A 53890-nucleotide genomic window follows, 5' to 3' on the forward strand; every position below is an offset into this window, starting at 1 on the left:
TCATCGGCCACGTCCAACGCGAGGACGTTGCCCTTCTTGGCGACCAGCGCCTCCACCGTACCGGCGGCGTCCGTGACGAAGGTGGTGACGTCGATGTCCTCGGGGTAGAGTTCCATCTTCTCGGCCTCGACCTTGGACAGGTCGAGCACGTCGTTGATCAGCCCGAGCAGGTGCTGGGCGTTCGATTTGATTTTCCCGAGATCCTTGAGGAGGCTGTCCTGGCCGAGTTCCTCCGCCTCCTCTTCGAGCATCTCCGAATAGCCGATCACCGCGGATAGCGGCGTGCGCAACTCGTGGCTCATGTTGGCCAAGAATCGGCTCTTGGCCCGGCTGTGCTCCTCGGCAGCCTCTTTCGCGGCCTCGGCCCGAGCATTAGCAGCGGTCAATTCCGATTGGTTGTTAACAAGGGTGCGGTTCGCACCGTCAAGGCGCTCCAGCGTCGCCTCGTTCTGCACAACGGACCGACGCAGCGAGTCGCAGATCCAGATCATGACGGCGCCAATCAACACGTACTGACACAGGAGCGAGACATCGACACCGTCGAGGCTCCCGTCGCGCGTGTAGAACCAAGTGGCGATCAGCGTGGAGAGCGTGAGGACCAACGTTCCGGCCCCCCGGCCGAAGGCGAGGCTTACCGCCAACAGAACGGGGATGTAGAGGAGGAAGGGCGCGATATAGGCCGGCGCTAGGAAGCGCACGAACGTCATGAACGTGACGAGCAGCAACGGTACGCCGTAGCGAATGCCCGGCGATGGGCGGTGTCGGGCGATGGTTCCGATCAGTCTATGCAAGCTGCTCATCGCGGAGGAGTGTCACGACACGTCCGTATCGCAAAGCCATTGCATCGACGGCACGAAAATCGAGTGGGTTCATGTGAACCGCCATGCGATGGTCCTATTCTATCTCATTGGGTCTAAACGCTGTTGGACCAAACCCATCTGCATCGTTGAGCGCCAAAGCCGGGAGCCGGAGCGCGGCGGCTATCGCGCGGTGCAAGGCGGATCAGGTTCGTGGCAGGCAACAGGAAGCTTGTAGATTGGCGCTTCAGCTCGCCATGGCCCGCATCTCGGGCCCACCTTCACGAAGCACGTAGCCGCGGCCCCAGACGGTCTCGATGTAGTTCTTGCCCCCGCTGGCGTTGGCGAGCTTTTTTCGCATTTTGCAGATGAACACGTCGATGATCTTCACCTCCGGCTCGTCCATGCCGCCGTAGAGATGGTTAAGGAACATCTCCTTGGTGATCGCCGTCCCCTTCCGCAGAGCAAGAAGTTCCAGCATCTGGTACTCCTTGGTCGTGAGATTGATCGAGGTTCCAGCGATCTGGACGAACTTTTTGTCGATGTTGACCGTAAGATCATCGATCGTGACGACGGCCTCTGCATGCCCCTGCGACCGGCGCACGATCGCGTGGATGCGAGCCACGAGCTCGTCCTTGTGGAACGGCTTGGTGAGGTAATCGTCGGCACCGAAGCCGAGGCCCTTCACCTTGTCCTCGATGCTGGCCATGCCCGACAGGATCAGGATCGGGGTCTTGACCCTGGCGAGGCGGAGCTTCCTGAGCACTTCGTACCCCGACATGTCGGGCAGGTTCAGATCGAGCAGGATGATGTCGTAATCGTAGAGCTTGCCGAGATCGATCCCCTCCTCACCGAGGTCGGTGATGTAGGTCACGAACCGCTCGGATTTGAGCATCAGTTCGATGCTCTCTGCGACCGACGCATCGTCCTCGACCAACAGAACACGCATCGTCCAACCCCGAAAAATCTAAGAAACTCCTAATGCGATATCCCTAACAAAAGCTTGACGCTTGATTTGCCAAATCGTTATGCAGAGCGATAGGTAATCCAAGGGTAATAACATGACTGATGGTGCGATGCTCGTTTCGGGGCGCAATGAGCTTGAAATGACGGCCGACCTCGTCGCCGCTTACGTCTCGAACAACAACGTGCCCGTCGCCGAACTGGCGGCCCTGATTGCCAGGGTTCATACCGCTCTTACCGGGCTCGGCAAGGAAGCCGTGCCAGAGCTGACTGGTCCCGAGAAGCCGACGCCTGCACAGATCCGCAAATCAATCACCCCCGACGGCATGGTCAGCTTCGAGGATGGCAAGACCTACAAGACGATGAAGCGCCACCTCACGCTTCGCGGGCTCACACCGGATAGCTACCGTGCGAAGTACGGCCTGCCGTCTGACTACCCCATCGTATCGGCCGCCTACTCCGCCAAGCGGTCCGAGCTAGCGCGTTCACTCGGCCTTGGCCAGCTGCGGCGCAAGGCAGCCGCTAAGGCTGTTGATACGGGAGAGACGATCTCGGAGGCGCCCAAGACCCGTGGTCGGAAGCTCAAGATGTGACGAGTGGTGATCATCGATACCTGCAACGCTCGCGTCGGGCGCGACAGCATCGTCCCGGCGTGGGCTGGCCTGGAAGCGAAGCGGACGTGGAGCACGAAGTTCAAGATGCGGACGCTGCGCTACATGACCCAGGTCGGCTAGCTGCCGGTTGCGCATGCGTAACACGGCAATACGCGTGTCACAGGCGCATAAACGTTTTTTTCCACGTACCCTTGTGGTTCTCAGCCTATGTGTGTCTAGGTTGTATTCCATCGCCAGCATGCCCGTTCCAGTGCTGACGACGGCGAGAGTTTTGAGCTTCCGCTTTCAGTGAGGCGAAGCCGTCATGACATTCGTATCAAACCAAGCTGCACTCGGCCTGCTCGTGCGCAAGATGGAGCGCAGTGGCCACCTCTCTAACGAGGAGCGGCAAGCCGTCGAGAACTTGTCAGCCAGAGTTCAGACATTTGCACCACGGCAAGACATCGTGCGCGATGGGGACAAGCCCGAGCACTGCTGCCTGCTGGTGGAAGGTTGGACGTTCCGATACAAGCTCCTCGGCGAGGGCCGGCGACAAATCTTGTCCTTCCACGTGCCGGGTGACGTGCCGGATCTACACAGCCTGCATATCAACACGATGGATCACAGCCTTGCGGCCCTGACCGAGGCCACGATCGCCTTCATCTCGCATGAAAGCCTGATCGATGTCACGAAGCGCTTCCCTGGGCTAGCGGCAATCCTCTGGCGCGAGACCCTGATCGACGCGGCAATCTTCCGGCAGTGGATCACCGGTATGGGGCAGCGCGATGCCTTTGGGCGGATGGCGCATCTTTTCTGCGAACTCTATTGCAGGATGGAAGCGATGGGTCTTGCGGCTGAGCACCGCTGCACATTGCCGATCACGCAGAGCGAACTTGGCGATGCACTAGGCCTATCGAGCGTGCACACCAACCGCGTGTCGAAGGAGATGCGGCGTCAGGGTCTGATCGAGCTCCGCACACGGACGCTCAACATCACGGCCTGGGACAGGCTCGCGCAGGCCGCCGAGTTCGATCCGGCCCATCTTCAACACTAACGTATGTTGCTGCCGAACCGCTGCGTATCGTATGACTTCATGCGATAGTTGGCCACGGTACCGGTAGTCGGCGCTTATGAGACTATTGTGCTCCCGCATATGCCGCGCGGAGAGCCATGTGCCTCGCTTCTTTTTCGATATCCTTGATGCAAACGCCAACGAGCGTGATGAGGTCGGCGTCGCGTGTGCCGACCTTGAGGCTGCCGTTGTCGAAGCCAAGCGAGTGCTCCCATCTATCGCGATCGACGAACTTCGACGTGATGGGGATTATAAGAACTATATGGTGATGGTGAGGGACGAGGATGGGCAGGCCGTCTACTCGGCGGCCCTGTCATTCGTTGGAACGCGGTTGATCCGGTGAGACCACGGTGCCTGACAGTCGTCCCAAGCACCAACCTCGGCGTCCCAGCACCGTCCGTCGCCGAGCTGGTCCAGCGTTCGGCGTAGACCAACCCAGATCCCAGAAAACGCCGTTCAGATCGTAGGGATCAACTTTGTAGATCCGAGAAGCCGATCGTACTCGGCTTCTGGCATTCCGTAGCAGGCGCCCGCTTGAGCAATTAGGTGCTCGCGGTCCTTAATGATGATCGCCCCACGCTTCGTTGCGATGACCCCAGCCCGTTCCAGAACGGCCATCGCCTCGCTGACGCCGGTGCGGTTCACGCCGAGCATCAAGGACAGGAAGCGGTGTGTCGTCGACAGGTCGTCACCCTCAACCCGATCGTGGCACATCAGCAGCCAGCGGGCGAGACGGGCTGCCAGCGTGTAGCGTGCGTTGGCGAGCGCTGTTCCAGCCATTTGCGCAGTGACGGTTTGCACATATCGAAGTAGCCGCTCACCGAGAGGTGAGGATCGAGGCAGGATCTCGCGAAAGCTCGGAGCGGACATGACCCAGGCTGAGCCTGCATTCTGAACTCGGCCATCAAAAGGGGCCTGATCGCAGCCAAGCAAGAGCGGAGTTCCGACGAGGCCTTCGCAGCCAACGAGCCCGACCTCCGCCTGTTCGCCGTCGGGAGCTTGCGCCACCAGCGAGACAATGCCGCGTTCGATAAAATACAAACTGGTGATTGGGGTATCCGTCTGGATCAGCACGTCGCCCACCGCGATCTTTTTTAGGGCGAGCTGGTCCCGAAGCAGATCGAAGTCGGATGGTGGCAGTCCGGCGAGCAAGCGATTGCGGCACGTGGCCTGTCGGAGCTGCGTCACGGGCTCGCCCTGAAAAGGGCGGGGGCACGAACCCTCAGCCGTGTGCGCCCGAAAGATTGCAAACGATGCGCAGGTTCTAGGGAAAACGTGACCGCGGCGCAAACTGTTCATCAAATGATGATTTGAAATGTCGGATTTCCGACATAGGGTCGTTTCGGTCAAATTTTTACTGAGGCGTGATGCAGCAGGTACTGACCCGGAAGCTGGAAGGCTTCGAGGACCTATCGGATGACGATCGCCGGGCCCTGGATGGCCTGGCGCCGCGTATCCGGCAGGTCGGTGCACGGGTCGATCTGGTCCGAGAAGGTGACGCCCCTGAGAATGTCCATCTGATCCTCGATGGCCTCGCCTGCCGCTACAAGGTGCTGCCGGACGGCAAACGCCAGATCATGGCTCTCTTGGTTCCGGGGGACTTCTGCGATCTGAACGTGTTCATCCTCGACCAGATGGATCACAACATCGGCACGATCTCCCCGTGCCATGTCGTCGACATCCCGCGTCGGGCGATCGAGGAGATCACTGAGGCGCATCCGCAGATCACGCGAGCCTTTTGGTGGTGTGCCCTCGTCGATGAGGCGGTGCTGCGCGAGTGGCTCGTCAACCTCGGTGGCCGTGCCCCGGAGCAGCGTCTCGCCCACCTCCTCTGCGAACTACTGGTCCGGCTCGATGCGGTGGGAAAAGTCACGAACGACAGCTACCCCTTTCCGTTCACGCAGCCCGAGCTTGCCGACACGATGGGCTTGTCCGCCGTGCACGTGCATCGTACGCTTCGAGAGCTGCGTGATCTCGGGCTGATCACGCTCAAACGACGGGTTCTAACGATCCACGATGTCGAGCAGCTCAAGGCGTTCTGCGGGTTCACGCCCAACTACCTTCACCTCAAGAACACGCGCTGGGGGGCACGCCGAAGCGATCCATGGCTGAGCCAGCTTCAGGGAAGCTAGGCATGGATGCACGCAACAACGTCGAGGCGTTGCTCGTGCTGCAGCCGATCATGGTTGACACGGGCAGCCCGGATCGGGAAGGGCGTCTCGTCCTGGCCAACGGCCTGCTGATTGCCGTGCTGGTGCGTCTCGATACCCCCGAGTACGAGGTGGGCCAGGGCTGGTTCGTAGAGGCGGCCTTCGGACGTCTCTTCGGGGTCTCGGCACCGATCTTCGCCACGCTGGAGGAGGCCACGCGATGGCTGCGCCAGCACTGGAAAGCATGACCGAAGCCGCAACGTTGCAAGTCTGCCTTCGCTGGGATTGCGCTATAAGACGAAGGAGGAGATGCGAAGCTACTAACTTCAGGCCATAACTAATCGTAAATCAGGGCTCACGGGACCTGAAACTCGGACGCAGTTCCGATCCGATCGTTTGGCTTCGTATAGAGCGGCGTCGGCGGCACGAAACAGCGCCGTTGGGTCAATGGCAATCGCTTCAGGGATCTGGGCCAACCCGCAGCTCACGGTAAGCACCCCATGTTTACTACCGGCATGAGGGAGCTTCCAACCCGCTACAGCATCTAGAATACGATCGGCAACTATCTTTGCACCGTCTTCACCTGTATTAGGGAGGAGGATAGCAAACTCCTCGCCGCCGATGCGATAGCCGGTATCACCAGATCGGCTGATAATAGCTTCGATTGATCGAGCGATGATCTTTAAGGCTTCATCGCCCTTCTGATGCCCGTAACGGTCGTTGAACCCCTTGAAGGAGTCGGCATCCAGCAGGATCAGCGAAAGCGGCTGTAAGGTTCGTACGGCGCGTGACCATTCATGAGCCAAAACCTCATCGAAGCGACGACGATTAGACAAGCCGGTCAGCCCATCCGTCGTTGCCAATAATTCTAACTCGACGTTAAGGGCCGTCGTCGCAATCTCGGCACTCTGCCGTCGATTGAGTTCGCGACGGAACAACCCCGTCAGGCCAATGGTGACTCCACAAAGGGTTAGTACGGTTCCTCCAAGTGTCAGAGCTTTCTGCCACCAATCCGCATAGATATCCGTCGGCGAGATCGCGGTGCTAAGTTGCAGAGGTTGATCGCCGACATGGGTAAATTCGAAGCGGCGCTCACCCTCTCCGATCATTGCTGGACCGATGAAGCTACCATTTTGGCGCGCCATGATGTGGTAATAGCTTGGCTGTTGAGCGACGCTTTTACCAAGCAGTTGCTGATCGAATGGCTCCCGCATCAAGATTGAGCCGCCTGGTCCGTATAAAGTCACAGTGCCGATATGAGCTACGCCCGCGGCGGCGAACAAGCCGCGGAAGTAGTCGAGATGGATGGCACCAGCGACGACCCCAGCAAACGAGCCATCTGGGTTCGACAGGCGGCGGCTCAACATGACAACCCATTTTCCCGTCAGGCGGGAGATGGCCGGTGGGCTGATATGTAGCCCATCATCGTTGTGAGCGGCAAAGTACTGAAAATACTCGCCATCTGCTCGGTTCAGCGTACGTGGCGTGACCGATTGCGAGTTGAGAATAACGTCGCCGGTCGCGTTCATCACCATGATGAAGCCGAAGCCGAGGCCGGTTGCCGAGCGATCGAACAAGATCATGTGACGGAGTTCGGGCGAGGCCTGCGCCACGTCCGTTCGCTTCATACCGTCGACCACCGCCTGTAACGATAGGCCATAGAGCTCGATATTGCGGGCGATATCGCGCTCCAGCACCTGCAGCAGGCTACGGGACGTGATTTCTGTCCGGCGGGTCGCATCCTCTCGCATGTCCCACAGCATCACGGCGGACACGCTGCAGAGACCGGCAACGCAGGCGAGATTGAACGCCGTCAGCGAGCGTGCCGAGTGGGTCCAGCGTCCAAGCAGGGCGAAGGGCGATCGGATGGTCATAGGCAGCCGTGAGAGTCCACATTCCAATTGTAATTCTTGAATGCCTAATGACTCCTTATCATCTGAAGCTATCAAACAATTGCTGAATGCCCTCTCATTTAATTGGGGTAATATTTTTACATTAGTACAAAACCTTGAAGTTGGTTGATACCGAAAGCACGCCCATTTTTTGAAGAGCGCTGCGTGTAGGGCGGCGCAGGCATTCAACCCTAGGTGTTGAAATTTGCAGGCTTTCAGCGCTACCGTGGCCTATCGTAAGCAAAATGGCTTGCAGGGGGTATGCAGATTTTATGGACCAGATGGCGGGAGACCGATTGCGACTCTTTCAAAATCTTGCAGCCCATGCAGCATTGACCCGCGCGAAAATGGGCCTATCGTTATCCGATGCAGCACGGTTATTTGGGATTGAGCAAAACATCATTGAAAAAATTGAGCGAAGAGAAGATTGCGACTTACCAATAAAGGTTCTGCTGCGCCTAGCGCAAGGGCTTGGCTTGACTGATGTCGGATTACCTCGTGAGAAACCTAATGGATCGGTGTAGAAGTCAATAGATATAAAATAGAAACCAACTTTCTATTTGTAAAAAATTGCAATCGCGCCTGGCAAACAGAATGTTCGTTAGAACGGCTGATGCTAGACGCCCCGGTTGCCGGACTTTACACGCTCCAGGGTACGAGCGCTTTCACGCTCGAACTGCCGCGGCGTCATCTCGCCAGCGTCCACCCGGCGGGCAAGCTGCGTCCGATAGGCGACAGCAGCTTCCTGATCCGGGCTGAGCGTCACGTTCATCCGCACAGCCGCACCCGTGCGCTCCGCCCACTCGGCATACGAGATGCGCCGGGCATCACGATCGACTCTAAGGCGTGCGATGTCCTCCTGAAACACGGCTGCCTTTTCTGGGTTCGGCGCGGCGGTCTGACAGGCGGCCAGGCTGAGCGAGGTGATAAGAGCAGCGACGATTGGGCGGTACATGGCAGTCTCCCGTGGATCACGGGCTTGGACGGTTGCAGCCGAAGAGACGATACCCGAACGGCAACACCACCATCGAAATCAAAACCCTTGTAGATGCGCGTCTCTCAACGGGACGGATCACAGGAACCCGCTCCCCGAGTGTCCCTTGAAGGCGTTCGCCCGCCAGATGTACCCGACGACCGTGCGGGTATCGCGATGGCCGCTCTGATCCATGATCCGGGTAAGGGCTGCGTTTCACGTGATCACGTTACCACGTTTCAACTTCCTACTCGCCCCGGTTTAGAGCGTCGAAGTCGCGTCCATGCGTCCGCAGCACCATGCGGAGCCCTTCGAGGTAGAGATCGTGTGGCTTGCAATCCTGTGCGACCGCGATCTCGCGGAGGGCCTTGAACACCTTCGGATGTGCGTAGACCGAGGCGTGTGGCTTCTCGTATCGGACACGCCGCTTGTAGCCATCCGGACCAGCGGGCTCCGCCAGAGCTTCACTTGCCACGTTCCCAGGTTTCACGTCATCACGCTGTAACGTGGTAACGTTGTCGCGTGACGACGTTACTGTGTCAGTTGGAACCTGAGAGGCGATCCGCGCGAGTTGGTCATTGATCGACGGTCGCGGCTTCTTGGTCATGCGTTCGGTCCTGCAAGCTGCGCCTTCACCCATTGCCAAAGCAGGCGAATTTCGGTTGCGGCTTTGCCTTTTGGGGCGAGTTCTGTAACCCCCTGCCCCATCGTCATCGAGTCGAGGAAGTCAGAGCGGGTAGCAACCATCGACGGCGCCAGGGCCCCGGAACTCACGAGCGCGGTTGCCGCATCGAGAGTCCGGGCCTGCGTCGTCGCATTGCACTGGTTCAGTACGAAGGCGAACGGCCTGCCGAGGAGCCGGATCTGTTCCACGGTCGGCCGGGCTGCCTCCACATCAAGGATCGACGGCTTCACTGGCAGGAGGCATAGGCTGGCTTCCCGAAGCACCAGGGCGACATCGGGGCCGTACCGCCCAGGCGTGTCCACGATCACCAGTGAAATCTGACCGTTAGCGCGCATCCGCTTGAGCGTGCCTGCGAAGGCCGAGGGTTCGACCCTCTGCACGTCTATTCCATCTGCTTCGCGCCGTCGTCCCCAACCGGCAAGCGAAGCCTGCTGATCCGTGTCGAGCACCGCAACTGTCTCGCCGTCCTGCATCGCCGCGGCAGCGAGGCTCGCGGCGAGCGTGCTCTTGCCGCTACCGCCCTTCTGCGTCGTAAGAGCCAGGACGCGCATCACAGGCCCGCCATCCCTGCCGGGTTCTGCTTGAAGATTTGCCCGGACCGGATGTAGCCGCTCGTCGTGTCGAACCGCTTGTGCCGAAGCTGCCGCTGGATTGCGTGGCCTGGTGCGTCGTTGGCCGCGGCTGAGGTGGCGAGGCCGGATCGAAGTGAATGGCCAGCAAACGCTGAAGCTATCCGCCGGGTCTCCTCCGGCGAGTGTCCGTCCACCAACGCCGCAGCTTCGATCGTCCGCTGGACAATCCGAGCCACAGTCCGGTCAGTGACTGCCTCCACCCCGAGTCTCCCATGTCGGTCGATCGGTCGGAACGCCGGCCCCTCCCGCAACTGAGCGGCGTTGATCCACGCGCGATAGCTCCGCACCGGGCACGTCTCCATCTTCGATCCATAGGGCACGCCGACCTCGGCGCCCTCGCTTTGCTGATCCGTCTTGCTGCGCCCGAGATGGATCACGAGGCCGTCGGGCCGCTCCTCGATCCAGGCAGCACCATCGCGGCGTGAAACCTCAAGCCCAGCGAGTTCGGACCGGCGCAACGCCGCGGCGAAGCCGATGAGGATCAGTGCGCGGTCGCGCGTACCGGCAAGGGTATCGGGCAGCGTTGCGATGGCGCGCCGAAGATCGACTGTCATCAGCGGACGCTTCTTCTCTGCCGGCTGTCCATGCGTCCGCTTGATCCCGCGCCACGCATCTCGGAACGCAGCCGAGGCGGTATCTAGAACGAAGCCTGCCGCAGCATGCTGTTCCCGGATTGCCGCAAGACGACGTTGTAACGTGGTAACTTTTAACGTGGCAGCGTGATCGATTAGGTAGGCGAGCACCGCAGCCCCACTGGCTGGTAAAGCAGACTCCCCGCGGGCCTCGCACCATGTCGCAAATGCACGTGCGTCGCTGGCGTAAGCGCGTCGCGTATTCTTGGCCCGCGCCTGACCCGCATACTCGCGCGCCCGGTCGGCGAAGGCTTCGAGGCTGGTCGGCGGGACGAGGCTTACGTCTGTGCTCACGGCTGAGGTTCCTCGCCCAGCGGTTTGCCTTCGTCTATCGCTGAGACGATCTGGTTCCGCACAAGCTTCAGGGCGGCTTGCACAGGATCGGCCCAATCCGGGCGCTGGGCCTTCTGTATGGCCTCAATCGGCACAAGGACGAAAAACCGAGTCTGTCCCCGCGAGCGGGCATGCAAAAAGCCGCGAACCTCGACCCCCGCCGCTGTCGGCCGGGCCTTGACGATGAAGTTCTGCCCGGCATGCGAGAAGGGGAGGCGAGGCAGTGTGGACGGCATGCTGACTTCTGAGGTCCGATAATCTCTTCTTATCGGACCCTAAACCGCCACGCAGGAAATGGCAACGGGATCGCGCTACCACGTTACAACGTGAAAGCGTGGAAACGTTAAGGATGCTGATCGGGCCTTTGTTATAGGCCGCCTAGCCGCGCCGTGGTCGGGTGCGCGAGCCGGGTGCGTTTTGATGATACCTCCCCTGCGAGCGCTCCACCCGAGCTAAACAAATGTGAGGCGCGTTTCAGCTTCTGTCCCTGACCCGTCATTCCGCTCGGCCAACGGTGGTCCGGCGCTTTCAATTTGTCATCGCGCCGCTAGCTTTATCTGCAGCGAACGGTTGAGGTCGATGGAGCGGTCAGCACACTTTATGGACATCACACCACTGCTCAACGATCAGCAAGAGGCTCTAGTCAAAGCCGCGGAAGAAGCGGTCTTGGAGCCATTGGCAGACTTTCCACATATCGAGCTGCGTTCGGGCGTGGAGCCGTGGGACAAGCGGCGCACCGCCGGCAAGATCCTACGTATCGAAATTCCTCATAAAGTTCATTCCGTACTGAATGTTAGCGCGGATCGTCCAGACCCGGTGATGCTGATCGAGGCAGCACATAAGGGCCGGCAATCGCACCTCATTCCTCTCCGCATCGCCCGCATGGCTTCCTCACCATTCGCTTTTCTGCGTGGGGCTGCCCAGGTCATGGCCTGGGACCTCGCTCATGGTCCTCGCACCGCAATCGATGTAGTTTTGAACGGGGACGCACATATTTCCAATTTCGGCTTGTTCGGCACCCCACAAGGCGATGTGGTATTAGATCTCAACGACTTCGATGAAGTCACAGTTGGACCGTGGGAGTGGGATCTCAAGCGGCTCTGTGCGAGCATCGAGGTGGCAGCTCGTGACGCTGATTGTCCGACGTCAGCACCTGTGGGACAGATTGAGGGTCTTCACGAACGGAGGATGGCTGGTTCATCGTAGCCCCTGAGGAGCGAAGATGAAGCAGACATCCGGACCGGCCAAGAAGCCGGCAGAAGCGGTGATCAAGGACATCCGTCGGGCCACACGTCGGCAGTTCTCGTCCGAGGAGAAGATCCGTGTGGTGCTGGAAGGCTTGCGTGGCGAGGACAGCATAGCCGAGCTTTGCCGACGTGAGGGGATTGCCGCCTCGATGTACTACGGCTGGTCCAAGGAGTTCCTGGAGGCTGGCAAGAAGCGCCTGTCCGGTGACACGTCTCGTGCGGCCACCACGGATGAGGTGCGGGATCTCCGTCGCGAAGCGGGGGCGCTGAAGGAGGTCGTAGCTGATCTCGTCCTGGAGAACCGTTTGCTTAAAAAAAGCATGAGCGGGGCTGGGGGCGACGAGGCATGAGGTACCCGGCCCCCGAGAAGCTGGAGATCATCCGGCTGGTCGAGCAATCCCACCTGCCGGTGCGTGCCACCCTGGACAAGCTCGGCATCACGCGCTCGACGTTCTACCGCTGGTACGACGCCTACCAGCGCGGCGGCCCCGAGGCGTTGAAGGACCATCCTTCGCAGCCGAGCCGGGTCTGGAACCGTCTACCTGCAGAGATCCGCGAGCAGATCGTTGCCTTGGCTCTGGAGCAGCCTGAACTCAGTCCGCGTGAGCTGGCGGTGCGCTTCACCGACGAGCGGCGCTACTTCGTCTCGGAAGCGACCGTCTACCGGTTGCTCAAGTCTCAGAACCTGATCACCAGCCCGGCCTATATCGTCATCAAGGCCGCCGACGAGTTCCGCGATAAGACCACCGCGCCCAACCAGCTTTGGCAGACGGACTTCACCTACTTGAAGGTCGTTGGCTGGGGCTGGTACTACCTGTCGACGGTCCTGGACGACTTCTCACGCTACATCGTCGCCTGGAAGCTGTGCACGACGATGCAGGCCAGCGACGTCACCGCCACGCTCGACCTGGCGCTGGGTGCGGCTGGGCTCGATCAGGCGCGGGTGATGCCGCAGCCACGCCTGCTCTCCGACAACGGTCCAAGCTACGTCGCCAGCGACCTGGCTGACTGGCTCGGCATTCGGGGCATGACCCACATCCGCGGTGCGCCATGCCATCCGCAAACGCAGGGCAAGATCGAGCGTTGGCATCAGACGCTCAAGAACCGCATCCTGCTCGAACACGCGTACTTGCCCGGCGAGTTGGAGACGCAGGTTGCCGCCTTCGTCGAACACTACAACCATGCCCGAGCCCATGAGAGCCTGAGCAACCTCACGCCCGCCGACGTCTACTTCGGACGCGGCGAAGGGATCCTGGCCGAGCGGGAACGCATCAAGCGCCAGACCCTGATGGATCGCCGCTTGCGCCACCACGCGCAGGCTGCCTAACCTCTTACCCCAGATGGACCAGAGCCTCCTCTCCTGAACACCGCTGAATGTCCCAAATCATCTGACGACGGACAATACGACGGCAATCATGCTCGCCCGATCAGTGGCGTCACAGATGGGTACCAAGTGTCGGATTTCGACCCAACCCGGCCGCTTGGATCGCCATGGGCGCTTCCCACAAGCGGTCATTCGTCGGTTGTCCGGCAACTTTGGCTAGCGGTGGAGAGCAGAAGTAGATTACTCGTCCCGAAACGGGCGTGCCACATCCGGTCGTGTCGGGCGCCCGGGGAGGCTCCCACCCCCGAAAGCTCGACTGTATCTCGCGTTCGTGAAGTGTAAGACAGTTTGGGAGCATGCTAGCGTCCGGCATGGCCCTGCGCGAAACCATCACCGTGTCGATCACACCGGAGCTGCGGGCCTTCATCAAAGAGCGCCTGGCCACTGGGCGCTACAGCAGCACTAGCGAGGTCGTCCGCGCAGGCTTGCGCGCTCTCGAACGGTTCGAGACGGACTTCAGCCCGAAGACACGCGCCTCCCGATCGGCCAGCGCCGTTGACTGACCCAGCGGTCCTGGCGGCCCAAGACGAGAACTCTGCGGAGGCGGACGCGGCCTATAGCGAGGCCGTGCTCAACGGCATCCTCGCGGCGAGCCCGGACTGCGTGACGGTCCTATCTGCCGAGGGGCGCTTGGAGTTCATGAATGCCCGCGGCGTCGAGCTGAACCAGCTCGACACGGCCGACGACGTGCTCGGGCTGAACTTCGCAGACCTCTGGCCGGAGAGGGAGCGCGACAAGATCCGCGCGGCGATCGGCAAGGCGGCTGGCGGCGAGATCGCCCGCGCGGAGGGGTTCTGTCCCACCGCCAGGGGTGAGCCGCGGTGGTGGGAGGCGAGCTTCGCGCCGTTCCGGCCGTTGGCGGCGGGATCGCTCAAGCTGATCGGCATCTCTCGCGACATCACCGAGCGCGTCCGCGCCGAGCGCTCGCTGCGTGAAAGCGAGCACTACCTCGACGCGCTGGTCCGCTCGTCTTCCGAGGTCCGGTTCTCGGTCAACGCCGACTGGAGCGACCTGCATCACCTCACGGGCGGCGACTTCATCCCGAATACCGCTACGACCGACACGGACTGGCTCAGCACGTACATACCGTCGGATGACCGTGCCGCCGTGCGCACGGAGTTTGAGCGGGCGATCCGGACCCAGTCGACGTTTCAACTGGAGCATCGGGTCAACCGCGTAGACGGTACGGTCGGCTGGGCGCTGTCGCGCGCTGTGCCGTTGTTCGACACCGAGGGCAGCGTGACGGGCTGGCTCGGTGCCGCGTCGGACATCACGGCGCGCAAGCGAAGCGAGACGGCGATGGTCGGGCTGAACGAAGCGCTCGAACACCAGGTTGCTGAACGCAACGCCGACCTGGACCGGGTCTGGCGCAACGCTCAAGACCTGCAGGTCGTCATCGATGCGGAGGGGGGCCTTCGGGCCGTCAGTCCTTCCGCCACGCGGCTGCTGGGGTGGACCCCCGAGGAGATGGTTGGCCGGAGTCTGTTTGTGTTCACGCACCCGGAGGGTCACGCCGCATCGCGGGAGGCGCTGCTCCTGGCCGCGAAGCAGCCACTGCCAACGCACTTGAACCGTTACCGTCACAAGGACGGGACCTACCGAACGATCTCCTGGGTGACGACGCCCGAGGGTGGGCTGATCTTCTGTTACGGGCGCGATGTTACCCTGGAGACCGAGCAGGCGCAGAACCTGTTGCAGGCCGAGGAAGCCCTGCGTCAGTCACAGAAGATGGAGGCCATCGGGCAGCTCACAGGAGGCGTGGCGCACGACTTCAACAACCTACTCACCGTCATCAAGTCGTCCACCGACCTCCTGAAGCGACCGGACCTGCCCGAGGAACGCCGGACCCGCTACATCGCTGCTATCTCCAACACGGTGGACCGGGCTGCGCGGCTGACCGGCCAGCTGCTCGCCTTCGCCCGCCGCCAAACCCTCAAGCCCGAAGTGTTTGCTGCCTGCGACGGCGTGCGCTCGATCACCGAGATGGTCGGCACGCTGACGGGGGCGCGGATCAAGCTCGTGACCGACCTGCCGGAGCATCGCATCTTCATCAGCGCCGACCCAAGCCAGTTCGACACCGCGTTGGTCAACATGGCGGTCAACGCCCGCGACGCAATGGAGGGCGAGGGGCAAATCACCATCGCCGTGCGCCCGGCCGAGGCCATTCCGGCGATGCGTACCCACGCGGCCGTCGAGGGGGCCTACGTGGCGATCTCGCTGGCCGACACCGGCGGTGGCATCCCGCCGGACAAGCTCGATCAGATCTTCGAGCCGTTCTTCACCACCAAGGAGGTCGGCAAAGGCACCGGCCTCGGCCTGTCGCAGGTGTTCGGCTTCGCTAAGCAGACCGGCGGCGACGTGATGGTGGAAAGCGCACTGGGCGAGGGCACGACGTTCACGCTGTTCCTACCGCGCGTCGCCGGCAGACGGCGCAGAGCGACCAAGGCCGCCGGCCCGGACCCGTTGGTGGTCGGCCACGACACCTGCGTTCTGTTGGTGGAGGACAACGCCGACGTCGGTGGGTTCTCGGCGCAAGCGCTGATCGAGTTGGGCTACCGGCCGGTCCTTGCCCCCAGCGCGGATGAGGCTTTGGCCGAACTGGCCGCGGATGCGGGGCGCTTCGATGTGGTGTTCACGGATGTGGTCATGCCCGGCATGAACGGCGTCGACCTCGCCAAGGAGATCGGCCGTCTCCATCCCAGCCTGCCGGTGGTGCTGACCTCAGGCTACAGCCACGTCCTGGCCAAGGAGGGGACTCACGGGTTCGAGATGCTGCAGAAGCCCTACTCCGTAGACGACCTCTCGGCCGTGCTGCGCCGGGCGGTGGGCCAGCGTCCGCGGACCGCGGCGGACCGAGCCTGAGCGCACACGTCCGATGCTGACCCGACGCATCCTGGCCCTGGTGGCGCTCGCTCTGATGCCTGCGCTCGCGATCCAGGGCTACAACGAGTACGCGCTGCGCGCCTCGCGCGACGCGGCGGTACGGGTCGATGCCCTCGGCAGCGCCCGCGCGGCGGCTACGGACCTCGTCCAGCTCGCCCAGAGCCTCCAGCAGGTTCTCGATCTCGCCGCCGTCGACGGCTCCGTGCGCGGCAAAGACTCCGCCGCCTGCACGGCCTACCTCGGACTGATCAGCGAGCGCCTGCCGCAACTCAGCCTGCTCTCGCTCGCCGAACCGGACGGGAGGGTTGTCTGCGACTCCCGCGGCTCGCCCCCGGGCGCGTATTCGAACGCCGAGCGCGCCTACCACAAGCGCGTGCTGGCCACGGAGGCCTTCGCGATGGGTAACTTCGTGGTCGGCGTGCGCACCCGCCAGCCGGCGGTGCATTTCGCCCAGCCCGTACGCGACGCGGACGGCCGCCTCACCGGGGTGATCGTGGCGAGCGTCGACCTCATGCAACTGTCCGAGCGGCTGCAGGACGTGCTGCGGTTCGCGAGCACCACCCTGACAGTCACGGACAGCGAGGGCACCGTGCTCGTGCGCCGCCCGGACCACGACGCCTGGGTTGGGCGCAAGCTACCGCCGGAGCGGCTGGCGCGGCTGATGGACATGGGGGAAGGCACCCGGTCGATCGCAGGGCTGGACGGGCGCGAGCGCGTCGTCGGGGTGGCCGAGCCCGGTGGTGTGCTCGCGGGGGTGCACGTCGTGGTCGGGCGCGACCGCGAAGTGGCCTTCGCCGACATCGATGCCGCCACCGAGCGCGGGATTGCACTGATCCTACTTGGCGCCCTGCTGGCGGGGCTGGCCACTTGGTTCGGCGGCCGCCGGTTCATCGAGCGTCCAGTGCAGCGGCTGCTGCGCGGGGCCGCGGCGTGGCAGGGCGGCGACCTTGGCGCGAGGACCGGCATGGGCGGACCCTCCGAGTTCGGGCGGCTCGGGGCAGCCTTCGACGCCATGGCCGGCGCGCTGGAACGCCGCGAGGGCGAGCTGAACGGCGCGATCGCCCGGGGGCTGTCGATGCAGGCGCAGCAGACGACGATGCTGCACGAGTTGAACCACCGGGTGAAAAACACCTTGGCCACGGTGCAGTCGCTGGCGCGGCAGTCGCGCGGGGGAGAGGCGCAGGCTGCGCAGCTGGAGGCGCGCATCCTCGCGCTGTCGAAGACGCACGACCTGCTGACGCGCGAGGACTGGACGGGCGCCTCGTTGCGGGAGGTGCTGGAGAACGAGCTGGCGCCCTACCGCGGTGGGCTCGATCACATCACCCTCGACGGCCCCGACGTCGCCTTGCCGGCGCGCTACGTGCTGGCCATCGGCATGACGGTGCACGAGCTGACCACCAATGCGGCCAAGTACGGGGCGCTGTCGACGGCGGGGGGGCGGGTCGGGATCATGTGGCGGCTCGCTCAGGGCGAGGGTGGTGGCCGGTACCTGAAGCTGGACTGGCAGGAGAGTGAGGGGCCGTTGGTCGAACCTCCGCGGCGGCAAGGCTTCGGCACACGGCTGATCACCGGGGGTATGCAGCGGGAGTTGGGAGGGCAGGTGTCGCTGACGTTCGACTCGTCTGGGTTGCGCTGCTCCCTCGACCTGCCCCTCCCATGCAGCAACGAGCGGGCGTCCATGCTCAGCCCAGTGGCCGACGAGCGTCATCACTAATCTGGTCTCTTGCCACCGCCCCGTGGCGGACGTTCGGCCCAGGTGGGTCGTTCGAGAACACGCTAGGGATGAAGAGGATAGTGTCCGATCCGGGGCGAGAGCGGGCTGAGAGCGATGTCAGCTCCGATGCATCTGGGGCCTAGAAGCGGACGGGCAGGAAACCACCCTTCTCAGCCCTTACAAGCACCGCGCCACGGCGGTCCACGCGACGCACTCCGGTTCCGGCTCTCCGAGCAGGCCACTGGATCAAAATGCGTTGGCGTGATGTTTTGAATGACCGTCGATCACGGAGGGAGCGGGAGAACGCCATGAACGCAGCACCGGACGGTTCCGTCATCCAGCGCGAGGCCCCTCGTCCCGACCTCCTCGCCTTCGAGATCAAGGACAAGATCACCAAACCCGACATCGAATGGATGTCTTCCGTGACCGATACGGCCATGCAGGCACACGGCAAAATCGACATGCTGATCATCATGTCGAACTACGAAGGCTCGGATCTTGGAGCGACGTTCGACGGGTATGCAGCGAGCGTGAAAGCCCGTTCGGTGGCCCATATCCAGCGCTACGTCGTTGTTGGCGCCCCGACGATGGCGAAGGCGATGATCAACCTCTCGGGAATGATCATGCCGGTGGAGACCAAGACCTTCGATCTTGATGAGGAGCCGGCTGCTTGGGCTTGGCTGGCACAGGCTCCAACCGCTGCGTCCTGATACGCACAAGGTCGTTGGATCGGCGCAAAGGAACCAGCGCCCGGTGGCGGTTTTGAAGGGAGCGAGCGCATTCCGGACGCTATGGCCCAAGCTGTTGCGGAGCGCCTTCCGGCTGTCGCTGAAACTTGAAGGGACCTACCATGGCCGACACGAACGCCTCCCAGGGGCAGCGCCTCCACGAGACCCAGAACGGCACCAAGTCCAACGCGAAGCAGGTCTCGACCGACGCGCTCAACGCCCGGCTCGCGGACGGCATCGACTTGGCGCTGGCGGTCAAGCAGGCCCACTGGAACCTGAAGGGTCCGCAGTTCATCGGCATCCACCTGATGCTGGATGGGTTCCGTACCGAACTCGACGATTACAACGACAAGGTTGCCGAGCGCATCACGCAGCTCGGCGGCACGGCGCGGGGCACGGCGACCGCGGTGGCCGCTGGCTCGCAGCTCGCACCGTATCCGCTCGACGCCTATCGGATCGCAGACCATCTTGCGGCGCTGATCGATCGCTATGCGGTCTATGCGAACGCCGTCCGCCAGAACATCGACGACACCGACGAGGCGGGCGATGCCGGCACGGCGGACCTCTTCACTGAGGTCTCGCGCGGCGTCGATAAGCAGCTCTGGTTCCTCGAAGCTCATGTCCAGGAGCCAACTGGCGCGATGCGCGATGGTGATCACGACGGCAAGCGCTGAGGCGGGGTACGGTCATAGGAATGGATGGGAGGCGCTGGATCTCAGTGCCCTCCCTTTGAAGTTCGCACTGCCTGACACATTGCCAACATCGATAGGTGCCTCAGGCCGCCTTCGCGGGTTCCGCATCACCAAGGAGAGGTATGTAGGCACACCATTGGCAGTACCCTTTTGCCTCGGTCTGCCGAGCGTTCCGCTGAGAGCATTGAGGGCAGACACGCAGCAGCAGCTTGAAGCCCGTCACGATGCCATGCCCGCGACCACGGAACGTCACCTCCCCCTGGGGTAGGGCATTGGCGCTGATGCTGAGGGGCATGCGGTCTCCGGCAGGAAGCTCAGCTTTCAGAGTTACAACCTAGGAGCGAAAACGGCCACCGCCATAAAAGGATGTGAGGCATGCGTACTTCACATCAGCGGCAATCCTCAGTTCACGGTGTGGCCGTCAAAGTGCCCACCGTTCCGTTATCCAATCTCGCAGCTCTTGCCGACCTCTCGCCGCGCTAGAGCCTTGGAAATGGGCCTTGTGCCCTGGCCTCCCGAGCATCGCCGCTGACGGCAGCACGAGCCTGCCAGCTACATCACCACGAGTTCCGCCACCGTGCAGGGGGCGGAGGGGGTGATACTGGCCGCGAATTGCTTATCCTCGCCGCGATGACGCGCCCGTCCTGCCAGTACCCCACAGACTGTCACGCCATCGGTCGCGGCGGCCCCTGTCGCCGATGCGATGCCGGGGCGATCGCTCAGCGGGCGGTAGCGCTTCGCGAGCGCATCCACGCGAACCGCGTAGAGGGACTTCCGCCGTACGCACCACGTGGTTGTGAGCATCCCACCGAAGTAGATAGGAGCAAAGTTGTGTCCGTGACCCTATGACGAAACGCGGGGGGGGCGGGACACGTGCGCTTGCATTGCCCTCAACGGTTCGCTGGCATCATAGCTCAGCGAGGATAGCCCGAGCTTCCGCCACATCCCCCGGCTCGGGTCGGCCGAGCAGTGCGGAGATCTCGGCGTGGGAGGCCAGCCAGCGCCGGGTAAAGCGGAGTAGCCGCGCGCCGCCGGCCGTGGCCCCGATCCGGCTTTGTCTCAACATGGCCCAATGCATCCGCCGGGCGAAGTAGCGTACCCGCAGCATTAGCCACACAAGCCGGCCCAACTGACGCAATGTCAGCCGGCGATCGGTCGTAGCAGGAGGGGCAGTCGGCATCAGCGCTCGCCTCTAGCTTCGCGGTGATGACGGCGCGGCGGGCGTCGGCGGTCAGACGCGGGTCGGCGCTGCGGGCGATGTGCGAGGCGGGGATGAGGTTGGCGTAGCGCATCGGGGTGTCTCTCAATAGCTAACTCGATACTTATGGCGACAACGGCCCGGCCTTGTCAACGGGGGTCGCATCTTATATTTCTAGCGACAGGATCGGAGATGATCGCGTGACTGAATTGACGCCCGAGATGTGCCGCGCAGGGCGCGCATTGGCTCGAATGGATCAGAAAGGGTTGTCGGAGGCGTCGGGCGTCCCCTTGCCGACGATCAAGGCGTTTGAGACGGTCCGCAGCGTGGACGGGAAGCCATCCCGGCGCCTCACGACCCTGAATAACCGCGCCTTGGTCGAGGCTTTTGAGCGCGCTGGGCTGGAATTCATCGCCGAGAATGGCGGCGGGGCCGGCATCCGGTTCCGCGAGCGGAAGGCCCTGTGAAGGCTAGACAGTTTGAAGGGTAGGCCGTGATCGACGATCCCTTCCTCCTCGTCATGATCGCTGCCGCGGTCGTTACTATTGCAGCTGCGCTCCTCGTCTTCTGGGTCACAGGGCGGAAGGATCGCGATGGAGGCATTGGTAGCCAATGAGCGAACGTGGCGTGCCCTTACCCGCTACCCGGCTTCTTACGAAAGCGCAGGCTGCATCGTTTTGCGGCCTGTCAGTAGCAGCTTTCGCAGCGCAGTGTTCGGTGGCCCCAATCGACTTTGGCGATAGGCGTCTGGATCGGTTTGATCGTCAGGATTTAGATGCTTGGATTGATGGTCTGAAGGCACCAACGTCTGGAATAAAAACCGTTGCCGAGGCGCTGGCGGAATGGAGACAGAGCAACAACGTTCCGCGTTCGCCGCGAGGGGGTCGGAACCGTTAGCCCGAGAACGGGGGAGGGGCCGACATCCAGTTCCGGGAGCAGAAGGCGCCGGGAGGGTTCGATAAGATGAAATGTAAGCTGCGGCCCAGCCAGCATTACCGGCTGACGCTACTGGCTGGCGGACCACGTCGATATGCCAAGGGGGACCAGGAAATCCCCGGGCTGATGAAGATGGGTCTTGTTGAGCCGACCGGAGCCGGTTGGGTGGACGGATCACGGGAGTGGGAGATCACGGAGGCAGGTCGCATCGCCTTACAGTCCCATACCGGTGACGAGGCACTTTAACCGACGATCCGTTCCTCCGACTTTTGATCGCGGTCCATGGCTGATCACCGTCCAAATCTAACCAACATGGGTGGCATCACACCAAGGCTCGGTCGACCTCTCGATTTTCGTTAGCAGCCGCCGGCGCACGCGATGCGAAGCAGACACGAACTGCCGTATGGAATGCTTTGCGCTCGGCAGGAGACAATCGCCTCAATCTGGCCGTCAGTAGCGCTCGGCCTGCCACCGCATCAGGATGCTGCGCGGCTTGGGCTTCCAAGATCATGACTGTTCAAGCTTTTTAATGTTGGCCAATGCGCTCACCCCAGATGCCAATTGGGAGCATCATCGCGTGGCGTACCGTCGTAGCCTTCCAGCCAAGAGGCGCGCTCTTCACTGTTGTAAGGATAGGGGCAAGCATCCTTCGGCCTACCGTGGATACGAGCCTGCGCGCCCTCTTCGACAGGGTCGGAATGAGAATTCAGATGCCGGGTCTGGGCCATGGCGATCACTCCGCGCTGAAGATCTATAGGTCTAACCACGCCGAAACGAACACGATCCCGCGGCATAAGAAGCGGTCAACGTGTCTTGGGACCGCCCCGTGGTGGATCGTTGACGCTGCGATAACTGGTTGAGGGCATCTTGCCCGCAAGCCGGGCTCAGGACCGGTCCGCTCGTGAGATGAACGATGCACCCGTCGCCCCGTGGTCAGGTCGGAGGACGGGCCTGCTGCCTACTGAACAGCCTGACAGACCGGCACACCGACGGGGGGCCCAAGCCGGTCACGCCGGAAGATCTGGTTCCCGTACCGGATCCAGATATCACCGATTGCCTCGACGCGCCGCGCGTTGATCATCAGGGCCCCGCGGCTGGGCCCGAGGTCATGCCAAGCAAGCGGTATGACGGCCGGACGCATTCGGAGTGTTCACTGCAACGGAACGCCAGATCCCGGCACCCAAGTAGCCCCCGCGGCCTCGTCACGGGTGCCAGGTTCTGGCGGCAGGCTTCGAAACGAGTTGGGGCCAATGATGTGGGTAGGACCGCCGATGGAGGCGGTGGTCATGCCGTGGCTTCGAAGCCAGCCCTGCATCTGATCGATTTCGCGCTGCTGCTCCACGATGATCGACTCAGCGAGCTGGCGGCTCCAAGGATCCTTGGCACGACGCATCGCGACCTTCGCCATATCGATCGCGCCCTGATGGTGGGGGATCATCTGGAGGCGGAAATCCACATCCGGGTCGCCCGTGTAGGGTACAGCCATATTCTTCATCATCTGCTCATGCGACGCCCTGAACTCGCGCGTGGCAGGCGTGTCGGCAGCGCCGCCCTTGGCGGTATGATCCATGTGCATGTGGTCATGGCTTTGGGCCATTGCGCTTCCGACCACTGCCACTGCGAAGGCTGTTCCTGCCAACCAAACGATGTGCCGCATACCGCTCTCCCCGCATGACATCACGCTAGTGAAATCGGGCCTAAGCCTTCCAACGATAGGAAGGTCAAGAACGGTGTGAATTGGATTGGTGCAGGTGATGCCGTGGGTCTCGCCGGATGTGGGCCGGCGGGGATAGGAGTGAGGGTGAAGCGGCGCAAGGCGAGGACGAAGCCTCAATCCCCGAACCGCTTCGTCACATAGAGGTACGCTAAGGGAACACAGATGGCGCAGACCACGACCAAAAGCGATAAAAACTCCTGATTTTCACCGGCTCGCCTGCAAGCCGTTCCGGCCCCTTTGGCTACGATGCACGCATTCATCGCCTCTACGGCGTTGAAGCCCATCCAGAGAATGCCGGCAGAGACCGCCCATAGCGCTTCCGTGCGTAGCCGCTGCATCTCACCTTCCCACCAGTCCTCACACTCGCCTCGCTCAATGCGATCCGTCAGCGCCCGTGAGGCGATCTTCACGGCCTTATGGAGCAAATCCACCGTGGAGCAGCGCTCCGCAGACAAGAGTGCGGCTAGATCCCCTTCGGCGCACGCGCTTCTGCAAGCATCGCTTGAGCTAGATCATCGTCGGCAATCGGATCGCCGGATGCGTCGTGAACGCTCACCTTCCAGCCCTGCCGCGATAGCCGATCGTACTGTTCAATCGCGATCCAGGCGGCCGAGCAGCGCACGACTTTCCGCTCTGTATGGCGAGTGGCGTGGACATAGTAGGTACGCGGCATAGCAGCCGGATCAGGCAATGAGTGCGCCAATAAAGGGGTGCGTTTAACATCGGGCCTGGGTTTCGCAGCCTTGTAAAGCGGATGCGCCAAGGGGATTGCGTGACTATAAAACACCGTGCAATGAGATCGATTATAGATATCCCACCGCATTCGGGCCTATCCTTTTTGCTAAATAACGGCCTATCTCAAGCAATGCCTGTTCAGCTGCGGCTTCCATTTTAGTGTCGCCCCATTCCTGTGCGATCACATATGTATCTATCAATGCGTTCGCGAATGCCTCTATCTCTGGATCGCTCCATTTGGCTAAAATATGCAAGTGGACTTCAGGTTTAAATTTCTTAATATCACTAGGTAATGTCTGAACATTTGCTAAAGACATTAATTTACGTGAAAGGCTCATTGTACTAAGCGACGAATGTGTGAGTTCTTCTGATTGTCCTGTTAAAGATTTGGCGTCGCTAATGCAATCTCTGCTTTGCCTCACAGCGAGATCAGAAAGCCTCAAGCCGAGACGATTTAACATAGCAAATCAGCTCACCCTGCAAGGGGCGAAGGCGACCGCGCTTCCATGCCGACGCCCAATACCACCTGTCGGCAACAACTTAGAGGTGCATACCCCTACATGTTCCGCTTTAACTTATGTTAATCATGAGTTATTTTCATAATCCATTTTTGTAAAGTTGCACCCACGCATCTCGACACGATCGCCTGCCGCGATGGCGTCCGCGAGCCGGCCTAAGATGGCATCGACCACGGCCTCGCAATCCTTCGCGTAGAGTTGCGGGTTCGCATCAGCGAGGCGCTGGACCAGTTCGGATCGGCTCATGGCGGCGCAGAATGCGCATCACGCCGGGAACGACAACCCCGCCGCCTGACACTCCCAGCGTTGACTTAACGGTGCCTGCCGGCCGACATGCCATGTCCGGCTGTGGCGCGCCCCGTGGCGAGTCGTGAGCCGGCATCAGGAGATTGAAGCCGCGAGATAGACCCTGAAAAGCCAACGGCGCCGACCCCTGGCAGGGTGGCGCCGTCGAAAACCTGGGGCTGTGAGGCCCGAGTCACTTCCCCTCACAAGCCACGACCTCCCTCGGGAGTCAAGACGGAACCTGTTTCCGTCAACGGGAAGGCTTTGCCTGGACCCTAGACCGCGGCCCGTAAGGGACCGTGAACGATGGACTATGCCTATGAGATCCGCCGACAGGCGGAGGCGGCCCCGCGTGCCGCGTTGCCGGCCGTCGCGTCCGCCATGTGGAAAGCGTTCGGGAAAGGGCACCTGTCCGAGGCAGAGGCGGAGGCCCTGTCCGGACTGATCGAGGCCCGACAGGCGAATGTTGGAACCCACGCCCCAAAGCCCCTAGGAAGCCCCAGGAGCCGCGCAGGCTCCCGGCCACGCACGGACGCCTCGATGGAGCGCCGTCGTCGCTGGGCGGCCTCCGGGCGGCTTCCTCCGGGCCTTGCGACACGGTTCACGCTGGCCGAGCAGGCGGTGCTAGCCGTGGTCGCGGGGGAGGTAGCGAAGCGGGGCGACTGTCGTCTAGCTCTGGATCATATCGCGGCGCTGGCAGGCGTGAGCCGTGCGACCGTCCGCAACGCAATCCGGCAGGCCAAGGTGCTGGGCCTCGTCACGGTCGAGGAACGACGGCAGTCCCGGTTCCGCAACGACACCAACGTGGTCTGCATCGTCTCGCGAGAATGGACGTCCTGGCTGCGGCTGGCTCGGAAGGGGGTAACGGATCGTTACTACCCTGGCGGAAATGGGGTGGCGGATCATCACCCCCATGCCGGGCGGGCTAAGAAAAACTTAGGGCGTCAGGGGGGTCGCGAAACGCTCCCCCCTTTCCGCAAGGAGGAGGGCGTAAATCCGTGAGCGGCACGGATACTCCTGTTCCATACCCTGTGAATTCAGAGGCGCGAAGCCGTCAAAAGGGCTGCCGGCAAGCGGCGGTCGACCCTGCCGACAAAGCTCGATCTAGGATCCGCGCACCGGGTAGAACCGGTCGAGCCATGCAGTAGGCACACACAGGCGGACGGTATGACGAACGACGATGAACAGTTCCCCCATGCCAAGTTGCCTGCCTGCTTCGCGCTATCAGTCAGTGATCTGGCCGACATGATCCGCGCAGCTGCCCAACCTGGCGGGTCGGAGGGAGCAGCTCCACGTAACGCCGAGGTTCACTTGCTGACGATCAGGGCGAACGCGGCGAAGGGCATGCCAGGCTTGTACGATGCCCTGGATGCGGTCCGGTCAGCCGTGCGCGCCGTCGAGGACATTGCCCGTCGAGAGCCAACGCTAGTCCCCTATCACGCAGAGCTTCTAGCGATCGCCCAAACCCATGCTCTGAGCGCTCTCAGCTTCCTGACCGCGGTGCTGTGTATAGCCAAGCCAAATGCGCGGGCATCGGCAAGTTGGTCGGGTCGCGCTGCATCGTAGAGGACGACAGCCTCGTAAGGCATGCTACAGCCTCCGCCTCTCGACGCATGCGCGCCGGCGGTGGTCGCGAACGCCGACAGGCAGCTCGGCACAGAGAGCACGCGACGACAGGTCGGTGCGTTGCTGACTTACTGCACGTAGAAATGAAAAAGCGGCCGGGGCAGGGCCCTGGCCGCTTCGTTGTGTTGTGAACGCTCAGGCCGCTTAGCGGAGAAGCTGAAGCACGCCCTGCTGCGCGGTGTTGGCCAGCGAGAGCGCCGAGATGCCGAGCGACTGGCGGGTCGACAGCGCCTGGGAGTTCGCGGCCTCCTCGTTCAGGTCGGCATCGGTGAGCTTGGAGGCGCCGGTGTCGAGCACGTTCTGGAGGTTCTTGGTGAAGTCCTGGCGGTTCTGTACCACCGACAGGTTCGAGCCGAAGGTCGAGGCCTGCGAGCGCAGCGTCGTGGATGCGCTCGTCAGGCTGCTAAGCGTGGAGGTGACCGAGCTGTCGAGAAGGAAGTTGCCCTTGCCGTCCGCAGTCGCGCCGGCGTCGCCCGTGATCGACTTCAGGCTGAGACCGGTCGAGGTGGCATCGACGCCCTGGACGTCGAGGTTCGAGGTGTCCTTCTCGTTGAACGAGATGTGCAGCTTGTTCGTGGTGGCGCTGCTCGACAGCAGGTTGGTGCCGTTGAAGCTCGAGTCCTTGGCGAGCTGGTCGATCTGGGTCAGCAGGCTGTTGTACTGCTTCGACAGGGAAGCCCGCTCCTTGACGCCGGTCACCGTCAGGTTGTTGCTCTGTCCGGCCGTCGAGGTGGTGCCGTACTGAGGACCCGCGTTAGCAGTGCCGCTGGTGAAGCCGAGGTTGGCCTGATCGGCGGGCGACGAAAACTCGATATCGGCGGTGGCGTTGACGACAATCTTGGTGCCCGTCACGTCCTTGCTGAACGCGTTACCGGCGCCCTGAGCGCTGACAGCGCTGTTGAGCTTGGTGATGGCCGTGTCGATGGTGTCGCTGGTGGTCAGCGTGGTGTTGACCGCGGTGCCGTTCACTTCGAGATTGATAGTGTTGGCGGTAGCAGAGAAGACGGCGCCAGCCGTTCCGGTGGTGGTGATCTGCGTCGCAAGCGCCTGGTTGGCAGTCGACTTGGCCGAGTCCACGAGCTTCTGGATCGAGGTCAGGCCCTGGTTGGCCGCCTGGATCGTCTGCACGCCGTTGGAGATGCTGTCGAGCAGGCTGCCGAGGTCCGACGAGCGGTTCGACAGGCTCTGCGCGGTGAAGAAGTTGACTGGGTTGTCGAGGGCCGAGGAAACCTTCTTACCGGTGGAGAGACGGTTCTGCGTCGTCGACGAGAGCGCCGCCGTATCCTGCAGCGAGAGCAGGTTCTGGCGGGTAGCAGCGGTGAGAGAAACGCCGGACATGAGGTGAGATCCATACTTGATCAGAGGACCGGCTTTTTGCCGGCCTTGTGAACAAACATGTCGCCACCTACCGACGCGTTAAATCGACCGGTCAAATCGGGCGGGTCGAGCATTCACCGCGTGTTATTGGACCATTATGACCACGGGAGTTTAAACAACGTTAACAGATCGTGTCGATGGTCAGGCGTCTCTAGAATGGAGTTGCCGGCATGGCGCTACGCATCGAACTGAAACCCTCGGAGCGGTTGATCATCAACGGAGCACTGATCCGGAACGGGGATCGGCGATCGGTCTTCCTGGTCGAGACGCCATGCAGGTTTCTGCGCGAAAGCGAGATCATCCGCGAGGCGGACGCTGATACGATCAGTAAGAAACTCTGCGTGACCCTGCAGGTCATCTACCTCGACGAGAGTGCGGCCGAGGCTGAGAACCTCCTTGTGATGCAGTCGATCGAGATCCTGAAGACAATCCCGGGCTCGGCCCCGTACCTAGTCGCGATCCACGACGCGCTGGCGGCCAAGCAGTATCACCTGGCTATCAAGACTGGGCGGAAGCTTATCGCCTATGAAGACGAAATGGGTGGTAAGAACTGGGATCGCGGAGCGGATCTAGTTGCCGTAGGATGAGCGACGAGACGACGGCTCTGGTCCTGGCGCTCGCGACCGAGAATGCGGAACTGCGCGCGGCCCTCGCCGAGGCTCAGGAACTCCTGATTGAGACGGCGGTCGATGCCGGCGAGATGCATGCCCGGCTTGAGGGCGTGCAGAGGGAGTTGGCCGTGGCCCGCGTAGACCGCGACGCCTGGATGATCCGTGCAAGGCCTCAAGCGTCTTAAGGCGGATTGAAAGGCTTGACTTGGGTCAAGGCTGCCCGCAGCGGTCACACGCTAACGTTCCGCGGTTCTGGGTACTGAGAGGGCCGGCATGCATTCGCTGGAAGAGCGCACGTTGCGAGAGACCCAGATGCTCATTGATCGAGTTAGGGCCCATCGCGCCGAGCACGATGCAATGCTGCAAGCAACCCGTGCCGCCATCCGAACGTCATTGGACCGCATCGCGCGTGTTCAGGCAAAATACGGCGAGCTTCCCAACGTTCGCCGACCGGAGACCTGAGAAAGCCCTGCTCAGGGGGCAAGCAGGGCCGCCTCAGCGGATCAGGCGATCGGCTGGCTGCTGATGCAGCACCAACCACCGTGAACCATTCGGCTCTCGTCTACCAGTTGGTTCCCGTCAGCGCCGGGACGGCTGAGACTGGCGGATCGCGGCCTCATGATATGACGTAGCGCCGTTGGCGACCGTTGGTGTCTGTGACGGCTGCTCGCTCATGTGGTCTTGCTCGTGACGATCTCCGCTGGCTGCTGCGGCGGCCGCCCTCACAGCGTAATCATCGTGCTGGTCGGAACTAATACGCGAAATCATGGTCATAATGTTAATATCCTTGCGTCAGGGCGAACCCTCTGCGCAAGATTTGTTTATTGAACGGAAAATATTCAATCGGTATTGGGCGTTGTGCAAGTATTATGTGCCTGATACATTTCTAGGCACGCAATCATATGTTAACGTTCGGTAGCCGATCAGCCGGACTGACTTGGGCTACCGTTGCCGCCGACCCCGCTCCTCGTCGGCCACCGCCTCTACCGCCGCGATGGCGTTCTCAAGCTCCGCGATCTGCCTCAAGACGCTCGCGGCCGGCAATGTGTCGTATTCGGCCGCCGCCAGGATCAATGACCGCTGATGGGTCTTGAGGCGGTCCAGGAGGGCTTCGAGCTTGTCCATGGCGCGCTGTAGCGAGGCGTGTCTTTCTCGACAACATGGCACCCGCCAGCAGCTTTCAGTGCGTGTGGTATGATACCCCTGCTGCTACCGTGCTCCTTACCGTGACGCTGCCGTACCTTACCGTGCGCGACCGTGGCCTTGCCGCGGATCTGCGATGGCCCTCACCGGGCGGCCCACATCGCAAGCACCTTATGCGCACTCAGCGCATAGCTCAGCGGTGTCGGGTATCCGACCGTTTTCCCGACGAAATGGCCGTGCGCATAAGGGCGTCCTATGGAACGTCGAGGCCGTAGCTGTCTTGAAGATCGGCACCGTACGCGAGCGGCATATGCGCTGGAGCTGAATGACAATCGTCGAGTGGATCAAGGCGTTTGCGCACGACATCTCGGTCGGCATCGTGGTCACGGATGCGGCGATCGAACGTCCGGGTCCGATCATCCTCTACGCCAATCCCGCGTTCGGGCAGCTAGTCGGCCGGGACCCGGGCGAGATCGTCGGGCAGAGTCCGCGCTTCATGCAAGGCAAGGAGACGCGCCGGGAGACGCTTGACGCCTTCCACCGCACTCTATCCTCAGGCGAGCGGTTTCACGGCTACGTCACCAACTACCGCGGCGATGGAGCCAAGTACCGGGCCGAGATCGACTGCCGGCCGTTGCGGGATGCCGAGGGCGGTATTCAGGCCTTCATCTCATTCGAGCGTGAGGTCGTGCGGCGGGTCGGCCGCCCGGCTGGGAGCAGTGGCGGGCGCTACGAGCCCAGCTCAATAAGTAACGACTTATTACCTGGCGCCCTGCGGGGCCTCGCCGTTTTCGCGGCTACGTCCAACGAGTAACCCGCGATCTAATCAATTTATAAGATTGGCCTTGCGTACCTTTGAGGCCGATCCAGTATTTGATCTTTTGATAGATTTTATTGCCGATCACTTGTTTCGTATATTAAGCTTTAATTAAGCATTTATAACTGATCTTAGACAGTAAGAATTGCCTTCTGAGTAGGCTTGCCTGCTCATACATCCCGCGCTCTCGCACGAGATTGTTGCACATCCGTGCGCGGCCTCAGGCGTGCGGTAGCGGGGCATCAATCCGACTAGCCCCTTACGATCAGAGCCTTGCCACATGCGTCTGAACCTGTCCCTCAAGGCCGCGCTGTCTGCGGCCTTCGGCCTTCTCGCGCTGATCTGTGCGGGACAAGGCGTTCTTTCCGTCCTCAAGCTGACCGGTATTCGTCACAGCGTTACGCAGGTCGCAACCAACTGGCTGCCTTCCATTATCGCCGTCAACGCGATCGGGAGCGCGGCATCCGAGGTCCGGATAAAGCAGCTGCGTCTCCTCACGCTCTCCGATACGGCCTCTCGTCTCGCTGCAAACGAAGCCCAGCTCGCCGCTACCCATGCCAAGCTCGCGAGCGCGCGCAAGACCTACGAGGCACTGATCTCCTCCGCCGAGGAGAAGTCCTTGTATGAGGCATTCTCCGCCACCTGGACCCGATTCGAGCACGCCGATAGCGAGATGCGCCGCTTGATGGAGGCGGGACAGCAGGCCGCGGCACTCATTCTGATGAGCGGCCCTGATGCGGTGCACCTTTACGACGAAGCGCGTACGACGCTTTCGCGCGATGTTGCCCTCAACGAAGGTGGGGCCCGCCACGACGCGGATATTGCAACGACCGAGACAGATGCTGCCACCCTGGCCGCCTACGTTGCCGCGGCCCTGGCGCTAGCCACGGCGTGCGCGGCCACCGCATTCGGCCTGGTACACGTGTCACGGCCGATCCAAGCGATGACGAGCACGATGTCCGTGCTGGCGGCCGGCGACACCACGGCCGAGGTGCCGTACCGAGCCCGCCGAGACGAGATCGGTGCGATGGCGGCCGCGGTGCAGGTATTCAAGGACAACCTGATCCGCACCCGCCAGCTCGAGGCTGATACCGCCCAGGCACGCTTGGCGGCGGAGGAGCAGCGCAAGGTTGGCATGCAGCAGATGGCTGACGGCTTCGAAGCGGCGGTTGGCGGGATCATCGGCATGGTCTCGTCGTCGGCGACCGAGCTGCAGGCGACTGCCCAGACGATGACGGCGACGGCGACCGAGACGGCGAGCCAATCCACGACCGTGGCCGCTGCCGCGGAGGAGGCCGCCACCAACGTCAACACCGTCGCCGCAGCGGCCGAGGAGCTCGGCTCATCGGTTCAGGAGATCGGACGCCAGGTCGATGGCTCTGCAGCCCTCGCACAGCAAGCTGTCGCCGAGGCCGATCAAACCGGCGCTTTGGTGCAGGAGCTGAGCACGGCGGTCTCGCGCATCGGCGACGTGGTCGGCATGATCTCCACCATTGCCGGACAGACCAACCTTCTGGCACTGAATGCCACCATCGAGGCGGCGCGCGCCGGTGAAGCGGGACGAGGCTTCGCGGTGGTCGCTGCCGAGGTCAAGGAACTGGCTTCGCAGACGGCGCGGGCAACCGATGAGATCTCGGGACAGATCGCACGCATCCAGGCGTCCACCGGTCAGGCAGTGACGGCGATCGGTGGCATCACCGCCCGGATCCAGGAGATCAGCGGCGTAACAACGTCCATTGCGGCCGCCGTTGAGCAGCAGGGTGCGGCGACGCAGGAGATCGTGCGCAACGTCAGCCAGGCGGCGATGGGTACGGGCGAGGTCACCAGCAACATCGCCGGTGTGGCGGGCGCTGCCGAGGAGACCGGGGCCGCTGCCAGTCAAGTCCTCGGCGCGGCCTCCGAGCTGTCGCGCCAATCCGAGCACCTCTCAGCCGAGGTCGGACGCTTCCTCGCCACAGTCCGGGCCGCGTGAGGTCATCATGGCCGAGGTTCACCTACTGTCCCGCCGCGTTGACCAAGCGGGTGCTGAGCGGCTCGCGGCGGCCCTGGAACAGGTCCTCACAACCAAGGCCGATCCCGGGCCACGCTGGCCTCAGATCCGATCGCTCGGAGGCTCACTGCGGCAGCTGAGCCGGGATCTAGAGCAGGAAATCGACCGTCTGGCCGTCGCACCTGGCAGCTCGCCGCCGGAGATCCAGACTCTGCGCAGCAGCTTGTACCGCTTGGCTGACACCTTCTCGCGGCTGGGCTTGCTCGCTGAAGACTATCCATCCTGAACACGTCGTCCGGTCTGGACCGCATCACAGTCCCGCCAAACCTGCCGGAAATTGATTATGGACGTCCTCCTCGTAGATGACAGCAAGGTGATGTTATTGCGCCTCCGACAATTCCTGGAGGCTAAAGACGGCATCATCGTCACCGCCTGCAGCGACCCGCTCGCGGCTTTGGTCGAGGCTCGAACCTGCGCCTTCGACCTCGTGCTGGTCGACCAGCACATGCCCGAGCTGGACGGGATCACTTTCATCCGTGAGATCCGCGCTATACCGCACTACGCGCAGGTGCCAGTCGCCATGATCACCAGCGATGTGTGCGACACGGTCAGGCTGAGCGCGCTGGAGGCGGGCGCCACCGATTTCCTCGACAAGCGAGCGAAGGGAATCGAGCTGAATGTGCGGGTGAACAACCTCGTCCGATTGGCGAACGCGGTCCGGCACCTCGACGAACAGGCGGCGTCACTGGCCGGCGAGATCGAGCGGGCGACACGACAGCTGCGCGAGCGGGAAGCCGAGATCATCTTCCGCCTCGCCCTGGCGGTCGAATACCGAGACAACGACACCGGCGACCATACCTGGCGCGTGGCCCGCTACAGCCAGATCATCGCCGAGGCGATGGGGCTGTCGGAGGATTACTGCCAACGGCTGTACCTCGCAGCCCCCCTTCATGACGTGGGCAAGGTCGCCGTGCCCGACGGGATCCTGCTGAAGAAGGGGCGGCTCGACGAGGCCGAGTTCGCCGTCATCCGCACCCACCCGATCGTTGGCAAGCGGATCCTGACCGGCAGCGGATCGGAGCTGATCTGCTTGGCCGCGGAGATCGCCGAGGCCCACCATGAGAAGTGGGATGGCTGCGGCTACCCGCACGGCTTGGCTGGCGAGTCCATCCCCCTATCGGCCCGAATCGTCGCGGTGGCGGATGTGTTCGACGCCTTGACCACGGTGCGACCGTACAAGGCGGCCATGGCGGTCGAGGAGGCGCTGGGCTGCATCCAAGCCGAAAGTGGCCGCCATTTCGACCCGGCCTGTGTCGAAGCCTTCACGTCAGCCTGGGACGCGGTACTGGCGGTCCGTGAGACGGCGGTCGGATCGCGCCTGGAAGCGCTAGCCCGGACTACCGAGCCGTGGGCGCGCGTACCGGAATTGCGCCGCGAGGTTGCCGAGAGCATCAGATAGCCCACTGACGTTCCATTCAAGAAGCGCTCTGATCGGAAACAGCCATGGGCGAGCTTCTGCTGATCACGGATGACCTGCGTCGTGCTCAAAGGCTCACACGCGATCTTGGGACCGCAACCGGCGGCACCATCCATGACTTGTACGGCGACACGCTGCCGGTATCACGCCCCAAACTGATCGTCAGCGACGTCGAGGCACTCACCTCCGATGCCATCGTTCGCCTACGCCGAGTCCTAGAACAGGTGCGCGACGAAGGGGTGCCGTACCTGTTCCTCGTCCATGGCAATGTTGCCCGTGCCGAGGCTCATGCCCAGGTTCTAGGTGCGAATGGCACGCTCAGCGCCAACGCGAGCGTGCAGCAGCTACGAACCACATTGGGCCACATCCAGGTTCAGATGCGGCCGATCCCGGCTGCTGTGCGGGAGCGGGCTGTCAAAGCGCGGCAATTCCTCCGGCAGGTCCTCTTATCCGGCAGACCGATCACGCCCGCCGGCGCCGAGATCGGCACCGACCTCGTCGTGCGTGCCGTCAGTGAGAGCGGCATCTACGACTGGATCCGAGCGGTCCAACAGTTCGACGATGCCACGCACCAGCACTGCCTGCTCGTGGCGTCGCTGGCTGCCGCCTTCTCGGCCGCACTCGGTCTTCGCGAGGCAGACCGCCATCGCCTGACGAAGGCTGCCCTGCTGCATGATGTCGGCAAGATCCACGTTCCGACTGAGATCCTGAACAAGCCGGGCAAGCTCACCGAGGCGGAGACGGCGGTGATGCGCACGCATCCAGCGCGCGGTCACGCCATGCTCGTGGGCCAGGGGTTTGAAGACACGATGCTGGCGGCTGTGCGGTCGCACCACGAGCTGCTCGATGGCACCGGCTACCCGGATCGGCTCAAGGGTCGGGAGATCCCCGATCTCGTGCGGTTGGTTACCGTCTGCGACATCTACGGGGCCCTCGTCGAACGGCGTCCTTACAGACCTCCGATCGCCGGTCAGCAGGCCTACGCTATCCTGAAGGGTATGGAAGGTCACCTTGATGTCGACCTCGTGCACGCCTTCCATCCTGTAGCCGTGGCATTCGATGCCTCCGTACCGAACATGGCGTGAAGTTGCAGAACACAAATGAACCGGACCAGAGTTTCATTTTGGAAGCGGCCGGGCTGAAAACTAATCCACGCGATCATTCATACTATCAGCCGATATGTCCGGTAAACAATCGTTTTCTCGACGGCAAGGGACGGCGCCTATCGACCCATTGCGGCCCCTCGGAAGGTCCGCTTCGGGGTAGCTTGGTGGAGGATGATCCACTTCCAGGTCGTTGGGGAGCAATAGTTAGCTCAGTGCCCGGAAACAGACGCTCGGCCCCGTGCGCAGTCGCGTCGCTGTTCCCGTGGCTGTCAGTGCGAAGGCAGTCGCCATGGGCCGAACGCGTGCGACGGGTTACGTGACTGATCCGCAGACCTGTTCTGCTACGGTAGAGCGGCGATCGCGGCCCACTTAACGCGTGGGGTGATCGCCATCACGTCGCCAAGTACTGAGCGCCTATCGCCTGCACCGCATGCATGAAACGTTCGCGGGCTTCCGGATCGACTCCGCCGAGGTAGGCCTGTACAAGCGTAAGCAACGTCAGGCCTTGTTGATCCAGCATCAATGGACTGTAGAACTCTGAGGCCGGCACGCCGAGGGCGTCAGCTATCCGGCGCAGGTTCCGTTTCGTCGTCGCGTCGCCGTCCATCGCGATCTGGGCTATAATATCGTCGCCCATGCGCGCTTCCTCCGCCCTATCCGGCTCTTCCGCGTACACGGGATGAGCTGTCTGACCCGCTGTAAGGGCAACGGTCGCCCCCGATACACAACCACAAAACGAAATCTTTGTCATTCATGCAAGCAAGGAGTACGGATTGGTCTGGCACAGTCCGGCTGCCCGCATGCGAGATGGCAAGATGGATCGGCGGTTCGACAGTTCAGTGGCCACGTCCGGGGACATCGGTGGTTCGCACGAGCGATTGCATGCCGCCCTTGAAGCCTCCCGCGTCGTTGGAACTTGGGATTTGGATCACGTGCGCCAAGTCATCGTCTACGACGTCGGTGCGGCGCAGCTGCTGACCGGAGATCCGGACCTCGCCGGGAAAGAGCTTACTGGGCCGAGCTCTATTGCGGCTGTGCATCCCGTCGACCATGCTTGGCTGATTGATCATGTTGGAGAGGTGACCCGGGCGGGTGGCCTATTCCTGGTCGAGTACCGTGTCATGGCCGAGGACGGGTCCGTTCGATGGCTCCTCAGCCGTGGCCGCACCTATCTATCTGGGGCCGGGGATCCCTTGCGCTCGTGCGGAATCCTGATCGACATCACCGAGATGCACGATGGCGACGACCGCTACGTCGTCAGCGGTTCGGGTATAAGCGATGACCCGCTGGAACGAGCGACTGACCTCGCCCTAGCACTTAAGCAGACGCTCGGCCCCGACGCGCCCGCTGGGGTTCGCGCGGCGACGGATTTGCTATTGATCAGCCTAGGGCAGACGCTCGCCCGGATCGGACGTCATTGAGCGACTTCCAACACCAGACCCAACCAAAGTCCGGGAAGGGTCGGAGGCTGAATGACCCGTTTGGGTGGAATTGAGACTGTCTGCTTATAAATGGCGAGCCGTGGAAGCGGATATCGCCTTCCCGCACGACGCTCACCGGCACTGTGGTCTCGTCGCTGATATCGCGATCCCGACGCCGTGGCTCTCCGCCGTGGGGATGCGAGGCGCGCGACGGATCGCCGTCCATGACCTCAACCGACCGCTCTCGCAGCTTCGCGCACTTGGCGTGTGGCAGTGTCAACCTGCTCGCTTGCGCGGGCGATCGCATCCATGCCGCCGGCGATCGTCGTCACCCCCTGCGCTGCCGTGTGCATGCTACCCGACATCTCACGGGTCACGGCCGACTGCTCCTCAACCGCTGCTGCAATCGCCGCAGACACCTCGTTCAGTGCCCGGATCGTGCTTTGGATCGAACCGATTGCGCCAACGGCCTCGGACGTGGCCGCCTGGGTCGCGGAGATTTGCACCCGGATCTGATCGGTCGCCTTGGCGGTCTGCTCGGCCAAAGCCTTCACCTCAGCAGCCACGACCGCAAAACCCTTGCCCGAGACGCCGGCTCGCGCCGCCTCAATCGTAGCGTTCAGCGCCAGCAGGTTGGTCTGCGAGGCGATGCCCTGGATCATCGTGACCACTTCGCCGATCTGCGCCGCCTGCACGCTCAGACCCTCAACAATGCCGCCAGTGTGACGCGCCTGCTCGACCGCCTCGCCGGCCATACGCGCGGCGTGGCTGACCTGCTGACTGATCTCGCAGACGGAGGCCGACAACTCCTCCGAGCCCGAAGCCATGGCTTGGACGTCACTGGAGACTTGTCCGATCGTTCCGACGGCATCGGCCGTCTGCCGCGTCACGGCCTCAACCGCGAAGCCAATCGCGTCGAGATCCGCACCGATCGCGCGTTGCGCCTCGACCCTGCGCTGGCGGTCCTGCACCTGTTCGGTGATGTCGGTAGCGAATTTGACCACCTTCAGCACCGTCCCGTTTGCATCGGTGATCGGGTTGTAGGTTGCTTGGATCCAGACCTCGCGGCCGCCCTTGGCAATCCGGCGAAACTCGCCAGCGGCAAACTCGCCGCGTCCCAGCCGATCCCAGAAGCCGCGATAGATCATGCCCGACCGTTCGACGTCATCCACGAACAGGCTGTGATGACAGCCCCGGATCTCCTCAAGCCGGTAGCCGACCGCATCGAGGAAGTTCTGATTGGCGTCGAGGACCGTGCCGGTCGGGTCGAAGGCGATGACAGCCTGCGAGCGGTGCAGGGCGGAGATCTGACCGTCGCTATCCAGCGCGCGAAGCTTCTGTCCGGTGATGTCAGTGGCGATCTTGACGATCTTGAAAACACGACCAGACCGGTCGCGAACAGGGTTGTAGCTCGCCTGGATCCAGACCTGACGCCCGCCCTTGGCGATGCGCTTGAACTCGGCGGCCCTGTAGGTCCCGCAGCGCAGAGCATCCCAGAATGCGCGGTATTCGGCGCTGTCTCGGTCAGCCGGATCGATGAATAAGGAATGATGCTGGCCCTGGATCTCGGCCAAGCTGTAACCCATGGCGTCGAGGAAGTTCCGATTGGCGGTCAGGATGATCCCGTCCAACCGGAACTCGATGATCGCTTGCGACAAGGCGACCGCGTCCAGAGTGGCTTTAGCGTCGTTATTGCCTATTGCGAACACGGCTCGGCCTATCAATTGATAAAATCAAAGCGATTTGATCACCAATTGGTTAAAGTCAGTTAAATGGTCCCCAATCGACAATCACTTGTCCGAGATCGGGAGCGCTGTGTGAAATGGAAGACAGTCAGCGGCAACGTTCAAGGCTGACGAACCACAGGTTGTGTTTATATGGCACTTCATGCCGATCTGCCCTTCGGATGGTCTGATGACCTACAGCGTGGCCATCGAACGTCTGCAGGTGCGAAAGCTAGCTATACCGGATCGTGGACGAGTTGGATCACAGGTGGAACGTCCTCTTTCGGATGATAGGGCAAGGTCCAGTTGCCACCCAACTTGGACGTTTGTCCTATCAGTTCGCATGTCCGATATCCGACCATTTCTCCGACACCTACGACTGGTTGCGGCAAAGTCCGAGAAGGGTGGAGCCTGTGTGAAAACGCGGGCGCATTGCCAAGGCGTAAAACAAATTTTTACGCGGCAACTAGTTCAGCTCGCCAGACGGCCGATCTGGCGCTGACAATTCACCTATTAAGCCAACGCACAGCGCGGGCGAGAGGAGATCATTCTACCGCAACCGATGAATGCCGCGTTTTCACACAGCCTCGGTGGGGGGCGGCCGGTCCGCTCCGGGGCGGGAGAGTGAGAAAGCCGACGTTCGCCGACGGGGCGAACTGATCGTTTCGAGAGCAAGAAGCGGAGTTCTTCGCAGCCCACGGGATCGCATAACCGGCTCGTTGCCAAGCCATGGAGCTTCTCGTGACCGATCCCCACGTCACCATCGAGCCGTCGATCCTCTACCTCGGAACCCCGGTCGTCCTCATCAGCACGCAGAACGAGGACGGCACCGCCAACCTCGCGCCGATGTCAGCCGCATGGTGGCTCGGCTGGCGGTGCATGCTCGGCCTCCAGACCGCGTCGCAGACGCCACAGAACATGATCCGGACGGGACAATGCGTCCTGAACCTGGCGTCACCCAAACAGGCCGATGCGGTGAACAGGCTGGCGCGTCTGACGGGCACCGAGAAGATACCCGAGCTGAAGCAGAAGCTGGGCTATTCCTATGAGCCCCGGAAGTTCGAGGTGGCCGGCCTGACCCCAATCCCGTCGCACACGGTGGCCCCGCCGCGCGCTCTGGAATGCCCAATCCAACTGGAGGCCGTCGTCGCGGCCCGACACGGCATCATGGACGACGACCCCCAGGTTGCGGGCCTGCTCTCCGCCTTCGAGGTGCGCATCACCCGCGTCCACGTGCACCCGGACTTACTCATGGCGGGGCACAAAAATCGGATCGACCCCGCCAAGTGGCAGCCGCTGATCATGAATTTCCAGAAGCTCTACGGTGTCTCAGGCACCGAGATCATTCCGTCCCGCCTCGCCGAGATCAAGGAAGATGCCTACCGCATGCCCGACGTCGACCGGGCACGCGGGGAAGCCGAACTCGCAGCGTGAGACCCGACGCTATGACCAGCCGAGACACGCACGCCATGGCGGTCCTTGCCGACCCGCGCTGGGCCCGTATCGTCGCCCGGGACAAGACGGCCGACGACCAATTCTGGTACGCCGTCAGTACCACCGGGGTCTATTGCCGGCCGTCCTGCCCCTCCCGCGGCTGCAATCCCAAGAACGTCACCATCCACGACACCCTTGAGGATGCGCGGCGAACGGGTTTCCGGCCGTGCAAGCGGTGCAAGCCCGACGGACCGGCCGCTGAGACGGTGAGCGCCGAGCTCGTGACCAAGGCTTGCCGGTTGATTGAGGACAGCGAGACGGCGCCGTCACTGACCGAACTCGCCGCGGCGCTCGGGCTCAGCCCCGGGTACTTCCACCGTATCTTCAAGGCGCGAACTGGCCTGACGCCGAAGGGCTACGTGGCGGCCCACCGCGCGAAGCGGGTGCGCGAGGCGCTGGTCGGCGAGGGAAGCGTCACCGAGGCCATCTACGATGCCGGCTTCGGATCCAGCGGCCGCTTCTACGAGGCGTCCACCGCCATGCTGGGGATGACGCCTTCGAGCTTCCGCAAGGGCGGGGTACAGGAGGAGATCCGTTTCGCTATCGGCGAGACGACACTGGGCTCGATCCTGGTCGCCTCCAGCGCCAGGGGCGTGGCCGCCATCCTGCTCGGCGACGACCCCGATGAACTGGCGCGCGACCTCCAAGACCGCTTCCCCAAGGCGAAGCTGGTCGGCGCCGACGCCGATTACGAGGCCGTCGTGGCCAAGGTGGTCGGCTTCGTGGAGGCGCCGCAGGTCGGCCTGGACCTGCCGCTCGACGTGCGCGGCACGGCGTTCCAGCAGCGGGTCTGGCAGGCGCTGCGCGACATCCCGCTCGGTCGGACCTCCTCCTACATGGATGTCGCGGAGCGCATCGGGCTCCCGAGCGCGACCCGGGCGGTGGCGGGTGCGTGCGCGGCCAACAAGCTGGCGATTGCGATTCCCTGCCACCGTGTCGTGCGTAGCGACGGAGCCCTGTCGGGCTACGCCTGGGGCGTCGAGCGCAAGCGCGCGATCCTCGACCGGGAGCAGACGACATGATCATGGCCCGCATCGACGAACTGGACTGGGAGACAATCGCCCGTGACCTCGACCGGCAGGGTTGGGGCGTGCTGCCCAAGCTCCTGGTCGCCGACCAGTGCGATGCGGTCTCCAGGATGTACGGGGACACACCCACCTTCCGCAGCCACGTCGTCATGGCGAGGCACGGGTTCGGGCGCGGCGAGTACCGCTACTTCTCCTATCCGCTCCTATGAAAGGAGTAGCATTCCATTGAGTGAGCATCAGCCCGTTCAGGCGTAACGGGCCTGGTAGAATAAAATCTCAAAAACATTCCATAAAAAGAACATTTTCTTAGCTTCAACATCAATAGTTGGAATGCATGCATCGGAAGAATGATTAAATTTCCGTAAAGTTTTCTAGGTAATGATCTTTTGATCATGAGACAATGCGCAGTTTCCGTAGTTTGGCGATAGCTTGACATTTCGTCATGCGAGACCAAGGCGCGGGAGCTGGCAATGGCGACAGGACCCCTCTGGGATCGTCTCTCCCTGGCGCTATCCCCCGGCCTGAATGGCTACGGTTCACCTCAACGCCGTCTACCGCCACAGCACCGACTGTTCGACCCCAGCACCATCGAAGCGGTACGGCGCGGCCCATGGTCCGTCGAGATCCTAAGCCGGTGCATCGTCGAGGCGAGCCCAGACTGCATTGAGGTGCTCGATCCACAGGGTAATCTTCAGTTCGCCAACCCGACCGCGCTACAGCAGCTGCGCAGTAGCAACACCGCCGAGAACGAGGGCGAGTCCTGGGCTCTATCCTGGCCCGATGAGGCGCGAGCGACCGTTTTGGAGATGCTCGAAGCCGTGCGTGACACCGGCGTCGCCCGTTTCAGTCATTGGCGTCCGGGAATTTTTGGAGAGGCACGTTACTGGGACATCACGCTCTCGCGCATGTTGGATGACGACGGTGATCTCATCGGCCTGCTCGCGGTATCACGGGACATCACCGCATTGGCTCAAGCACAAACCCACAGCGTCCTGTGCAGCCTAGAACTGAGCCATCGTCTGAAGAACGTCTTCGCTCTGGTCAACGGCCTGGTCACCCTGTCGGCACGCAACGTGCCGGTGGTGCAGCCATATGCACGAACGCTGCGAGATCGGTTCACCAACCTCGGTCGGGCGCTGGAGTATCTGCATGCGTCATCCCAAGATAAGGCAGAGCCACGCCCGGTGCAGACCATGCAGGCGCTACTGCGCACCTTGCTGATGCCGTTCGAGGATGTGAGCAGCGCACATCGCCGTATTCGGTTGTTCGATGTTGCCGATATTCCGATCCGCGATACGTCAGTAACGAGCCTCGCGCTGATCATCCACGAACTCGCGACGAACGCGGTCAAGTATGGTGCTCTGTCTGGTGATATAGGCACCGTCAGTCTGAGATGTCGTCGCTACGACAAGCGCATCAGCCTGGTTTGGTGTGGGCGGGGCGGGCCGCTGATCGCGCAACCGCCGGAACATGTCGGGTTCGGCGCAACCTTGGTCCAGCGCAGCGTCAGCGGCCAGCTCGGCGGCAAGATCGCCTATCACTGGGAACCCGAGGGTCTGCGCGTGCTAATATCGATGCCGACCGATCTGCTGGTGCAGGCGGACGCGACCTGACGCACACAAGCAGACCACCTGATACTCAGCCCTGATCTAATCCGCATGGACAATCACCAGGGTGTACGGATTGAGGTCGAGCAGAAACCCGAGCGGCTGGATGTTGCCGACAATGTGGATCGGCTCCCGATCGCACGTGGTCAGGTCGAGTTGGGGAACCTCTTCGCTTCGTTAATACAAACCAGGTCTCGCCGCGTCTGATCAGAGCTGGTCACAGAGCTGGGTCAGGTTGCCCGCAAGCGGACCTTCTGAACTTCAGAGAAGGGTCGATAGCAACCTGAACGACGTGTCGGGTATCAGACCGTTTTGCCGATACCCACGATTGCTTGCGGCAATGTCTGAGAAGGGTGGATTTCTTCTGGTCCGCTCTCGGGTAGCCATGCATAACAGCGGACGCTACTGGTGCGCCCGCTCACGACCCGAGGCAGACCCTCGTTGACTCGATGGCAACATACTATCGGGACGCGCAGCAGGACTGGGCCTAGGATGGAAGCGTGATCCTGGTCTGTTACCGGCTACGCAACCCATTCAGCTTCATCGACTTCAGTTCGAGATGGGTCTGCTGGATGCCTCACCATCCTGTCAGCCTGCCGATTGCCAACCGAGGACCAGACACACCGCGCAGAGCATGGCGGGCGCGCCAGCATCACACAGGATCAGGCCGATGACGGATACACCCAATGTCGTGCCGATCCATGACCCGCTCGCAGCGAAGCTGAGTGGTGCAGATGATCGCATCCTGTTGAGCCATTGGCTGCCGCCACAGCAAGGCATCGTGCCTCGCATCCGCGTCGGACGGCGCTGGGTCAGCACTTTGTGGGCCTTGCCACTCGGCTTCGCCGCTCTCGTCCTCGTGGTCGCCCTTGCACAGAGCCTGCGAGAGTATCCGGACGTGAAGGCGTTCATCGTACGCCATCCCGGCATCGCGCAGAATGCGCCTTCGGTGAACTCCGGCTTTCCCTGGTGGCTGCGGCTACAGCATTTTCTGAACATGCTGTTCATGATGTTCATCATCCGCGCCGGCATCCAAATCCTGGCAGACCACCCCCGGCTATACTGGAAACGAGATTGCACGCCAGGCACGGACTGGTTCCGCTTCCAGCGCCCGGTGCCGACCGGGCGGATCTGGACCGCCAAAGACGACTCCGTGACGCTGCCGAAGTGGCTCGGCATTCCTGGGTTGCGCCACTCCATCGGGTTGGCCCGCTGGTGGCATTTCTCCACTAACCTGCTTTGGACGGTGAACGGCGTCGTCTTCTACGTGATGCTATTCGCCACCGATCAGTGGCGCCGCCTGGTGCCGCTGACTTGGGACGTGTTCCCAAGCGCGATCTCGACGGCGATCCAGTACGGGTCGCTGAACTTTCCGGTGGACCAGGGCTGGACCCGCTACAATGCTCTGCAGCAGCTGGCCTATTTCGCCACGGTGTTCATCGCAGCCCCTGTCTCCATTGCCACCGGCCTGCTGCAGAGCCCGGCGATCTCCAACCGCCTTGGCTGGACCGGGCGGGTGCTGAACCGGCAAGTGGCGCGGTCCATCCACTTTCTCTCCTTCTCGTGGTTCGTGCTGTTCATCCTGGCGCACGGCGTCATGGTGTTCGTCACCAGCCTGCGCGAGAACACCAACCACATGTTCGCCGGCGTGCAGAACGCCTCGTGGTCGGGTTTCCTACCTTTCATGCTGGCGATGTCGGTGGTTGCCGGGGCTTGGGCGGCTGCCTCGCCGGTAACGATCCGCTACGCGCGGCAAGTGCAGCACGTCGGTAAGTTCATGATCGGCTGGATTAAGGGCCTGGCCGAGTGGTGGGACCCACGGTCCGAACTCACCGAGGCGGACATATCGCCTTATTTCTGGCCGAACGGCACCATGCCCGCCTCCGCCGAGTTCGACGCTCAGGTCGCCGGCAATTTTGCGGATTATCGGTTGCGGGTGGACGGGCTGGTCGATCGACCACAGGAGTTCTCGCTCGCGGACCTCAGGGCGATGCCGAAGCAGGAGCAGATCACCACGCATTTCTGCATCCAGGGATGGTCGGGTGTCGCCAAGTGGGGCGGCGTGCCGATGCAGCACATCCTTGATCTCGTGCAACCCAGTTCCGAGGCCCGTTATGCCGTGTTCTACTCGTTCGCCGAGGGTGGCGAAGGGGGGCGTTACTACGACGCGCACCGGATGCACAACATGCACCATGCGCTGACCATCCTGGCCTACGAGATGAACGGTGCTCCGGTCAGTGTGCTGCACGGTGCGCCGCTGCGCCTGCGCTGCGAGAACGAGCTGGGCTTCAAGATGGTGAAATGGATCACCGCGATCGAATTCGTCCACGACTTCGCCGATCTTGGCGCTGGGCAGGGCGGTTACAACGAGGACCACGAGTTCTACGGCTATCGGATGCCGATCTGACACCAGGCTATTCCCTGGAAGTCACATGGGATGCCTGAGCGCTCGCTTCCCCGACATACGGGGAGCAGTTAGCCGTTAAAAGGATCGTGTGGTGGTCCAGCCAATGGCCGCTCACCACCCCGAGCCGAAGTTGCCGGACGGCCGAAGAATGGCTGCTTTCAGGAAGCGCCAATGGCCCACGGTACGTCTGTGTTGGGTCGAATGCGGAACGTCCGCTTCAGGGCGAAGGGTCAGGGTCTGCTCCCCACCCTTCTCGGACCTTCGTCCTATCGAGTTATATGTCGGGTATCCGACCGTTTTCCCGACGGTCAGCATGAGCGCATCGTGGGCAATCGGAAACAACCTCGTTTTTGTCGGGAAACTATGACCGGTTTTCTATTGCGGATAAAACGCTCTAAGATCACTATCCCGACATGCTCGTCGGATATGCCCGCGTCTCCACCCTCGACCAGAACCTCGATCTGCAGCGTGATGCGCTGAAAGGCGCCGGCTGCGAGAAGCTGTTCGAGGAGAAGAAGTCCGGCAAGGCTGGGACCAAGCGTCCGGAGTTCGAGGCGGCGCTCGCCTACCTGCGGCCGACCGACGTGCTCGTGGTCTGGAAGCTCGATCGGCTCGGCCGGTCGCTCGTCGAGATGATGCGCACCATCGACAGCCTGCGACTGAAGGAGATCCACTTCCGGTCGCTGACCGAGCAGTTCGACAGCGATACCGCTCACGGGCGCTTCGCCCTGCAGATGCACGGCGCCATGGCCGAGTACTTCCTCGACCTCAACCGGGAGCGCACGATGGAAGGGCTCAAGGCGGCGCTGGCCCGCGGGCGCAAAGGTGGCCGGCCGAAGAAGCTGACCGAGGCCGACATCGAGGTCGGCCGCGCCCTGCTGCAGACGGGCACCATCTCGATCGCAGCGATCGCCAAGCGTCTCGGAGTGAGCCGGGACACCTTCTACAGCTACTTCCCTCAAGCTCGTGCTCGCAGTCAGGCCGCGGCGGCGGTTGTGAAAGGCTGATCCCCGCCAACACCTGACGCGCCGCCGTCGCTTCTAGGGGGTGTCATCGCTTGAGCCAATCGAGGGCTGCAGCGCGGGAGAGGACGCCCATGAAGCTGGCGGCGGTCTTCTCGTAGCGGGTGGCGATGGCACGCCATTCCTTGAGCCTGGCCCAGAGGTGCTCGACCTGACTGCGGTTGTTGTCGATCCAGTCTGGGCACGCGACGGGCGCCTCGTGGCGCTGGGGTGGGATCGCCGGTCGCGCCCATGTTCCAGATGTGCTGGCGAAAGGCGTGACGGGTGTCGCCGCGGTCCCCGACGACCCACTTGGGCACGCCCGTCAGTTGGTCGAGCAGGGGGACGGCGTGAGGCAGTTCATGAGCCTGACCGGGTGCCAGCCGGAAGGCGATGGCGCGACCCTGCCCGTCGGCGATCACGCAAGCCTTGGAACTATCGCCGCCACGCGTCCTTCGACAGGCTCAGGATGAGGCGGCCAAGCGCTTCACGAGCGTCTCGCTCGGCCCCAGATCCCCCCTTTTGGCAGCACCTGCCGCCTTTTGGTGCGCCCGCACGTTGGTGCCATCGAGGAACACCATACCAAGCTGGACGCCCTGCTCCTGCACGAGGCCGAGCAGCCGCTCTCAGACGCCAGCACGCGACCAGCGGATGAAGATCTGCGCCGCGCGCCACCACGGCCCCAGATCCTCTGGAATGGCCCGCCACTTGGCCCCGTTCTGATGCCGCTAGAGGATGGCTAAGAGTGTGCGCCTGAGATCCTGTGGGGGCGTCTTGGCCTTGGGCCGGCAGGCCTCGACCAAGGGCTCCAGTTCAGACCACTGGGCGTCGCTCAGCATCGTCCCTCCGGCATCAGAGAAACGAAAACGCTAGCCAAGCCAATCCGTTCAGACGACGACACGCCCTAGTCGATCCGGCGGATCGGCTCGTTCCAGGAAATAGGCCGCCTCGTCCAAGCCCGCTTTCAGCACCATGTCCTTCAGGCGCGATTTGTAAGGCGTCCGATGTCAGTCCGTCCAGATCTGCTCTTCATTCCGCCCCGCCAGACGGAATTTGTATTTGTACACGAGCAGATGGGGGCGTCCGGCGCAGGAGCTCAAACAGGCCCTTAGAGCGTCGTCATTGTTGCTGTCACTTTGACTTTCGCTGTCCGTCACGACTGTCACCCCAGTTTCAAAACCGCTTTACTGGGAAAAAGCCGGGTGCTTCCCGCCCGCGATATAGCTCGGGCTGGGGAGGGACCCGCGACCCCTTCAAACGCATGGCTCGACCTCCTCCCGAGGGGCCCCGCCATGGGCCCGACGCGGGCGAAACGCAGCTAGGTCGCGCCGGGTCGGGCGCCCGGCGCATGGCTTATGGTCTCAGATCATCCGGCCGAGGCGCTTGAGCACCGCGCGCTGCACCGTCGGCGCGGCGTTCGCCGTGAAGTCGGCGCCGGTCTGATCCTTCGTGATTTCCTTTGCGATCGACGACCCGCGTAGGCCGCGGATCGGTTGCCGCGCCGCCCCCTGAGCAGGCCACGCCGGGACGTGGTGAAACTGCGCGCGAAGGTGTGCGCCGCGCCCAAGGGCTGCGCCGTAACCGGCCGGTGCACGGCCGAGCGCAACGGGAACAGGCGGATCGGCAGACCCTTGCCCTCGCCCATGATCGTATATTCCAGCGCGCCAGGAGCCGCTCGGCGCGAGCCAATATGCTCGACGATCGTCCCGTAAGTTTTGGCCCCGGTTTGCTTGCGCAGATCGCGCCGGGCGCCGGTGCGCAGCAAGTCGCCACCTTCGTTGAGCCCCTCGACCATGACCCGCTGCGCCTTGGCAGCGAGGGCGGCGATCGCCCCGACGAAGCGCCTCGAGGCGTCGTCGACTGTGACCACGATCCGCAAGATTTTACCGGCAGGCTTGAGGGTGGGCTCACAATAAAGCGCCCTGCAGAGCGAGGCGCTTTGGAAACCTTTTGACGCCTGCTTGTTGTCCGCAAACTTTTGCCGTCTGAAAAGCCCCCTCGGGTAAGATTTAACCGGCGGCGCGTGCCTTGCGCGGCCGGGCTTGGCCCGGCTCCCAATCCCGCACATGCTGCGGCACGCCATCGCCCGGCGGCGGCGGGACCAGGAGAGAGTCGAGCAGCGTCGCCGGCGCCTCGCATGGCGCCCCAGGCGCGCGGGACGGTCACGTTCAGGCCGGGCAGGGCGGCGAACTTGGCCGCGAGCAGCACAAGCTCGCAATGCCACCCGGCATAGATCGCCCGATCGAAAGCGACCGAGGGCTCGAAAACCGGCTCCTGGCCGACAACCTTTTCCCGGCGCTCGCTGGCATAGATCGGCCGCGTTCCCGTCTGCACGGCCTCGCCGCGGTCAGGCCGGTTGCGAGGGTTGCGAGGGTTCGTCGAGGGTTTTGAAAAACCCTCGCGGCCGTTTTATTGTTTAATATAAGGGGCTTACCTACCACCTGCGAGGGTTGCGAGGGTTTTCCTCGTATGTATGTAAGAGAAAGCCCCAATCGAATTGCGCCGGCAGAAAAGCGTTCCTTACGCGCGTGCGCGCGAAAACCCTCGCAACCCTCGCAAGTGTACGTTATATGCCTGATATTGTTGAGATTTTCGGATGAGAGGGTTTTGAAAAACCCTCGCTAAACCCTCGCAACCCTCGCAAGTTTTGCGGCCTGTCGGGCGCAAGCGGGCGTAAGCGGGCGTAAGCGGGCCGAGGAGACTGCACGAGGGCGGGCCGGCGCGATAGCCTGCCGCCCTCGATCAGGTGGGATTGTCCGCACCCTGTCGCCGGCAAGCCACAAGGCCGCACGCGACGGCGGCGGCACGCCGTCGAGCCTTACATTGAGGTATTGCCGCACTCGGCCCTGGTTACGGACGTAGTTTTTACTCGGCAGTACGCGGACGAATATGTTATCTTTCCAGGGGATAACAGAATTGGCGTCGAACCAATTCTCGAAAGCCGCATAAAAGTCGCACGCTTTTTCGTTGTTCCCTGGCTGACGGATCAACAGGCGGCGGCAAACTCGCCAATCAGATCGAGGTCGACGGGGTAGGCCGGCGAGAGTGGCGCTGACATCGGCCGGAGCTACAATGTCAGCCACAGTACGATCTGACGGTCGAAGGCGTAGCCTTGGCCTTTTCAACGAAACAGCGGCAGGCCTGCGCCGAGCAGACAGAGGCCGCCTACGATCAGGCAGCCGCCCATGCTCTCGAATGCCGCTTGCCGTGCGGGTCGACGCGGGGCAACGCCCGCAATGATCGCTCCCGAGACGAGACACATCAGGCTCAGAACGAACATCGCGGACGCCTCCTCAGCCCTTGTGGTCACTTACCAGCAAGAGTTAGGGCAGTCCTGAGCATTTGACTGCTTTTGAAGTCAGTCAATCTATTAACCAGGTTTCTTAACCAGCCTTACATAACAGGTTAACATTTGGTTAGAATTCACCTCAAATTTGTAGGTAAATAGTGGGGCAGGCAGGTGCCTGTAGGCGCTTCCCCAGGTTCTGAAAATGGCTCCGCAAGCGACGCGACAGCTTCCTTGGCTTTCCGGTGTCTTGCTGGCGGTGCCGGCCATGCTCTTCACACCCAGCGAGGCCAGCGCCCATGTGAAGTGGTTCTGCGCCTACGACGTCGCCGGCCAGCCCCGCGGCCTCGAGCAGGTGCTCTGCCTCGACTTCGAGTGGCTCGTCGGCCTGTCGGTCCTGTGCCTGATGTTCGGGTGCCTCGCCGAGGGCACCCCGCTCGGCACCGCGCTGCTCAACGCCCTGGACCGGGTCACCGCGCGGCTGCGCACCGACACCGAATTGCTGGTGCGGGCGACGCTGGGCTTCTTCTTCGTCTCGCTCTGGACGCTCGGCGGCATCATCCTCACCCCCGAGCTCAAGACCGACGCGGCCTGGATCCCGTGGTTCCAGCTCGCGCTTGCGGCCTGCCTGATCTGGCACCGCACCCTGCCGCTGGCCGGCGCCGGCATCGTCGTGCTGTTCGGCTACGCGACCTGGAGCTACGGCGCGTTCCATCTGGCCGACTACCCGGTCTTCCTCGGCGTCGCCGCCTACCTGATCCTCACCGGCCTGGACCGCACCCTCTACGGCATCCGCCCCATCGACGTGGTCCGCGCCGCCGCCGCCGTCACCCTGATGTGGGCCTCGGTCGAGAAGTGGGCCTACCCGGAATGGACCGCGCCGCTCCTGGCCGCCAAGCCCGAGATGACCTTCGGCGCCTCGCCCGAGCTGTTCATGAAGGCTGCCGGCGTCGTCGAGTTCACCCTGGCCTTCGCCCTGATCTGGACGCCCCTGGTGCGCCGCACCGCCGCGATCATCCTGGCCGCGATCTTCGTCTCCGCCGTGTTCGAGTTCGGCAAGGTCGATGCGATCGGCCATTCCGGGATCATCGTGGTGCTGATCGGCATCGCCGCCGACGACGCCCGCAGCGCCGTCCGCCGCCGCGACGTGGCGCTGGCCCCGGCCTACTACGCGGTGGCGCTCACCGGCTTCCTCACGCTCTACTACGTCGGCCATGCGGCGATGTACGGCGCGCTGTTCTCGGCGCCCGTGATCTGATCGAAGAGCCCCGTTATCTGGTAGGCTTGTTCGCTTTTTGTGCCGGCTGTGGCGCAGGCGTAGCAGCCTTCGCAGACCCCTTCGGCTTACCGTGAGGCATCCTTCAGGTGCCTGTCATGCTCACCCTAATCTCGATGCTCACCCGCAGCGTCCTCGCTGTCGCGACCGTGGGCGGCCTCGCGGTGCTGGCAGATGGCGGGGTGCGGTCTCAGCTCGAACAGGCCGTGCGGGGCAATCTGAACGTCGTGGGGCGTGCTCCAGCACCGGTGCAGGTCGCCCGAGCTGATGAGCGCTACGTCGCGAAGGGGCTGGACCGGAGCCGGCTTGGTGCGACCGTACGGATGGTCGGCGCGGACGACGCGCGGTAGGCGCATCACCCTCCGTTGATCCGGGGCCTAAGCCCCGTCGCTCCGCTTGCCCCGTGCGATCTCTCTCATCTCATTGTCAGGCAGGGGGCGTTGGAGGTTCAGGGCCTCCTCCACCGGCGCCTCCAGCCACGTGCGCCACTCCTCCGGCGTCGTCAGCAGCACCGGCATCGCCTTCGGGCGCACCGGCCCGACGATTCCGTTGGCCTCGGTCGTGAGGAAGGCACAGAGCCGGTGTTCCTCCTCGACAGGCTTATCCCGCTTCGGGCCACGCACGCCCGTCCAGGGTCGCCAGATCCCGGCAAACGCGAACAGTGGCCGGTCCTCATCGAGTGCGAACCACACGGGGGTCTTGCGGGGCTTCGTGTCGGCATACTCGCTGAACGACGACACCGGCACCAGGCAGCGCTGCTCCGGCTTCAGCCAAGGCTGCCAGTAAGGCGACCTTACGTTCCGAACGTTCGTGACCGGGTGCTGCGGCCCCTTGCTTACGGGCGAGGGAAAGCCCCAGCGCATCATCGCCAGCTCGCGCTCGCCATCAGCGAGCCGCACGGTCGGAGCCATTTGGTCGGGGAAGATCGCCGGCAGCGGCGGCAGGTTGCCGGTCTCGTCGCGAGCAACGCCGAATGCCCTGCGGATGGCGTCCTGGCCCCTGTCGAGGCTGTAGAGGTTGCACATGCCGGCACCGTGCGCTGGTCAGGTCCGCAAGGGCAAGCTAGTGCGCTCATCGCCGCCCTCGACGCCGATCGCGGCACGGCAGGTCCGGCCGTACTGGTTCGGCTGGGATAGCCCGACTGCCTGCGGCGGCACCCGGAGGCCTTTGCAGGTGCAGCGGGCCGATGCGCGGTCCGTCGGAGGTCGGGGAGCTACCGTAGGGGGGACTGGCCGATCCATGCGCGCCCGTTCCAAAGCTCGAACGCGCGGCCCTCAGCGATCCAACTCATAAGCGCGAGCGCGTCCCCATCGTTGGGGGCGTCGATGATGACGACGCTCGATCGGCCATCATCGAGGGATAGGACGGCTCGGTAGGACGACCGCCACGCTACGCCTTTACCGGTCTCTGGGCTCTCTAGATCACCGGCCATGCCGTGCTCCTCGCTCAGGACGAGAGCAAAGGTAATTCGGCTCGGCGCTGAGTGGTTCGCGACGGCGCCGGCGAGGCCGCACCGTGCCCCCCCCCTAGACGGTGCTGCTCTGCCGGCGCTCGGCCATCAGCCGGTCGCTGAGGGTAACCTGACATGACAAGGTTAATAGCAATCGCATTCCGAACGAGCGACAGTCTCCAAATCGCGTAGATACTCGATCACGGGGAGACGAACATCGTCGCCCTTGTCCTGCGCAAGCTGGACCTTGGACGTTACGAGGACGGGTATCCCCTTCCAGAATTCGGCTCGTGCCACAGAAAGACCGCTTCCAATCTCAGGTCCGGTCGAGCCGAAGATCGGCGCTGTGAGTTTCTCAGGTGCAACCTGCGTCATATTTTTCTACCTCTGCCTGCAATTGCGCCCCTCTAACTGCCTGCGAACTAGATCTCCGACTTGCGCATTTGATGTCTGCAACCGAAATAAGTCGAGATCGATGTTTAATAATACAAGTATTAGCAAGCGATACATCATCGTCGTGGGTCCCATGCGGGCTTGGTTCAAGGCCCTCCGCACAGTCCGAACCAACTGTATTGTCGCAGGTCTCGATGTGGCTCGGTCATGAACACCCGCGAACGAGCTGCCTACAAAGCCGGCCTCCGCGCCGCCATCCATGCCGCCCGAACGACGGCCATCACCATGGAAACCGCGCCCGGTTCGGCCGACGTGCGCAAGCAGGCCGCCGTCGCCGCCCTCTCAGCCTTCGCCGAAAGCGCCGAGGGGCTGGCCCTCACTCCGAAGCCCGATCCGACCCACGAGGACCCGTGATGAACGACCTGCACAAGCGTCTCGCCAAGCTGGAAGTGGCAACCGCGCCGCCGGCCATCCCTCGTCAGACCCGCCAGTTCCCGGTGGAGGGGCCCGCCGGACTACTACGCCACTCGGACGCTGAAAGAGATCGCCACGGACTACAAGGCCATGTTCAAGGGCGCGCCGGCGCCGTGGCTTCGGTAATCCAAGCCTCGGCATCGTCTTGAACGACGTGCTCTGCGTCACCGGCCCAGAACTGACGGCGTGCGAGTGGGCGGCGCGGCACGTCACGGAGCACTGAAGAAAATGACCCTCTTAAACTTGATAAGGCGCTCCTGCTGCATCTTGTTCGCCAGCATCGGTTTGGCGGTTATCGATTTTACGCAGCTCGGTAGCAATGTCCTGCAGGCTGGTGTCGCCCTTGCGCAGCACCTGATCTGCCTCGGACAGACGGTCACGCTCGGCCGCGGTGACGTCGCGAGCGCTTAACACTACCACCGGCACCTCGGTACAGCCGGGCAAATCCCGGAGCCGGTCGAGGAACGAGAACCCGTCCATCACTGGCATGGTCAGGTCGAGCAGCACGAGGCGTGGCACGCCGTGCCGGACCTGGTCGAGCGCCTCGCAGCCGTTCCCAGCCTCGCGGACGGTCCAGCCGTTGCGCTCGAGCACCGTCCGGAGCCGGTGGCGCATATCGGCATCGTCGTCGACCACAAGCACGTCGCCGTCGGCCGCCCGAAACTGGTCCAGGATCGTTCGCAGCCGCGCCCAGTCCACGGGCTTGGGGACCGCCTCCACCGCCCCGAGCGAGGCGCTCAGCGCCGCATCGGCGACGAAGCTGACCATCACCACGGGAATGCCTGCGGTATCTGGATCAGCCTTCAGGGCGGCCAGTACCGACCAGCCGTCCATCTCGGGCATCATCACATCGAGCAGGATCGCACGTGGCTTGAGCGATCTGGCGAGGTCGAGCCCGGTGCGCCCGTCCCCCGCAGTGCGGACGGCGAAGCGTTGGCGTTCGAGGAACCGGGTCATCAGCTCGCGCTGGTTGGCCTCGTCGTCAATGACCAGCACGAGGTCTCCCGCCGTTATCTGGTTCTCGGGAGCCGTCAGTGCCGCCTCAACGGCCTGCTCGGGGGCCGCCGTAGGGATGCGCAGGGTGAAGATCGTTCCCTCGCCCTCGACGCTGTCGACGGTGATGTCGCCGCCGAGCAACTGGGCGAAGGCGCGGCTTAGCGCCAGTCCGAGGCCGGTGCCGCCATAGTTGCGTGTGGTGCTCTCGTCGGCCTGAGTGAACCGCTCGAACAGGCGCCCGACCTGCTCCGGGCTCATGCCGATGCCAGTGTCCTGCACCGTGAAACGGAGCCAGTCGCCGGTCACGTTGACCTCCCGGGCCGCCGTCAGCGTGATGGTGCCGCCCTCGGTGAATTTTGCCGCGTTCGACAGAAGATTGAACACGCACTGGCGCAGCTTGGTCGCGTCCGTGCGCGCCCGGCCTACG

59 protein-coding genes and 1 pseudogene are annotated in these 53890 nt (G+C 62.8%); 35 read left to right on the plus strand and 25 right to left on the minus strand.

Annotation, left to right across the window (positions count from 1 at the left end):
- Together ACFZ8E_RS26540 and ctrA are read right to left on the minus strand one after the other, a co-directional pair.
- A partial coding sequence (locus ACFZ8E_RS26540; RefSeq protein ID WP_405044464.1) for a histidine kinase dimerization/phospho-acceptor domain-containing protein occupies positions 1 to 800 on the minus strand: 800 nt, incomplete at its 3' end.
- A 244-nt stretch (positions 801 to 1044) separates the two neighbouring features.
- A complete protein-coding gene (gene ctrA / locus ACFZ8E_RS26545) occupies positions 1045 to 1746 on the minus strand; it encodes a response regulator transcription factor CtrA (RefSeq protein WP_405044465.1) in 702 nt (233 codons plus the stop codon).
- Positions 1747 to 1858: 112 nt separating this feature from the next.
- Between ctrA and ACFZ8E_RS26550 the strand changes: the two genes are divergently transcribed.
- The 4 genes from ACFZ8E_RS26550 (at position 1859) to ACFZ8E_RS26565 (ending at position 3768) form a co-directional block, all read left to right on the plus strand.
- Entirely contained in the window at positions 1859 to 2353 is a 495-nt protein-coding gene (locus tag ACFZ8E_RS26550) for a MucR family transcriptional regulator (protein ID WP_405044466.1), read from the plus strand.
- Positions 2354 to 2359: 6 nt separating this feature from the next.
- The gene (locus ACFZ8E_RS26555; RefSeq protein ID WP_405044467.1) at positions 2360 to 2494 is read left to right on the plus strand and encodes a DUF4113 domain-containing protein; all 135 of its coding nucleotides are present in this window, start codon (positions 2360 to 2362) and stop codon (positions 2492 to 2494) included.
- Between the two features lie 184 nt (positions 2495 to 2678).
- Complete coding sequence (locus tag ACFZ8E_RS26560; protein WP_405044468.1) at positions 2679 to 3407, plus strand: Crp/Fnr family transcriptional regulator; 729 nt, start codon at positions 2679 to 2681, stop codon at positions 3405 to 3407.
- A 118-nt stretch (positions 3408 to 3525) separates the two neighbouring features.
- On the plus strand, positions 3526 to 3768 hold the full coding sequence (locus ACFZ8E_RS26565) for a DUF6894 family protein (RefSeq protein ID WP_405044469.1): 243 nt from the start codon (positions 3526 to 3528) through the stop codon (positions 3766 to 3768).
- 113 nt (positions 3769 to 3881) lie between these two features.
- Here ACFZ8E_RS26565 and ACFZ8E_RS26570 read toward each other — a convergent pair whose 3' ends face one another.
- Positions 3882 to 4577, minus strand: coding sequence for a Crp/Fnr family transcriptional regulator (locus ACFZ8E_RS26570; protein ID WP_405044470.1), 696 nt, complete (start codon positions 4575 to 4577; stop codon positions 3882 to 3884).
- Between the two features lie 215 nt (positions 4578 to 4792).
- Between ACFZ8E_RS26570 and ACFZ8E_RS26575 the strand changes: the two genes are divergently transcribed.
- Positions 4793 to 5557: a Crp/Fnr family transcriptional regulator gene (locus tag ACFZ8E_RS26575; protein ID WP_405044471.1), complete on the plus strand. Its 765-nt coding sequence runs from the start codon at positions 4793 to 4795 to the stop codon at positions 5555 to 5557.
- A 2-nt stretch (positions 5558 to 5559) separates the two neighbouring features.
- A complete protein-coding gene (locus tag ACFZ8E_RS26580) occupies positions 5560 to 5823 on the plus strand; it encodes a hypothetical protein (RefSeq protein WP_405044472.1) in 264 nt (87 codons plus the stop codon).
- A gap of 78 nt (positions 5824 to 5901) precedes the next feature.
- Here the strand turns inward: ACFZ8E_RS26580 and ACFZ8E_RS26585 are convergent, their stop codons facing one another.
- Entirely contained in the window at positions 5902 to 7449 is a 1548-nt protein-coding gene (locus tag ACFZ8E_RS26585; protein ID WP_405044473.1) for a diguanylate cyclase domain-containing protein, read from the minus strand.
- Between the two features lie 290 nt (positions 7450 to 7739).
- On the opposite strand from ACFZ8E_RS26585, the gene ACFZ8E_RS26590 reads away from it, so the two are divergent.
- A complete protein-coding gene (locus ACFZ8E_RS26590) occupies positions 7740 to 7991 on the plus strand; it encodes a hypothetical protein (protein ID WP_405044474.1) in 252 nt (83 codons plus the stop codon).
- A gap of 92 nt (positions 7992 to 8083) precedes the next feature.
- Here ACFZ8E_RS26590 and ACFZ8E_RS26595 read toward each other — a convergent pair whose 3' ends face one another.
- From ACFZ8E_RS26595 to ACFZ8E_RS26615, 5 genes are all read right to left on the minus strand, one after another.
- Complete coding sequence (locus ACFZ8E_RS26595; RefSeq protein WP_405044475.1) at positions 8084 to 8422, minus strand: hypothetical protein; 339 nt, start codon at positions 8420 to 8422, stop codon at positions 8084 to 8086.
- A 265-nt stretch (positions 8423 to 8687) separates the two neighbouring features.
- Positions 8688 to 9047, minus strand: coding sequence for a hypothetical protein (locus ACFZ8E_RS26600; RefSeq protein ID WP_405044476.1), 360 nt, complete (start codon positions 9045 to 9047; stop codon positions 8688 to 8690).
- Entirely contained in the window at positions 9044 to 9676 is a 633-nt protein-coding gene (locus ACFZ8E_RS26605) for an AAA family ATPase (protein WP_405044477.1), read from the minus strand. Before ACFZ8E_RS26605 ends, ACFZ8E_RS26600 begins: the two co-directional genes overlap by 4 nt.
- Entirely contained in the window at positions 9676 to 10683 is a 1008-nt protein-coding gene (locus ACFZ8E_RS26610) for a tyrosine-type recombinase/integrase (protein ID WP_405044478.1), read from the minus strand. The genes ACFZ8E_RS26605 and ACFZ8E_RS26610 overlap by 1 nt, the downstream gene beginning before the upstream one ends.
- Positions 10680 to 10958, minus strand: coding sequence for a hypothetical protein (locus tag ACFZ8E_RS26615; protein ID WP_405044479.1), 279 nt, complete (start codon positions 10956 to 10958; stop codon positions 10680 to 10682). The genes ACFZ8E_RS26610 and ACFZ8E_RS26615 overlap by 4 nt, the downstream gene beginning before the upstream one ends.
- A 364-nt stretch (positions 10959 to 11322) precedes the next feature.
- On the opposite strand from ACFZ8E_RS26615, the gene ACFZ8E_RS26620 reads away from it, so the two are divergent.
- The 8 genes from ACFZ8E_RS26620 to ACFZ8E_RS26655 all read left to right on the plus strand — a co-directional run bounded on the left by ACFZ8E_RS26620 (position 11323) and on the right by ACFZ8E_RS26655 (position 21035).
- Positions 11323 to 11928 (plus strand): DUF2252 family protein, encoded by a 606-nt coding sequence (locus ACFZ8E_RS26620; protein ID WP_405044480.1) that lies wholly within the window; start codon positions 11323 to 11325, stop codon positions 11926 to 11928.
- A gap of 16 nt (positions 11929 to 11944) precedes the next feature.
- A protein-coding gene (locus ACFZ8E_RS26625) for an IS3 family transposase (protein WP_405044481.1) occupies positions 11945 to 13296 on the plus strand; the annotation gives its coding sequence in 2 pieces (ribosomal slippage) (positions 11945 to 12281 and positions 12281 to 13296; 1353 coding nt in all).
- Between the two features lie 368 nt (positions 13297 to 13664).
- Complete coding sequence (locus ACFZ8E_RS26630; protein WP_405044482.1) at positions 13665 to 13856, plus strand: type II toxin-antitoxin system ParD family antitoxin; 192 nt, start codon at positions 13665 to 13667, stop codon at positions 13854 to 13856.
- A gap of 64 nt (positions 13857 to 13920) precedes the next feature.
- The gene (locus ACFZ8E_RS26635) at positions 13921 to 16215 is read left to right on the plus strand and encodes a PAS domain-containing protein (protein ID WP_405044483.1); all 2295 of its coding nucleotides are present in this window, start codon (positions 13921 to 13923) and stop codon (positions 16213 to 16215) included.
- A gap of 13 nt (positions 16216 to 16228) precedes the next feature.
- The gene (locus ACFZ8E_RS26640; protein ID WP_405044484.1) at positions 16229 to 17950 is read left to right on the plus strand and encodes a sensor histidine kinase; all 1722 of its coding nucleotides are present in this window, start codon (positions 16229 to 16231) and stop codon (positions 17948 to 17950) included.
- Between the two features lie 308 nt (positions 17951 to 18258).
- Positions 18259 to 18660 carry an STAS/SEC14 domain-containing protein gene (locus ACFZ8E_RS26645; RefSeq protein WP_405044485.1) on the plus strand — a complete coding sequence of 134 codons (402 nt, stop codon included), beginning with the start codon at positions 18259 to 18261 and terminating at the stop codon, positions 18658 to 18660.
- 140 nt (positions 18661 to 18800) lie between these two features.
- Entirely contained in the window at positions 18801 to 19352 is a 552-nt protein-coding gene (gene dps, locus ACFZ8E_RS26650; RefSeq protein WP_147726444.1) for a DNA starvation/stationary phase protection protein Dps, read from the plus strand.
- 1416 nt (positions 19353 to 20768) lie between these two features.
- Positions 20769 to 21035: an XRE family transcriptional regulator gene (locus ACFZ8E_RS26655; RefSeq protein ID WP_405044486.1), complete on the plus strand. Its 267-nt coding sequence runs from the start codon at positions 20769 to 20771 to the stop codon at positions 21033 to 21035.
- Between the two features lie 1014 nt (positions 21036 to 22049).
- On the opposite strand, the gene rmf is transcribed toward ACFZ8E_RS26655, so the two are convergent.
- From rmf to ACFZ8E_RS26685, 6 genes are all read right to left on the minus strand, one after another.
- Positions 22050 to 22298, minus strand: coding sequence for a ribosome modulation factor (rmf, locus tag ACFZ8E_RS26660; RefSeq protein ID WP_405044487.1), 249 nt, complete (start codon positions 22296 to 22298; stop codon positions 22050 to 22052).
- Positions 22299 to 22654: 356 nt separating this feature from the next.
- The gene (locus ACFZ8E_RS26665) at positions 22655 to 23161 is read right to left on the minus strand and encodes a DUF305 domain-containing protein (RefSeq protein ID WP_405044488.1); all 507 of its coding nucleotides are present in this window, start codon (positions 23159 to 23161) and stop codon (positions 22655 to 22657) included.
- Between the two features lie 173 nt (positions 23162 to 23334).
- The gene (locus ACFZ8E_RS26670; RefSeq protein WP_405044489.1) at positions 23335 to 23652 is read right to left on the minus strand and encodes a hypothetical protein; all 318 of its coding nucleotides are present in this window, start codon (positions 23650 to 23652) and stop codon (positions 23335 to 23337) included.
- Between the two features lie 32 nt (positions 23653 to 23684).
- Positions 23685 to 24044, minus strand: coding sequence for a hypothetical protein (locus ACFZ8E_RS26675; RefSeq protein ID WP_405044490.1), 360 nt, complete (start codon positions 24042 to 24044; stop codon positions 23685 to 23687).
- On the minus strand, positions 24025 to 24294 hold the full coding sequence (locus tag ACFZ8E_RS26680; protein ID WP_405044491.1) for a hypothetical protein: 270 nt from the start codon (positions 24292 to 24294) through the stop codon (positions 24025 to 24027). The genes ACFZ8E_RS26675 and ACFZ8E_RS26680 overlap by 20 nt, the downstream gene beginning before the upstream one ends.
- A gap of 246 nt (positions 24295 to 24540) precedes the next feature.
- Positions 24541 to 24720, minus strand: a complete 180-nt coding sequence (locus ACFZ8E_RS26685; protein WP_405044492.1) for an HU family DNA-binding protein — start codon at positions 24718 to 24720, stop codon at positions 24541 to 24543.
- Between the two features lie 345 nt (positions 24721 to 25065).
- Here ACFZ8E_RS26685 and ACFZ8E_RS26690 point away from each other — a divergent pair, with 345 nt between their 5' ends.
- A complete protein-coding gene (locus ACFZ8E_RS26690; RefSeq protein ID WP_405044493.1) occupies positions 25066 to 25761 on the plus strand; it encodes a helix-turn-helix domain-containing protein in 696 nt (231 codons plus the stop codon).
- Positions 25762 to 25926: 165 nt separating this feature from the next.
- Positions 25927 to 26325: a hypothetical protein gene (locus tag ACFZ8E_RS26695; protein ID WP_405044494.1), complete on the plus strand. Its 399-nt coding sequence runs from the start codon at positions 25927 to 25929 to the stop codon at positions 26323 to 26325.
- Positions 26326 to 26529: 204 nt separating this feature from the next.
- Here ACFZ8E_RS26695 and ACFZ8E_RS26700 read toward each other — a convergent pair whose 3' ends face one another.
- Positions 26530 to 27723: a flagellin gene (locus ACFZ8E_RS26700; RefSeq protein ID WP_405044495.1), complete on the minus strand. Its 1194-nt coding sequence runs from the start codon at positions 27721 to 27723 to the stop codon at positions 26530 to 26532.
- A gap of 209 nt (positions 27724 to 27932) precedes the next feature.
- Between ACFZ8E_RS26700 and ACFZ8E_RS26705 the strand changes: the two genes are divergently transcribed.
- The 3 genes from ACFZ8E_RS26705 to ACFZ8E_RS26715 all read left to right on the plus strand — a co-directional run bounded on the left by ACFZ8E_RS26705 (position 27933) and on the right by ACFZ8E_RS26715 (position 28835).
- Positions 27933 to 28349 carry a flagellar biosynthesis repressor FlbT gene (locus ACFZ8E_RS26705; RefSeq protein WP_405044496.1) on the plus strand — a complete coding sequence of 139 codons (417 nt, stop codon included), beginning with the start codon at positions 27933 to 27935 and terminating at the stop codon, positions 28347 to 28349.
- On the plus strand, positions 28346 to 28558 hold the full coding sequence (locus ACFZ8E_RS26710) for a hypothetical protein (RefSeq protein WP_405044497.1): 213 nt from the start codon (positions 28346 to 28348) through the stop codon (positions 28556 to 28558). The genes ACFZ8E_RS26705 and ACFZ8E_RS26710 overlap by 4 nt, the downstream gene beginning before the upstream one ends.
- Positions 28559 to 28646: 88 nt before the next feature.
- Positions 28647 to 28835 (plus strand): hypothetical protein, encoded by a 189-nt coding sequence (locus ACFZ8E_RS26715; RefSeq protein ID WP_405044498.1) that lies wholly within the window; start codon positions 28647 to 28649, stop codon positions 28833 to 28835.
- Between the two features lie 480 nt (positions 28836 to 29315).
- Here the strand turns inward: ACFZ8E_RS26715 and ACFZ8E_RS26720 are convergent, their stop codons facing one another.
- On the minus strand, positions 29316 to 29498 hold the full coding sequence (locus tag ACFZ8E_RS26720; protein ID WP_405044499.1) for a hypothetical protein: 183 nt from the start codon (positions 29496 to 29498) through the stop codon (positions 29316 to 29318).
- Between the two features lie 343 nt (positions 29499 to 29841).
- On the opposite strand from ACFZ8E_RS26720, the gene ACFZ8E_RS26725 reads away from it, so the two are divergent.
- From ACFZ8E_RS26725 to ACFZ8E_RS26745, 5 genes are all read left to right on the plus strand, one after another.
- Positions 29842 to 30330 (plus strand): PAS domain-containing protein, encoded by a 489-nt coding sequence (locus ACFZ8E_RS26725; protein WP_405044500.1) that lies wholly within the window; start codon positions 29842 to 29844, stop codon positions 30328 to 30330.
- A gap of 283 nt (positions 30331 to 30613) precedes the next feature.
- Positions 30614 to 32305: a methyl-accepting chemotaxis protein gene (locus ACFZ8E_RS26730; protein WP_405044501.1), complete on the plus strand. Its 1692-nt coding sequence runs from the start codon at positions 30614 to 30616 to the stop codon at positions 32303 to 32305.
- A 7-nt stretch (positions 32306 to 32312) separates the two neighbouring features.
- Positions 32313 to 32609 carry a hypothetical protein gene (locus ACFZ8E_RS26735; protein WP_405044502.1) on the plus strand — a complete coding sequence of 99 codons (297 nt, stop codon included), beginning with the start codon at positions 32313 to 32315 and terminating at the stop codon, positions 32607 to 32609.
- Between the two features lie 57 nt (positions 32610 to 32666).
- The gene (locus tag ACFZ8E_RS26740) at positions 32667 to 33782 is read left to right on the plus strand and encodes an HD domain-containing phosphohydrolase (RefSeq protein ID WP_405044503.1); all 1116 of its coding nucleotides are present in this window, start codon (positions 32667 to 32669) and stop codon (positions 33780 to 33782) included.
- 44 nt (positions 33783 to 33826) lie between these two features.
- Positions 33827 to 34885, plus strand: coding sequence for an HD-GYP domain-containing protein (locus ACFZ8E_RS26745; protein WP_405044504.1), 1059 nt, complete (start codon positions 33827 to 33829; stop codon positions 34883 to 34885).
- A gap of 412 nt (positions 34886 to 35297) precedes the next feature.
- Here ACFZ8E_RS26745 and ACFZ8E_RS26750 read toward each other — a convergent pair whose 3' ends face one another.
- Positions 35298 to 35543, minus strand: a complete 246-nt coding sequence (locus ACFZ8E_RS26750) for a hypothetical protein (RefSeq protein ID WP_405044505.1) — start codon at positions 35541 to 35543, stop codon at positions 35298 to 35300.
- 178 nt (positions 35544 to 35721) lie between these two features.
- Here ACFZ8E_RS26750 and ACFZ8E_RS26755 point away from each other — a divergent pair, with 178 nt between their 5' ends.
- On the plus strand, positions 35722 to 36327 hold the full coding sequence (locus ACFZ8E_RS26755; RefSeq protein WP_405044506.1) for a PAS domain-containing protein: 606 nt from the start codon (positions 35722 to 35724) through the stop codon (positions 36325 to 36327).
- A gap of 230 nt (positions 36328 to 36557) precedes the next feature.
- Here the strand turns inward: ACFZ8E_RS26755 and ACFZ8E_RS26760 are convergent, their stop codons facing one another.
- Complete coding sequence (locus ACFZ8E_RS26760) at positions 36558 to 37985, minus strand: PAS domain S-box protein (protein WP_405044507.1); 1428 nt, start codon at positions 37983 to 37985, stop codon at positions 36558 to 36560.
- 807 nt (positions 37986 to 38792) lie between these two features.
- Between ACFZ8E_RS26760 and ACFZ8E_RS26765 the strand changes: the two genes are divergently transcribed.
- The 4 genes from ACFZ8E_RS26765 (at position 38793) to ACFZ8E_RS26780 (ending at position 42186) form a co-directional block, all read left to right on the plus strand.
- Positions 38793 to 39485, plus strand: coding sequence for a flavin reductase family protein (locus ACFZ8E_RS26765; protein WP_405044508.1), 693 nt, complete (start codon positions 38793 to 38795; stop codon positions 39483 to 39485).
- A 35-nt stretch (positions 39486 to 39520) separates the two neighbouring features.
- Positions 39521 to 40567, plus strand: coding sequence for a bifunctional DNA-binding transcriptional regulator/O6-methylguanine-DNA methyltransferase Ada (ada, locus tag ACFZ8E_RS26770; RefSeq protein ID WP_405044509.1), 1047 nt, complete (start codon positions 39521 to 39523; stop codon positions 40565 to 40567).
- On the plus strand, positions 40564 to 40782 hold the full coding sequence (locus ACFZ8E_RS26775) for a hypothetical protein (protein ID WP_405044510.1): 219 nt from the start codon (positions 40564 to 40566) through the stop codon (positions 40780 to 40782). Before ada ends, ACFZ8E_RS26775 begins: the two co-directional genes overlap by 4 nt.
- Positions 40783 to 41043: 261 nt before the next feature.
- Positions 41044 to 42186: a PAS domain-containing protein gene (locus tag ACFZ8E_RS26780; RefSeq protein WP_405044511.1), complete on the plus strand. Its 1143-nt coding sequence runs from the start codon at positions 41044 to 41046 to the stop codon at positions 42184 to 42186.
- A 36-nt stretch (positions 42187 to 42222) separates the two neighbouring features.
- On the opposite strand, the gene ACFZ8E_RS26785 is transcribed toward ACFZ8E_RS26780, so the two are convergent.
- A complete protein-coding gene (locus tag ACFZ8E_RS26785; RefSeq protein ID WP_405044521.1) occupies positions 42223 to 42330 on the minus strand; it encodes a hypothetical protein in 108 nt (35 codons plus the stop codon).
- A 520-nt stretch (positions 42331 to 42850) separates the two neighbouring features.
- Here ACFZ8E_RS26785 and ACFZ8E_RS26790 point away from each other — a divergent pair.
- Positions 42851 to 44587, plus strand: a complete 1737-nt coding sequence (locus tag ACFZ8E_RS26790; RefSeq protein WP_405044512.1) for a molybdopterin-dependent oxidoreductase — start codon at positions 42851 to 42853, stop codon at positions 44585 to 44587.
- A gap of 413 nt (positions 44588 to 45000) precedes the next feature.
- Positions 45001 to 45594: a recombinase family protein gene (locus ACFZ8E_RS26795; protein WP_405044513.1), complete on the plus strand. Its 594-nt coding sequence runs from the start codon at positions 45001 to 45003 to the stop codon at positions 45592 to 45594.
- Between the two features lie 43 nt (positions 45595 to 45637).
- Here ACFZ8E_RS26795 and ACFZ8E_RS26800 read toward each other — a convergent pair.
- The 3 genes and pseudogenes from ACFZ8E_RS26800 to ACFZ8E_RS26810 all read right to left on the minus strand — a co-directional run bounded on the left by ACFZ8E_RS26800 (position 45638) and on the right by ACFZ8E_RS26810 (position 48868).
- Positions 45638 to 46427, minus strand: a pseudogene (locus ACFZ8E_RS26800) (IS5 family transposase).
- Between the two features lie 527 nt (positions 46428 to 46954).
- A complete protein-coding gene (locus tag ACFZ8E_RS26805) occupies positions 46955 to 47467 on the minus strand; it encodes a hypothetical protein (RefSeq protein ID WP_405044514.1) in 513 nt (170 codons plus the stop codon).
- A 1242-nt stretch (positions 47468 to 48709) separates the two neighbouring features.
- A complete protein-coding gene (locus tag ACFZ8E_RS26810; protein ID WP_405044515.1) occupies positions 48710 to 48868 on the minus strand; it encodes a hypothetical protein in 159 nt (52 codons plus the stop codon).
- 274 nt (positions 48869 to 49142) lie between these two features.
- On the opposite strand from ACFZ8E_RS26810, the gene ACFZ8E_RS26815 reads away from it, so the two are divergent.
- Together ACFZ8E_RS26815 and ACFZ8E_RS26820 are read left to right on the plus strand one after the other, a co-directional pair.
- Positions 49143 to 50132 carry a hypothetical protein gene (locus ACFZ8E_RS26815; RefSeq protein ID WP_405044516.1) on the plus strand — a complete coding sequence of 330 codons (990 nt, stop codon included), beginning with the start codon at positions 49143 to 49145 and terminating at the stop codon, positions 50130 to 50132.
- Positions 50133 to 50248: 116 nt separating this feature from the next.
- Positions 50249 to 50500, plus strand: coding sequence for a hypothetical protein (locus ACFZ8E_RS26820; RefSeq protein ID WP_405044517.1), 252 nt, complete (start codon positions 50249 to 50251; stop codon positions 50498 to 50500).
- 27 nt (positions 50501 to 50527) lie between these two features.
- Here the strand turns inward: ACFZ8E_RS26820 and ACFZ8E_RS26825 are convergent, their stop codons facing one another.
- Positions 50528 to 51175, minus strand: a complete 648-nt coding sequence (locus ACFZ8E_RS26825) for an SOS response-associated peptidase (RefSeq protein ID WP_405044518.1) — start codon at positions 51173 to 51175, stop codon at positions 50528 to 50530.
- 1025 nt (positions 51176 to 52200) lie between these two features.
- Here ACFZ8E_RS26825 and ACFZ8E_RS26830 point away from each other — a divergent pair.
- The gene (locus ACFZ8E_RS26830) at positions 52201 to 52407 is read left to right on the plus strand and encodes a hypothetical protein (RefSeq protein WP_405044519.1); all 207 of its coding nucleotides are present in this window, start codon (positions 52201 to 52203) and stop codon (positions 52405 to 52407) included.
- 297 nt (positions 52408 to 52704) lie between these two features.
- Here ACFZ8E_RS26830 and ACFZ8E_RS26835 read toward each other — a convergent pair.
- Positions 52705 to 53890 (minus strand): response regulator (locus ACFZ8E_RS26835; RefSeq protein ID WP_405044520.1); only part of this gene is annotated, 1186 nt, incomplete at its 5' end.

It is taken from the genome of Methylobacterium sp. HMF5984 (assembly GCF_045033435.1).
Classification (GTDB): domain Bacteria; phylum Pseudomonadota; class Alphaproteobacteria; order Rhizobiales; family Beijerinckiaceae; genus Methylobacterium.

Bases quoted from the DNA above. Each gene is read 5' to 3' on its own strand.
- ACFZ8E_RS26560 (WP_405044468.1), top strand. From the start codon at position 2,679: ATGACATTCGTATCAAACCAAGCTGCACTCGGCCTGCTCGTGCGCAAG.
- ACFZ8E_RS26710 (WP_405044497.1), top strand. From the start codon at position 28,346: ATGAGCGACGAGACGACGGCTCTGGTCCTGGCGCTCGCGACCGAGAAT.
- ACFZ8E_RS26705 (WP_405044496.1), top strand. From the start codon at position 27,933: ATGGCGCTACGCATCGAACTGAAACCCTCGGAGCGGTTGATCATCAAC.
- ACFZ8E_RS26700 (WP_405044495.1), bottom strand. From the start codon at position 27,723: ATGTCCGGCGTTTCTCTCACCGCTGCTACCCGCCAGAACCTGCTCTCG.
- ACFZ8E_RS26630 (WP_405044482.1), top strand. From the start codon at position 13,665: ATGGCCCTGCGCGAAACCATCACCGTGTCGATCACACCGGAGCTGCGG.
- ACFZ8E_RS26605 (WP_405044477.1), bottom strand. From the start codon at position 9,676: ATGCGCGTCCTGGCTCTTACGACGCAGAAGGGCGGTAGCGGCAAGAGC.
- ACFZ8E_RS26620 (WP_405044480.1), top strand. From the start codon at position 11,323: ATGGACATCACACCACTGCTCAACGATCAGCAAGAGGCTCTAGTCAAA.
- ACFZ8E_RS26790 (WP_405044512.1), top strand. From the start codon at position 42,851: ATGACGGATACACCCAATGTCGTGCCGATCCATGACCCGCTCGCAGCG.
- ACFZ8E_RS26745 (WP_405044504.1), top strand. From the start codon at position 33,827: ATGGGCGAGCTTCTGCTGATCACGGATGACCTGCGTCGTGCTCAAAGG.
- ACFZ8E_RS26640 (WP_405044484.1), top strand. From the start codon at position 16,229: ATGCTGACCCGACGCATCCTGGCCCTGGTGGCGCTCGCTCTGATGCCT.
- rmf (WP_405044487.1), bottom strand. From the start codon at position 22,298: ATGCCGCGGGATCGTGTTCGTTTCGGCGTGGTTAGACCTATAGATCTT.
- ACFZ8E_RS26600 (WP_405044476.1), bottom strand. From the start codon at position 9,047: ATGACCAAGAAGCCGCGACCGTCGATCAATGACCAACTCGCGCGGATC.
- ACFZ8E_RS26750 (WP_405044505.1), bottom strand. From the start codon at position 35,543: ATGGGCGACGATATTATAGCCCAGATCGCGATGGACGGCGACGCGACG.
- ACFZ8E_RS26730 (WP_405044501.1), top strand. From the start codon at position 30,614: ATGCGTCTGAACCTGTCCCTCAAGGCCGCGCTGTCTGCGGCCTTCGGC.
- ada (WP_405044509.1), top strand. From the start codon at position 39,521: ATGGCGGTCCTTGCCGACCCGCGCTGGGCCCGTATCGTCGCCCGGGAC.
- ACFZ8E_RS26590 (WP_405044474.1), top strand. From the start codon at position 7,740: ATGGACCAGATGGCGGGAGACCGATTGCGACTCTTTCAAAATCTTGCA.
- ACFZ8E_RS26680 (WP_405044491.1), bottom strand. From the start codon at position 24,294: ATGAGCCTTTCACGTAAATTAATGTCTTTAGCAAATGTTCAGACATTA.
- ACFZ8E_RS26740 (WP_405044503.1), top strand. From the start codon at position 32,667: ATGGACGTCCTCCTCGTAGATGACAGCAAGGTGATGTTATTGCGCCTC.
- ACFZ8E_RS26795 (WP_405044513.1), top strand. From the start codon at position 45,001: ATGCTCGTCGGATATGCCCGCGTCTCCACCCTCGACCAGAACCTCGAT.
- ACFZ8E_RS26550 (WP_405044466.1), top strand. From the start codon at position 1,859: ATGACTGATGGTGCGATGCTCGTTTCGGGGCGCAATGAGCTTGAAATG.
- ACFZ8E_RS26735 (WP_405044502.1), top strand. From the start codon at position 32,313: ATGGCCGAGGTTCACCTACTGTCCCGCCGCGTTGACCAAGCGGGTGCT.
- ACFZ8E_RS26725 (WP_405044500.1), top strand. From the start codon at position 29,842: ATGACAATCGTCGAGTGGATCAAGGCGTTTGCGCACGACATCTCGGTC.
- ACFZ8E_RS26665 (WP_405044488.1), bottom strand. From the start codon at position 23,161: ATGCGGCACATCGTTTGGTTGGCAGGAACAGCCTTCGCAGTGGCAGTG.
- ACFZ8E_RS26780 (WP_405044511.1), top strand. From the start codon at position 41,044: ATGGCGACAGGACCCCTCTGGGATCGTCTCTCCCTGGCGCTATCCCCC.
- ACFZ8E_RS26825 (WP_405044518.1), bottom strand. From the start codon at position 51,175: ATGTGCAACCTCTACAGCCTCGACAGGGGCCAGGACGCCATCCGCAGG.
- ACFZ8E_RS26815 (WP_405044516.1), top strand. From the start codon at position 49,143: ATGCTCTTCACACCCAGCGAGGCCAGCGCCCATGTGAAGTGGTTCTGC.
- ACFZ8E_RS26580 (WP_405044472.1), top strand. From the start codon at position 5,560: ATGGATGCACGCAACAACGTCGAGGCGTTGCTCGTGCTGCAGCCGATC.
- ACFZ8E_RS26830 (WP_405044519.1), top strand. From the start codon at position 52,201: ATGAACACCCGCGAACGAGCTGCCTACAAAGCCGGCCTCCGCGCCGCC.
- ACFZ8E_RS26685 (WP_405044492.1), bottom strand. From the start codon at position 24,720: ATGAGCCGATCCGAACTGGTCCAGCGCCTCGCTGATGCGAACCCGCAA.
- ACFZ8E_RS26755 (WP_405044506.1), top strand. From the start codon at position 35,722: ATGGATCGGCGGTTCGACAGTTCAGTGGCCACGTCCGGGGACATCGGT.
- ACFZ8E_RS26585 (WP_405044473.1), bottom strand. From the start codon at position 7,449: ATGACCATCCGATCGCCCTTCGCCCTGCTTGGACGCTGGACCCACTCG.
- ACFZ8E_RS26720 (WP_405044499.1), bottom strand. From the start codon at position 29,498: ATGGACAAGCTCGAAGCCCTCCTGGACCGCCTCAAGACCCATCAGCGG.
- ACFZ8E_RS26615 (WP_405044479.1), bottom strand. From the start codon at position 10,958: ATGCCGTCCACACTGCCTCGCCTCCCCTTCTCGCATGCCGGGCAGAAC.
- dps (WP_147726444.1), top strand. From the start codon at position 18,801: ATGGCCGACACGAACGCCTCCCAGGGGCAGCGCCTCCACGAGACCCAG.
- ACFZ8E_RS26810 (WP_405044515.1), bottom strand. From the start codon at position 48,868: ATGTTCGTTCTGAGCCTGATGTGTCTCGTCTCGGGAGCGATCATTGCG.
- ACFZ8E_RS26645 (WP_405044485.1), top strand. From the start codon at position 18,259: ATGAACGCAGCACCGGACGGTTCCGTCATCCAGCGCGAGGCCCCTCGT.
- ACFZ8E_RS26675 (WP_405044490.1), bottom strand. From the start codon at position 24,044: ATGCGGTGGGATATCTATAATCGATCTCATTGCACGGTGTTTTATAGT.
- ACFZ8E_RS26575 (WP_405044471.1), top strand. From the start codon at position 4,793: ATGCAGCAGGTACTGACCCGGAAGCTGGAAGGCTTCGAGGACCTATCG.
- ACFZ8E_RS26695 (WP_405044494.1), top strand. From the start codon at position 25,927: ATGACGAACGACGATGAACAGTTCCCCCATGCCAAGTTGCCTGCCTGC.
- ctrA (WP_405044465.1), bottom strand. From the start codon at position 1,746: ATGCGTGTTCTGTTGGTCGAGGACGATGCGTCGGTCGCAGAGAGCATC.
- ACFZ8E_RS26775 (WP_405044510.1), top strand. From the start codon at position 40,564: ATGATCATGGCCCGCATCGACGAACTGGACTGGGAGACAATCGCCCGT.
- ACFZ8E_RS26690 (WP_405044493.1), top strand. From the start codon at position 25,066: ATGGACTATGCCTATGAGATCCGCCGACAGGCGGAGGCGGCCCCGCGT.
- ACFZ8E_RS26715 (WP_405044498.1), top strand. From the start codon at position 28,647: ATGCATTCGCTGGAAGAGCGCACGTTGCGAGAGACCCAGATGCTCATT.
- ACFZ8E_RS26820 (WP_405044517.1), top strand. From the start codon at position 50,249: ATGCTCACCCTAATCTCGATGCTCACCCGCAGCGTCCTCGCTGTCGCG.
- ACFZ8E_RS26595 (WP_405044475.1), bottom strand. From the start codon at position 8,422: ATGTACCGCCCAATCGTCGCTGCTCTTATCACCTCGCTCAGCCTGGCC.